This window comes from Psychrobacter piscatorii (assembly GCF_904846415.1).
In the GTDB taxonomy this organism is placed as follows: Bacteria; Pseudomonadota; Gammaproteobacteria; order Pseudomonadales; family Moraxellaceae; genus Psychrobacter; species Psychrobacter piscatorii.
In genome coordinates this window covers 1-53,507 of sequence record NZ_CAJHAR010000025.1, presented here as the reverse complement: position 1 = coordinate 53,507, position 53,507 = coordinate 1, and the positions used below count along the sequence as shown (strand labels likewise).

The window sequence follows — 53,507 nt, the reverse complement described above, 5'->3', positions numbered from 1 at the left end:
CATTCATAGTACGATTAGTTATGTGTCGCCTTTTGAGTTTGAGAGACGATACTATGATAGTCTTTGTGAGTCAGACAAAGCTGCCTGACTCAAGCAATCCACTCTCCGATATAGTCGGGGCGGTTCATTGATACAATTGACTTTGATACCATCATTTATCCACTCTTCAGCCAATGCTTGTGTAAAGTTTACAATAGCGGCGTTCGTAGAAGAGTATAGCGCATAGAATGCACGTCCTCTAGTATAAGAACTGGAGGTAAAGTTCAATAGCATACCGCGACTCTTTTTTAGATAAACCTTACTTGCAATGGCTATATTGACGGCGCCTACATAGTTGATATTAATTAAAGAAGATATTTCTTCTAACTCGAGTAGGTCGATAGGTTTCTTTATGAGCAGGCCAGCAGTATTGACGATATAATCGATTTTTCCATACTCTTCGCTAACGGATTCTAAGAAGCCTTTCACACCTTCTAAATCAGTAATATCTATTCCGTTATGACTACGACTAGCAACTTTTACTTTCGCACCATTCAAAAGAGCTAAGTTATTAATCTCTAGTCCAATACCAGAAGTCCCGCCAAATATCACTACCACTTTATCACGTAAGAAATCTAAGCTATCGTTAGCAATAAATGCATTTTCATTGCCTGCTTGTAGAAACTTCTCAGCAATAAATAAATCCATAGGATAGGTAACTTTAATATTCCTGTCGTCACCTGCAACAGTTGCTACTCTGACATGGGGCAACATAGCTCGAATAACACCACAATCACAAGTAAACTGTTTTCTACCTTTATCTATGGCCTGTTTATAAGCCTCTTGAATGCTACCTAATTTGAACCCTTGAGGAGTCTGTCCACGGCGCATCATCGAACGATTGGGTATGTTGGATATACAACCATCGTCATACACTTCTACTAACGTATCTGCTGATGGTATTACGACATCGATGGCATCAAAATTGTCTAGAGTTTCAATGCAATCTTTTATAATTTGCTGTGTTACTAACGGTCTTACTGCATCATGAAACAATACTTTACACGTATCATCATTGTTTTTAAGAGCAGTCAATGCTGAATATGTCGAATCAAAGCGCTCTTCACCGCCACTAATAACTCTCGATACTTTTCTCCACTTATTATTTTTTATGAGATCTAACGTTCTCTCTATATGCGCCGCCTGCGCTACTATCAAAATCTCATCGATAAATTCGCTTTGTTCGAAAACGTCAATGGTATATTCAATAACCGCTTTTCCAGCAAGCTTAGTGAACTGTTTGGGTAAAGCGCCACCAAAACGAGATCCAGAACCTCCTGATAAAATTACTGCTATATTCTTGTTCATACTTCCCTCATATTTTTTAATTTGCACTTAGTTTTTGCAAATTTTTTGTAAGCTCACTATTTTCTATATATGAGTTACCTATCCAGTACTCTGAAAAATCTTTTTGCCTACGGTATAAATTTTCATATTCACTGAAAATACATTGCAAGTCTTTTTCTGTTGAGAATTTTGAAATACCGTCAAATGATATATATTTATTTTCAAACATGGCTTCCAGATTTATACTGTCAGGTGTATACATACATATTAATGCATTTTCCGCTAAAAACTCTTGTTTGTAGTTGTTAATGTCACAAATAAGATAGTCAACATCTAACAAAAGATCTCTATTAAAGTTATCATAGATATAACAATTTATTTTATTTATCAACACAAACTCATCTAGTTGAGCCTTTAAATTTTTGAATAATATATTTTTATTATCTAGAGATTGTTCTAATACAACCTTTATATTATAACCTCTAGGAAAATTACCGACTAACTGAGTCAAAATATTACTATTCGAATATACATTTTTTTGGCTCGATATTAATAGTAATGCAGTTTTTTGATTTTTTTTATCGATTGAATCTTGTACTCTCCTAAATTGTGGCTTACCAATTTTTCTAATAATTAAGCTTTCAACATTTATTTTCGATTTTAGTTTATCAATGGAAGACTGAGAAGAAAGCCAAAGCTCGTCATAAGCTCTTAAAACTTTAGTCACTTGTGCATCTCTATCCGAATTTTCGCTACCTAAAAAAATGTGCTTATACTTATTAAATCTTAGTACGTGAATATTATTTGCAGGATTTGACATAAAAAATATAGCTTTTAGATCTGTAAGCTTAGTTAATGTAGCTTCTATATCTAGTGCTGATTTTGCAAAAAGTATATTTACCAAACGATACTCTCGTTGTACAAGTCTTAATAGCTCTGTATTCCTAACTAATATACTAAATTTAACTTGAGCCTTTATGAATTCTGGCACCCAGTACCTCAGATGATTTAGGCCATTCTTTCCATCACCAGTCAACAAAATAAATTCTGAGTTATTAATTTTTTCAGAGTAACTATCGTTATGCATTATTAACACCTAATTCCTGTAGTTTTTTAACGAAGCTATTATTCATTGTTTCTTCGACGCTTATTATATACTCAGCTGCAATTCTTCTTTTATTGAACAAGAAATCATTGCCATCCAATATTACAGTAACAATCAGCTCCAAAAGCTGTGGTAACGACGAAAAAACATAGCAATATTCAGAATAAGGCATGTTACTCTTAGACAGATTAAAGTCTTTATCTTTAGGAATATAGAGGAATATTGGTGCATTAGCTGCTAAGCATTCAGATACTACAGCAGATATATCACAGATGAATATATTTGAGCTTTGGATATGATGTAAAAGACTATCTGATTTGCTTATTACGGTAATAGAATCCGTTGCTCCTAATTCCCCTTCATGTCTTAGATCTAAAATATCTTTCTCTAAGTTATTGAATTGCAAAGCTCTTCTACCAGTGAAAGGGTGCAGTTTAACTGACGTACTAATATTAGTTATATTAGAAATCTCTGCTATAACATTGGTTACTATGGATAGAGACGAGTAGTCTTGCTCTTTATAAGCACCTTCCCATGTTGGAAGATATAGCAATTTATAACATCCGTTAAAACGATCTTTCCAGTACACTTCAGAGGACTTAATAGTATTAATAAGTGTAGGACGGCCCACTTTGACTTGTTTCAGTCCATTTAATTCAAATCCTGCATTTTTGAATCTATCTATATGAGCTTGACCTGCCGTCCAGTTTTCATCGTAAACTCTAAAATACTTATGAGCACTTGCACTCTTATCACTATCACCATGACCAATAAATATGTGTTTAGAATCTACGTGGTACAATAAATGTGAGTTGTTACCCGTATTAGACATATAAAAACATGCCTCTATAGAAGCAACACTTCTAAATAAAATATCGATATCTTCTTTGTTCTTTGCTAAAACAATTGTTGCTTCAGGATATTCGCTAAGAATGTCATCATATGCTTCACCATAACGAGTGACTATAATAAAGCTAAAGCCTGATTGACAAAAATACTCATACCACATTTTTATATGAGATAATGAAAACTGCTTCTCACCAGTGTGTAATATAAAATATTTTGAAAATAAATTTATTTCTGTATTGATTAGTAAACTTGGCTTAACACTTGGCTTAACACTTGGCTTAACACTTGGCTCATTTTTTGTAATAGAAACATTTAATATTTCTTGAGATTTATTTATCAGCTGTTGCTTACGCTTTTTTATCGAATCTGAGAAAAAAAGAGTGGGATTTTTAACTAATTTAGTTAGCTTACTCATAAACTTAATCCATAGTTATAAAATTTTACTTTTTAAAAATATTGTCTTTTTCAATTAATTCCATATGATAAAAATCTGGAATTAATTATTAATAGCCATTTAATTCCATCAGCAAAACTCAATAAACTAATATTTTTTTCAAAAGTTACAATATAATTAGAAATTTATTCTAATATATCTCCAAAAGTCTCTTTATAAACTTTAGATTTCTTACCTGAAAACATTGCTTCAAAGGCATTCCTACTTTCATCTGAGAGAAGATCGCTTTTGAATTTTCTACTTAAGTAGTTCATAAACCAAGGCTTATCCTTATTACAATCAGGCACGCTATATAGGTATCTCTCAGTATTAGCCGTAAGTACAACTGCAGGTTCCAAGATTCTCATTATATCATCGATAATATAAGGTTTTCTAAGATATATAACCTCATTAAACAAACCACTATAAACTCTTAAACTGAATTCAAAAAAACTGTCGCCAAATAGCACTAATCTACGTTTATAGAGCGCTTTAGGGTTCACTAATATTTTTATATCTCCAGTATTGCCTTTCAAAGCAGCACCAAACGTAAATTCTCTAGGTTCAAATAACATATCAGTAAATCCACTTACAACTTTAATATTTTCAAAATCATCTTTTCCTAACATTATTGTTAAATCTCCAAGCTTCTTGTCATCTGTAAAAATAAGATTTGGTAAAGCTGGATACCCAAGGTTTTCTAAAACCTTTGAAATAACTTTGAAACTACCCGCATCATTTATTTGAGTATCTTGTAAATGATAGTCTTCAATACTCAAATTAGGATAAATTACGTCCGGATGATGAAAACTTTGACTAAATATAGAGTTTAGATTAATCCCTATACTCTTAAAGTGTTCTTTATAAATGATAGGTTTAGCAGGAAAAACAATATGTTTATAGTCAAAATTATCACGCTTCGCTATGGCTAGGTTATGAGCCATATTATTTTGAAAGTTAACATTGTTTTTAGAGTCTATAATAACCTCACCCATTAATGTCTGAAATTGACGTTGAGCAAGGTTTTCTTGATGTAAAAAAAGTACATTATCAAAAATTACAACATTATTATTAAATTTTAGTTTTTTTTACTACTCTTAATCCTGTTGTTTTAACTTCATTTAATTTAAATATTATTTCTTTGTTAGGTTCGTAATAGCCTAACAAAAACAAACCCTCTGGTTTTTCTTTAGTTAAGAAATATCGACTTGTAAGCTTCTTGTTCATACTCAAAAACACTAACTCATTATTTCTTATCTCCCAAAAACTTTCATTAGAATGGTCTTTGCCATTTATTGTTTGAATCAGCCCCGACTCACTTAGCAAAATTTGGCGAGAATAAGTACCATCATATCTTGAAAATGAGAATACTTTATTTTTAAATAAATCGCTTTTTCTAGAACTTGTGTTTGAATCTATTACCAGGCTTCTTGATGGCTCTTTAGTTATATCTTTATTATTAGCAAAAATAACTTCCAAATTATTCAAAATATCTAATGAATTATCACTTTGAATTTTAGAAAGTTGCTTTTTAGAGCTAAATATCTTCATCCACTGCTGAAAATAATCACCAATATGAGAATTATTAGAATTAAGATAATCTAAAATATTAATATCAAGATTTATATTATACTCTTGCTTAACAAACTCAACCCATGTGTTATTAGGACCAATATAGTAGCAATTTGCAGAATATCGATGTGGTAAAAAATTGCATGTGACATCGACAAATACGTAATCCAACTCCTTCGCTTGATTAACTATACTTTGTGTAGCATTGAAATAGTTACGTGCACGTAGCAACGTTATAATTTTAGCATTTTTCTTAGCAAAGAGCCCAAGATGAGAAACTGTACCAATTGTACTTACAATCTGATCAGCTCCTGAAATAATTGAAATTTGTTCTTTGATATTTAACTGCTCGGGGTATATTATTTCAAACCCCTGTTGTCTATAGAAGCTTTCAAAATATTCTTCGTTAATACAGTCTTTCTTTATAAACTTCGTACGAGACAAATAAACCTTTCTATGTTCTGCTGGATTTATATTATCCATAATAGCTTGATATGGGTATGTATACTCTTGGTGATAGTGACTAAAATAGCATAGAGACTGATCTGGTATTTTAATTTTTTTAAACTGAGTTGGTACATCTAAAAAAATTATATTTCTTTTTTCTATACCTACTAGTTCAATTAATTCTTAGATTAACACATGAAGTGCAATACCAAATGCAAGGTGAAAAAAAGACCTAGATGCGCTAGCATCAAAGTTTTTATCCACCGACCAAAGTGAGATTGCAACCATGAGCTATACACATCTAAGCCTAGGTGAACGATACCAGATTTATGCCCTTAAAGGGGCAAAACATAGTATTAATTTCATAGCGAGGGTGTTAAACAGAAGTCCCAGTACCATATCAAGAGAGCTTAGGCGTAATAAAAGCCTACGAGGTTACCGAGCAAAGCATGCTAATAACAAGGCTTGTGACAGACGGGCTAACAACGCCACAACTATTGTGACTGACCTCTGGGCATGGGTGACAGACAAGCTTAAAGAGAACTGGAGTCCTGAGCAAATATCTGGCGTTCATGCTGGTATCAGTCATATGAGCATTTATCGCTATATTTGGCGTGATAAGAGGCAGGGCGGTACATTGTGGCAGTGTCTCAGACGTAAAGCCAAACCATACCGTAAACGCCTAACCGCTGAGACCCGTGGTCGTATCAATGACAGAGTCTCGATTCATGAGCGCCCTTGTATTGTTGAAGAACGCTCACGTATTGGAGATTGGGAAGCGGATACCGTTATCGGTCAGCATCACAAGCAAGCGATTGTCACGCTCGTTGAACGTAAAACGGGGCTATTGAAGATGAAGCGTGTGGGTCATAAAACAGCACAGCAAGTATCAGAGGCAATGATAGAACTCTTAGCGCCAGTGAGGTTGCAGGTTAAGACCATTACCTCTGACAATGGTAAAGAGTTTGCTCAGCATAAGAAGGTGAAACAAAAGCTCTTTAGCCCTTTCTTCTTTGCCGATGCTTATGCGTCATGGCAGCGAGGAACCAACGAGAATACCAATGGCCTTATCAGAGAGTACTTGCCTAAGGGTTGTGACTTTAGACAAGTCTCTGATGATGAGATGCAGGACATTGAGAACAAACTAAATAACAGACCAAGAAAACGCTTAGGGTTTAAGACGCCTATGCAGGCGTTCTATAATATTAATTAGCGTTGCACTTGGTGTGTTAATCTAAGATTCTATAAAACTTGAATCAAAATGTTTATTTTTCAGAAAAACAATTTTTTTATTTTTTATATTATTCTTTACAACCCACCATAGACGATTCATTGTTTCTACAAGAAAATGACCAAAATGGCTATAAGCAATACCAGCGAATACAACCTCTTCATCGACCAAATCTATTTCTTTTTTATCAATAGTATAAGAACGAATACACTCGAAATTATGAGGTTTTTCGCTATTTACTCTTTTATGACCAGCAATAAATTTTAAATTTTCATCACAGACACCACCTTCATAGATGGCATCCGTAGATGGGATTTCTGTTTTACGCAAAGGTAAAATAATACCGTTTTCAATCGTATTACATTCTAGTTTTTCTAAGTTAACATAGTTTTTTGCTATCTGCTTTTCAAACTTAGGTAAGTTTATTGCATATAGTCTTTTTTTAAACTTAGTATTTTTAGAATAGTTATTGACGATAGTATTATTCATGTTTGCTTCAGTCATATCTGCTTCTTCTAAAAAGGTTGGAGTTGAAAATAATTTGTTTAATATTATTTATAAAATAAAATTTCAAAAAATATCGTTATTTTTTATAGCTTCTTCTAGACTCATACCTTCATGATCTTTATTAGTAAGTTTGAATTCTTCATCATTGAGTTGCCAGTCAACACTTAATGTCTTATCATTATATACGATGCTTCGCTCACTATCTTTATGGTAAAAATTAGTAGTCTTATATAAGAAATGCGTATCATCCTCTAAAGCGACAAAGCCATGTGCGAAACCTGCTGGTATCCAAAATTGACGATGGTGTTTAGTATCTAACTCAACACCTACCCATTGACCAAAAGTTGGAGAGCCTTTACGTATATCTACTGCTACATCCCATGCACGACCCTGCACTACACGTACTAATTTACCTTGCGCATAAGGTCCAAGTTGATAATGCAAACCACGTAATACGCCTTTCTCCGAGCAAGAATGGTTGTCCTGTACAAATTCTGGAATATCTAAATCACGTTTTTCTAGTTCTTCATGGAATATTTTTTGATTGAAACTTTCCATAAACCAGCCACGCTCATCTGAAAAAATACGCGGCTCAAAGATAAGTAAGTCAGATATTTTAGTTTCTATAACATTCATCGATTGACTCTCTTCAAATTATTGCAATTGATTACATTTGGTACTCGACTATTTCTTATTCTTTTCTTCACAGAGACCTAATAAGTATTGGCCGTAACCTGTTTTCTTAAAGAAATTAGCACGCTCTAGTAACTGTTCATCGTCAATCCAGCCCTTATTGTACGCAATCTCTTCTAGACAAGCCACTTTCAGCCCCTGACGATGCTCGATAGTTTGTACGAATTGCCCTGCCTCTACCAAGGAGTCATGCGTACCTGTATCTAGCCAGGCGAAGCCGCGTCCAAGTAGCTCAACATTTAGTTGTTGTTGACTAAGATAAACATTATTGACATCTGTGATCTCTAATTCACCTCGATGAGAAGGTTTGATATTTTTTGCAATTTCAACTACTTGATTATCATAAAAATATAAACCTGTTACTGCATAATTAGATTTAGGTTGAGAAGGTTTTTCTTCAATACTCAGAGCCTTACCAGCTTTATCAAAATCTACGACACCAAAACGTTCTGGATCAGTAACATAGTAACCAAAAACCGTTGCTCCATTATCTTGGCTGCTAGCCCGCAATAGCTGTTCAGTAAAATGATGACCATAAAAAATGTTATCACCCAAAATTAAACAAACATTATCGTTTCCAATAAACTCTTCACCTAATACGAAAGCCTGCGCGAGTCCATCAGGAGAAGGCTGTACTTTATAAGATAGTTTTAGACCTATCTCTGCACCTGTACCGAGCAATTTTTCAAAATTTGGTAAATCTTCTGGCGTAGAAATAATTAAAATCTCACGTATCCCTGCAAGCATTAGTACTGATAAAGGATAATAAATCATTGGCTTGTCATATATAGGTAAGAGCTGCTTGGATGTTCCCATTGTGATAGGGTACAGACGCGTTCCCGAACCACCTGCTAAAATAATACCTTTACGATTTGTACTTTCCAATTTTTGAGTACTATTTTCCATGAATCAATTCCTTTAAAACGTGAATAACCCCTTGCTGCCAGTTTGGCAAATACAAGTCAAATTGGGTTTGAAGTTTTTGTGTATTTAATCGAGAATTATGTGGGCGTTTAGCAGGAGTCGGATATTGCTCGGTAGTAATAGCACTCACTTCTTCTACAGCTAAGACTTTCCCTAGTTCCTTAGCATTATCGAAAATGAAGTTGGCATATTCGAACCAAGAACAGAATCCTGTTGGTGCAAGATGGTAATGTCCATGTAATTCTTGACATCGAATACTATTCTGCAAGTTGTAGTAACGAATTACTTGAGCAGTAACATCCGCGATTAGACTCGCTCCTGTAGGTGATCCAACTTGATCAGAAATAATAGATAGCTGCGTTTTATCTGTAGCTAGATTTAGCATAGTTTTGATAAAGTTACTACCATATGTGCTATATACCCAACTAGTTCGAAAGTTAATGAACTTTACACCACTTTCTTCTAATGCTAACTCACCTGCTCTTTTACTTTTCCCATAATAATTTATTGGACAGCTAACATCTTTTTCTGACCAAGGGATATCACCACTACCATCAAAAACATAGTCTGTAGAATAATGAACTAATAGAGCCTGATGACTTTTACATAGTTTTGCTAGGTTGTCTACTGCCAAATGATTGACAATATCTGCTTCGGCCTGTTCACTCTCTGCCTTATCGACAGCAGTATAAGCAGCGGCATTAACAACTATATCGGGGCTTATTTTTGTAAAAAGAGAAAACATCGTATCGTAATTTGATAAATCTCCACATAAACCATTCGCATTAGAATGACGACTTAATGCAAACACTTTACCAAGAGGTTGCAAGGCACGCTGGAGCTCCCAACCTACCTGTCCATCTTTTCCTAACAGAATAATATTCATTTATAAACCAGTAACCATAATAAAAAAGTTATAATTGTTTGAAGTATTTAGTGCTAAATACTTGAGGTATCAGTTATTTTGATACTGTTTTTGTATCCAATTTTTATATTCACCAGTTTCCACATTTTCGACCCAATCTTGATTATCTAAGTACCACTGTACCGTTTTTCTTAGTCCTGTTTCAAATATTTCATTTGGCGTCCAACCAAGCTCTTTCTGAATCTTGCTAGCATCGATAGCATAACGTAAGTCATGACCTGGACGATCTTTGACATAAGTGATTAAGTCAACATAGTTGCCTATACCATTTGGTTTATTAGGAACAAGCTCTTCAAGTAAATTACAAATTCCTTTGACTACATCAATATTCTTTAGTTCGTTATGCCCACCTATGTTATAAGTTTCACCAATCTCTGCTTCGGTCGCTACTAAAAACAGTGCACGTGCATGATCTTCGACATATAACCAATCTCGAACCTGCAATCCATTGCCATATATTGGTAAAGGTTTTCCTTTTAATGCATTCAGAATAGTAAGAGGAATTAATTTTTCTGGAAAATGGTAAGGTCCATAATTGTTAGAACAGTTGGTGATAACAATAGGTAAACCGTACGTTCGGTACCACGCTCGTACTAGATGATCAGAGCTTGCTTTACTGGCAGAATAAGGTGAACTTGGAGCATAAGCAGTACTCTCAACAAATAGATTGTCGCTACCTTCTTCTAAGTCACCATAAACTTCATCAGTGGAAATATGATGAAAGCGAAATATAGCCTTCTTAATATCACTCAAGTTTGTATAATACTGACGAGCAACTTCAAGTAAAGTATAAGTACCAATAATATTAGTTTCGATAAAATCAGCTGAGCCTGTAATAGATCGATCAACATGTGACTCTGCAGCCAAATGCATTACAATATCAGGTTCAAAATCGTGAAAAACTTTCTCCATAGCAGATTTATTGCAAATATTATTAAGAGAGAAATGATAGCGAGAACTATCTGAAATATCGACAAGAGACTCTAGGTTCCCTGCGTAAGTAAGTTTGTCTATATTTAGTACATTGTGAGAAGTATTCGCAATAATATGGCGAATAACTGCTGAACCAATGAACCCTGCTCCACCAGTAATAAGTATGTTCATCATTTTTCTTCCGAGATATTATTTATTTTAACTACAATAAGTGATACGTTGCTATTTGTAATATAAATTTACTTCTGAATAATAACCTTTGATAGTTTATAGATATTTTTGAAATACTTACTTTAGAGTTAATCTTTTTCATACTTTTATTGAAATATATATTCAAAGAAAAGTGAAGATCTCAAAAATTATTTTCAAAAAAAACACCCCATTGTAGGGGTGTCTTTATCATATTTCAATGTAGATTTAGTAGTTTAACTGTAGACTAATGCCTATCTTACCAACCGGTAACTTCTTTTAGCTTCTCACCGAGTTTAGATGGGTCACGCGTATACGCGATACCAGCATCTTCAAACGCTTTGAATTTCTCTTCAGCAGTACCTTGACCACCAGAGATGATAGCGCCAGCATGACCCATACGCTTACCTTCTGGAGCGGTAACACCAGCGATATAACCAACCACTGGCTTAGTGACATGGTCTTTAATGTAAGCAGCAGCTTCTTCTTCAGCAGTACCACCGATCTCACCGATTAGGATGATCGCTTCAGTTTGTGGATCAGCTTCGAACAATTTCAATGCATCAATCTGGTTCATACCAGGGATAGGATCACCACCGATACCGATACACGTTGACTGACCAAAACCAAGCTTAGTCGTTTGAGCGACGGCTTCGTAAGTCAACGTACCAGAGCGTGAGATGATACCCACTTTACCTGGCTGATGGATGTGGCCTGGCATGATACCGATTTTGCATTCGCCTGGCGTGATAACACCTGGGCAGTTAGGACCAACCAAACGCACGTCACCCGCTTCTTCAAGATAGCGTTTTGCTTTTAGCATATCGATCGTCGGTACGCCTTCAGTGATCACAACGATCAACTTAACGCCAGCATCGATGGCTTCAACGATAGAGTCTAGTACAAATGGTGCTGGTACGTAGATAACAGAAGCGTCAGCTTGAGTCGCTTCCATGGCTTCCGCCATTGTGTTAAATACTGGTAGGCCTAGGTGCGTTTGACCGCCTTTACCTGGCGTTACGCCACCAACGACTTTGGTGCCGTATTCGATGGCTTGTTCTGAATGGAACGTACCGTTTTTACCAGTGAAACCTTGTACCAATACTTTGGTATCTTTATCGATTAATACACTCATTATATTTTCCTTGTATTCGGTTGTCTTGCAATGATGGCAGCAGGTATCGGCTGTCATTAGCCTTTCAATATGTCACTGCCGTCATTACGCTTTGGCTATTACGCTTTAACAGCGTCGACAATTTTTTGCGCGGCGTCAGAAAGACCTTGAGCTGAGATCAGTTTTAGACCAGACTCTTCTAGGATTTGCGCGCCTTTCTCAGCGTTGTTACCTTCTAAACGCACGACCACAGGAACTTGCACATCAACTTCTTTTACTGCTGCGATAATCGCTTCTGCGATCATGTCACAGCGTACGATGCCGCCGAAGATGTTGATTAATACGCCTTCAACACTGCTGTCTTCAAGGATAATTTTGAACGCTTCAACAACGCGATCTTTGGTTGCGCCGCCGCCAACGTCCAAGAAGTTAGCAGGCTTGCCGCCATACAGTTTGATGATGTCCATAGTCGCCATGGCAAGACCAGCACCGTTAACCATACAACCGATGTTACCTTCTAGGGCAACATAATTTAGGTCAAACTCAGCCGCTTTAAGCTCACGCTCGTTTTCTTGAGTTTTATCTTGTAGCGCTGCGATTTTTGGCAGACGGTATAGGGCGTTTGAGTCGATGCCGATTTTACCATCAACACAAACGATTTCGCCATTTTCACGAACCGCTAATGGGTTGATTTCCATCAATGCAAAGTCATTTTCAACAAATGCTTTATAAGCACCAGTCATCAATTTAACGAACTGGTTGATTTGCTTGCCCTCTAAACCAAGTTTGAACGCAACGTCGCGCGCTTGAAAAGGCATTAAACCAACTAAAGGATCAACGTGTACTTTGAAGATTTTTTCTGGTGTGTTATGTGCTACTTCTTCGATATCTACGCCGCCTTCGGTAGATGCCATAAAGGTTACACGACGAGTTGCACGGTCAACAACAGCGCCAAGATATAGCTCAGTTTGTACTGGATACATATCTTCTGCAACCAATACAAAGTTGACTGGCTGACCATCAGCATCAGTCTGGAACGTTACTAGGTTAGTACCGATCAGCTCTTCAGCAACTTGCTTAGCTTCTTCACGAGTCTTAACCAGCTTCACACCACCCGCTTTACCGCGACCACCAGCATGTACTTGCGCTTTGATTACCGCAATATCAGTTGGGGTTTTGTCAAAAGCAGCTGCAGCTTCGTCGCCGTTATGAGCGATGATGCCTTCTTGAATTGGCAAACCGTAGCTTTTTAATAGCTCTTTTGCTTGATACTCATGTAAATTCATTGATTGTATCCTTTATTTTTTACAATTAATAAAAAGTGAAATCAAGTGCGTGCATATACATATGAATCATATATCTGACGCACTCATGATCGTAGTATCTCCAAAATAGCGATACCACGATCAGGTTGTAAATCGATAATAACTAAACGAACAACTACTTATTTCTTACGCTTTTTGCGCTGGATAGCGTGGATAGCACGGCCATCTGCAGATAACGCAGCTTCGTGCACTGCTTCTGAAATCGTTGGATGAGCAAACGTCATCAACTGCAAGTCTTCAATACTAGAGACAAATTCCATCGCGATCATACCTTGATGGACGATATCACCAGCACCAGCAGAGATCGCATGCATACCTAATAGACGATCTGTTTTGGCATCAGCAACGACTTTGATAGAGCCTTGTGCTTCACTTTGCGCTAATGCACGACCGTTAGCAGCTAAGTTGAAAGAGCCGGTTTTAACTTCATAGCCAGCTTCCTCAGCTTCTTGCTCAGTCAAACCTACCCATGCGATTTCTGGGTGAGTATAAATGACATTGATGATAGTGTCATAGTTTACTTGAGGTTTTTCGCCATGAATACGCTCAACAGCCATCATGCCCTCTTCCATTGCTTTATGCGCAAGCATAGGACCGCGTACTAGATCACCGATAGCATAAACACCATCAAGATTGGTTTTGCACTGATCGTTAACGTCAATAAGACCACGTTCAGTCAAGGTGATACCACTGTCATCACCAAGCAATTTCTCAGAATATGCACGGCGGCCAACACAAACGATTAGCTTATCAAAGCTTTCCTCGCTCGATTCGCCCTTGCTTTCGCTAGTAACGACGACTTGATCGCCTTGTACTTCAGCATTGGTTACTTTGGTATCAACGCGGATATCAAGACCTTGCTTTTTGAGCATTTTGCCGGCTTCTTTTGAGATGTCTTTGTCAGCAGCAGCTAGGAAACTAGGAAGCGCTTCATATACCACTACTTCTGCACCTAGACGGCGCCATACTGAACCAAGCTCAAGACCGATAACACCAGCACCAATAACGCCTAAACGCTTAGGAACTGAGGTGAAATCAAGTGCACCAGTTGAATCAACAATACGGTCACCGTCAGTTTTGGCAACAGGGATTTCGATAGGCACAGAACCTGCCGCAAGAATAACATTCTTAGCAGTGATAGTGGTTTCGCTTTCGTCTTCTAGCGCAGTAAATTTGACTTTTTTGTCAGCGCCCGTGCCGTCAACTAATGTACCCCAGCCTTGTAGCCAGTCAACACCATTGCCTTTTAGCAGTGCGGCAACACCGCCAGTCAATTGCTTAACAATACCTTCTTTACGAGCAATCATTTGCTCAATATCGATAGCAACATCACCAGTACTGATACCGTGCTCACCAAGGTCATGCTTAGTAGCTTCATAACGATGTGAGCTGTCAAGTAGGGCCTTTGATGGAATACAACCAACGTTTAAGCAAGTACCGCCAAGTGCTGGCTCACCTTTATAAACGCGCTTTTCGATACAAGCAACACTCATACCGAGCTGGCCTGCACGAATCGCTGCTTCGTAACCACCAGGACCGCCGCCGATGACGACTAAATCATAATTGTCTTTCATAGTACGTTCCTATTTTTAATTGTATGTGTCATTTAAAATGGTTTTTATTTCGCTGGTAGATCAACGTTATTTACACTGAATAGTTAATACACCATATCAGTGAGAAAGACTCACTCATCGATAATCGATAGTCAGTCACCATTATTAAATTCTTTTTTAATATAATTAGCAGCAAATCAATTGCTGCTAATCAGGTAGAGCTATTGTCTGTACCAAAGCTAAAAAGCTTGTATTAGCGGTTGCCAATACAAGCTTAGAAGCTTACAAGTCTAGTAGCAACATAGCTGGGTCTTCGACCAACTCTTTGATAGTTACTAGGAACTGTACCGCTTCTTTACCATCGATCATGCGATGGTCATAAGATAGCGCTAGGTACATCATTGGCAAGATTTCAACTTTACCATCAACTGCCATTGGACGATCATTGATCGCATGCATACCTAGGATAGCAGTTTGTGGTGGGTTCAAGATAGGTGTCGACATCAACGAACCAAATACACCACCGTTAGAGATAGTGAAAGTACCGCCAGTCATGTCTTCTAGACCAAGCTTACCTTGCTGTGCTTTACCGCCAAACTCACGGATAGTGCTTTCAACATCAGCCATGCTCATGCGATCAGTATCACGTAGTACTGGAACAACCAAGCCACGATCTGAAGATACTGCTACACCGATATCATAAAAACCATGATAAACAATATCATCGCCATCTAGTGATGCATTGACTGCAGGGAAGCGTTTTAGTGCTTCTGTCGCTGCTTTTACGAACAATGACATAAAGCCTAAACGTACGCCATGACGCTTTTCGAATTTTTCTTTGTACTTAGCGCGCATGTCCATCAATGGCTTCATGTTCACTTCGTTAAACGTCGTCAACATCGCTGTATCTTGTGATGCTGATAATAGACGCTCAGCAACACGCTTACGAAGACGAGTCATTGGTACACGTTTTTCAGTACGCTCACCCATCGATTCAGCAACTGGACGACCGTTGTCAGACTTGATGCTGCTGTCTGATTTCAGTGTTGGATTAGCCATATCAGTTTTGGTGACACGACCACCGCGGCCACTACCTTCAACTTCTTTAGGATCAACGCCAGACTCTTTTGCTGCTTTACGGACTGCAGGGCTTTGATCTTTGTGCTCTGCTTCATCTTTTTTGTCAGTGACTTGTACTGGCTCGCCACCATCAGCCGCTTGCTCTTCTTGTGCTGGAGCAGCTGACTGCTCTGCAGCTGGTGCTGCATCGCCTGCACTTGCACCGGCTTCGAACTGTGCGATCAACTCGTCAGACAATACAGTATCGTCAACTTGCTTAACGATTTTAGTCAATACACCGTCATCAGGTGCGACAACTTCTAGTACCACTTTATCAGTTTCGATTTCAGCTAATAGGTCGTCACGGCTAACTTGTTGACCTTCAGTGACATGCCATTCAACGATTGTGCCATCGGCAACCGATTCTGGAAAAACGGGGGCTTTGATGTCAGCCATCGATATACTCCTTAGATTTGGATATTCATACTTATTATTAAGTCGTGATAGGCAGTCAGTAGCATTCTAGTGATGCTACTTAGATTGTACTAAAAGATACTGACTGTCATCGCCTGATTCATTTATCTTCTATAGTCTTTCGATTAGATAATCTGTTACTGAGATAACTCATCAACACTGATACCAAGACCACCAGCAATTAATGCTTGTTGTTGCTGTGCATGCAGTTTTGGTGATCCTGTTGCAGGTGCTGCACTAGCAGAACGTGCCACGGGCTCCATAACTTTTGCTTTGGTTGGATGTGGTACAACGATACGGAACATATGCGGTGCTAAGTAATACCAAGCGCCTTGATTCAATGGCTCTTCTTGCGTCCATACAATCTCAGCTAGGTTGCTGTATTTTTCGATCTCAGCGACCAAACGTTGCTCTGGTAGCGGATATAGCTGCTCGATACGAACGATAGCAACATGATCGAGACCTAATGCACGACGTTGTTCTAATAGATCGTAATAAACCTTACCACCACATAGCACCATACGAGTCACTTTATCTGCGTTGTGATCGTCCATCTCTGGCAATACCGTTTCAAACTTACCGTTAGCAAGCTCTTCTAAATGAGAAGTTGCTAGCTTGTGACGCAATAAACTCTTCGGTGACATAACAATCAACGGCTTACGGATTGGACGTACCGCTTGACGACGCAAGGCATGATAGATCTGTGCAGGAGTCGTTGGCGTGATGACTTGCATATTGTCTTCAGCACATAACTGTAAGAAGCGCTCAAGGCGAGCAGATGAATGCTCAGGGCCTTGACCTTCAAAACCATGCGGTAACAACATCGTCAAACCACAAACACGCTGCCACTTGGTCTCACCACTTGAGATGAACTGATCAATGACGACCTGCGCGCCGTTCACGAAGTCACCAAACTGAGCTTCCCAAACGATCAAGGCGTTCGGTACTGTCGTCGCATAGCCATATTCAAAGGCTAATACCGCTTCTTCTGACAACAACGAGTTGTAAGTAGCAAAACGTGCTTGTTTCTCGCTCAAATGAGCAAGTGGCACATACATGCTGCCATCATTAACGTTGTAGATTTCAGTATGACGATGTGAGAATGTACCACGGCCGACATCTTCGCCAGTGATACGTACTAAGACATCATCGTTATCAACTAATGACGCATAGGCTAATGTCTCAGCGGCACCCCAGTTAAGAGGTTCTTCACCTGTTTGCATGGCTAGACGCTGCTCAACAACCTTCTGAACCTGACGCTGTAGCTTATAGCCTTCTGGCATCTCAGCCATACGGCGTCCATAACCTTTGAGCTTTTCGATATCAACACTGGTATCCCAATCGTCAACCAAGTCGTGACCTAGATAAGGTTTCCAATCTACAAATAACTGCTCGTTAGGTTCTTGAACCAGTGAGCTAACAACGTAATCACCACGATCTAAAGATTCACGATAATTATCTTCATACTGCTTTTCTTCTTCAGCATTTAAGATACCTTCTGCAATGAGCTTTTGTGCATAAAGGGTACGTGTCGTTGGCAGTTTCTTGATAACCGCATACATCAATGGCTGAGTGGCTGAAGGCTCATCTGCCTCGTTGTGACCGTTGCGACGGTAGCAGAACAAGTCAATAATAATGTCTTTATCAAACTGATGACGATAGTCTAAGGCTAATTGAGCCGCGAAAACGACTGACTCAGGATCATCACCATTCACGTGTAGGATTGGTGCATGTACCATTTTTGCCACATCAGTACAGTATTCGGTTGAACGAACATCTTCTTGACGGCTAGTGGTAAAGCCAACTTGGTTGTTGATAACGATATGCACAGTACCACCAGTGGTATAAGCACGGGTCTGTGACATTTGGAAGGTTTCTTGAACCACACCCTGACCAGCAAAAGCCGCATCGCCATGAATAACGATCGGTAATACTGAATTGCCACCAGTGTTGTCCAATGACGGCTGATCATTACGGCGCACTTGGCGTGCACGTACTGAGCCTTGTAATACTGGTGCAACGATTTCAAGATGCGATGGGTTAAAGGCTAAAGCCAAATGCGCTTCACCACCTGGTGTCATCACGTTAGATGAAAAACCATTGTGATACTTAACGTCGCCTGAGCCTTTTTCTGGCTGCACTTTACCATCAAACTCATCAAATAAGTCTGCAGGGTTTTTACCCAAAATATTGACCAACAAGTTTAGACGTCCACGGTGGGCCATACCAATGACCATCTCTTTTGTACCATAGCCACCAGCACGTTGGATGATTTCATTGACTGCAGGTATGAAACTCTCACCACCTTCTAAACCAAAACGCTTAACGCCTGTATATTTACGCGCCAAATATTTTTCTAGACCTTCGGCAGCTGTTAGACGCTCAAGAATAGACAAACGCTTTTCTTTGTCAAACTTGATATAGCCTAGATTGCTTTCTACATACTCTTCCATCCAGCGTTTTTCAGTGCTGGTGGTCACATGCATATACTCAATACCAATATGGCGGCAGTAAACACGCTCCATGATCTCGATAATTTCACGCAATGGCGCTTCATCTTTACCGATCACTAAATCATTGGTGGGGAATACAGTATCAAGGTCGGCTTCTGATAGGTTATGATAAGCTAGGGTTAGATCTTCCACTTCTGCACGTGGATGTAAATCTAATGGATCTAACTTGGCGCGGCGGTGACCACGGCGACGGTATGCTGAAATGAGTTGCTGTACACCCATTTGCTTTGGATCAGTACAGTTGTCTGAATTGCTACTACTTGTACCGGTACTTTCGTTACTAGATTTGTTCGCTGTTTGATTGCGAGCAAGTAACAAAAATTGGTCTTTAATAGCATTATGCTGAGCATCATTTGACGATTTGTACTGTTCAAAGTACGCTTGCCAATCTGTGTCAACACTATCAGGGTCCGTTAGGTATTGCTCATAAAGAGCTTCTATATAGCTGGCATTATCGGCGGCCAGTTCAGTATGTCCTTGGTCCGCTTTTTCTTTGGTTATACTATTCATAATAATCGTCTATTTGATAGATAAATGAATGGAATCGTGCTTATTATGGTGTCAGTCGTTGTATGCTAGGCGTTCAGACAATTCGTCATACCCCATTGAATACAGTTCGATAAAACACTTTTATCCCTAAGTATTGCCGTCACTATAGAATATTGCTGTCATTGTCTAAAAGAGCAAGTAATGCTAGATAGTGATAACAAGTCTTATTGCAACACCTATGTTAAAAATAAATTTATTTGTGAATACTCAGTTTTCTGATCTGGCTCGTTTCACAACATTAATTTATATATACTTCTTTTAGCCATAACCAATTCATCAATGATAAATTATTAATAAATGGTCAATCTTTCAGCTAGCCTATAAACTGGCTATTATCGCTGAAATATCCGCTATTTGCTAACAAATCTTATCGTTTCAGATAAACATACATTGCTGTATAGAATATCATGAGCGTTTTTTGCGATATAGTTTGTTTGTTCAATACTAAGTATTTACGTAATGAATATCTATTATCAATTATAGAAGCATCGTTATTGTATACATAACGTTTTATTGTATTAATGCAATAGCCCGTATAGATGCTACTTCTAATGTATTCGAAACAAACTTCGCAATGTTTGATCAAGTTCAAGATGCAATTATACCAAACTTTACGTGTATCCGATTATATAGATTGACTGTTTATATAATATGTCTTCTTACATATGACCAACGTATTGCCCATACAGATTTACGGATAGACTAACGTCCTGTTGCTTACCAATGTACCAGACTTTTTGTTCTACCTGTCCGGCAGGATTGTTCATCGCTACCAACAGAAGCACACTTTAAACAATAGTGAGCAGAAAATTAACACTATTATAATCAGTGATTTTGACTAACAAAAACACCACCTAACGAATAGGTGGTGTTTTTTTGTGCCGTCAATAATCAAAACTATTACAAACCATTAACCAGCTTGATCAATCAACATATTACGTAAATGACCGATTGCTTTGGTTGGGTTTAAGCCTTTTGGACAAACTGACACACAGTTCATGATACCGCGGCAACGGAATAGACTAAACGGATCGTCTAAACGCGCCAAACGTGCTTGCGTGTCACCATCACGGCTATCAGCAACAAAGCGATATGCATGCAGTAATGCTGATGGACCTAAGAACTTATCAGGGTTCCACCAAAAAGATGGGCAGCTCGTTGAGCAGCATGCACACAGAATACACTCATATAGACCGTTTAACTTTTCACGCTCAGCAGGAGACTGTAATCGCTCAGTTGGCGGTGCTGGCTGATCATTGATTAAGTACGGATGTACTTTTTCGTATTGCTCGTAGAATTGGTTCATATCAACAACCAAGTCACGAACCACTGGCAAACCAGGTAACGGACGAACCGTTACTTTTTCTGGTAGGGTATTCATGTTGATTAGACATGCTAGACCATTTTTTCCATTGATGTTCATGCCATCAGAACCACAAATACCTTCACGGCAAGAGCGGCGGAAAGTGATTGTTTCATCTTCTTTCTTTAGGCGTAATAGCACGTCAAGCAACATACGATCTGAATCAAGTAATTCAATCGTATAAGTTTGCATGCGCGGCGCTGCGTCCACATCAGGATCGTAGCGATAGATTTCGATGGTGCGAGTACCTCGGCTCATAATGCTAAACTCCACACGTAGGTGATGGCGGGCATACAAAGATTGCAACATTTGAGTGCTGGCTATTAATCACTACTGATAATCAAATATCGAATATCAATTAATAGCCTAGTAGCACTCCTATGAGCATGTAGCTGGCGGTCACCTTTTTAATAAATTAATAAGGGATAAAACGTTTAAGCTTTCTGTTTATATCGAGCACATAGTCTAAAATTAATAGACGCGAACTTTTGGTTCGATATAGTCAACAGTCAGTGGCACTTTGCGAACTGGTTTGTAAATAATACGGTTGCCTTCAGAATACCATAAAGTATGCTTCATCCAGTCATGGTCATTACGGCCGTTTGGTGCATAGTCATCATCTTCTGGACGATCATAATCAGAGACACTATGCGCGCCGCGACTTTCGTGGCGACTAGCGGCTGATACCATCGTCGCTTTTGCTACTTCGTATAGGTTTGCCACTTCAAACGCTTCGATACGAGCAGTGTTGAAGACTTGTGATTTATCACCCAAATGGATTTGTTCGACTTTCTCACCCAGCGCTAAGATTTTCTCAACGCCTTCATCCATCATGGCCTGCGTACGGAATACACTGGCATGTGTTTGCATGGTGGCACGAATCTCATCAGCCACGTCTTGCGCATTGTAGCCTGACGTTGATTGCTGTAATTTGTCTAAACGACCAACCGTGATATCAAGTACATGCGGATCAAGTGGTTTGTAGTTATGGTCATTTTGATGGAACTCATCAACGATGTGCTTACCAGCAGCACGACCAAACACGACCAAGTCAAGTAGTGAGTTAGTACCTAAACGGTTAGCACCGTGTACACTCACACAAGCGCACTCACCAATAGCGTATAGGCCTTTAACGACGTTACCATTAGCATATAAACCGTCTTCATCAGTCCCCGCTTCTAGATCCGGCACGATTACCTGACCATGGATAGTGGTTGGAATACCACCCATCATATAGTGAATGGTTGGGATAACTGGAATAGGTTCTTTAGTAATGTCAACGTTGGCGAAGTTTTTACCGATCTCAAATACTGATGGTAGACGCTTCATGATAGTGTCGACACCCAAATGGGTCATGTCCATAACGATATGGTCGGCATTAGGGCCACAACCACGACCCTCTTTGATTTCTTGGTCCATAGAACGCGATACTAGATCACGTGGTGCCAAATCCTTAACGGTTGGCGCATAACGCTCCATGAAAGCTTCGCCATCTTTGTTACGCAAGATAGCACCTTCACCGCGGCAACCTTCAGTCAATAGTACACCTGCACCATGAACGCCCGTTGGATGGAATTGCCAGAACTCCATATCTTGTAGTGGGATGCCTGCACGAACGGCCATACCAATACCGTCGCCTGTGTTGATATAAGCGTTGGTAGAGGCGGCAAAGATACGACCTGCACCGCCTGTCGCTAGGACAGTAACTGGCGCTTGGAATACCGCAACCGTACCTGTCTCTTGCTCAAGGGCGATAACGCCGTTGATGTTACCTGCTTCGTCTTTGATCAAATCAAGTGCGATCCACTCAATAAAGAACTCAGTACCTTGCTGTAAGTTTTTCTGGTATAGCGTGTGCAATAGTGCGTGACCAGTACGGTCAGCAGCAGCGCACGCACGTTGTACCGCTTTTTCGCCATAGTTCGACGTATGACCGCCGAATGGACGCTGATAAATCGTACCATCTTCGTTACGGTCAAACGGCATGCCCATGTGCTCAAGCTCATAGACTACCTTTGGCGCTTCACGGCACATATACTCGATAGCGTCTTGGTCACCTAACCAATCTGACCCTTTTACGGTGTCATAAAAGTGGAAGTGCCAGTTGTCATTGCTCATGTTGCCCAAACTTGCACCGATACCACCCTGAGCGGCAACCGTGTGCGAACGTGTTGGGAATACTTTGGTCAGGACTGCAACCTTCATACCCGCTTCCGCTAAATGCAATGAAGCACGCATACCTGAACCACCGCCACCAACGATAACTGCATCGTAGTTTAGGGTCTTAATATTACTAATGGTATTGTCTTGTCTAGTTGCCATTACGGTTTTCCTAATGCCTGTTAATGCGTATAAGTAAATGAAAAGCGTGTTTTAAAATCTTCTTACTGCAGGTTTAAAGGCTTTTATCTGGCCATTACATGCACTTATTAAAGAAGAGGATATAACAGTTTTTGACCACTTAATTTGCATATCTATCGTTATACTGAACCAAATCCGCTCAACCTTGTTGCTCATTCAGCGACAATCTAAATAGTGGCGCTGTTGGTCCAATGCTATGACTATTTTTGGCTATCAACGGATACTTTTAAACTACTCTATCAGCTGATATACCAGCTGCGCGCATCCGTTTTATATATAGATACTTATATCAATATTAAAGCTGGTCACTCAATGATTAAACAGCAACAACACTAAAGCCGTTGCCCCAAAAAATCATGATGCCCCAAAATAGAAATACTAAAATAGCGATAATCATCAATGACTGTAGCACTAAACGTAAACCTGCTGCGCTTGAGCCCAGCTTGCCTGTCGTAATATAGTCAGTAAATACTGTCCACATTCCCACCCAAGCATGGCCAGCTAGTGCAAGTACAGCAACTAAGCTGAATAAACGCATTGGCAGGCTAGTCATGAATGATGACCACTCAAGGTACGTGACATCGCCGTGGGTCAAAAAGAAGCCCAGCAACACCACACTATAAACGGCTAAAACAACAGCACTAATACGCTGAATAATCCAATCGCGTGAGCCTGAACCTGTCAGACCAGTAGCACTTTTGATTCCTGAATCATTTTTAATCATTAGAACATCACCCATATAAATGACGCGACAACTAAAATCGCTGCAATGACAAAACTGACCATAGAGGCGGTGCGGCCAGATTTTAGCTCTTCGTTCATGCCCATATCAGCAAATAGATGTTTGATACCCATCACGAAGTGATATGCGATGGCGGCAACAAATATCCATGCTAAAAAGCGCACAAGCACGTTGTCAAATACGGTCTCAAAACTCTCAGGCGATGCCAATGAGTTCTGTAATAGCCACAGCATTACAGGAATTAATAAGAATAAAATAATGCCAGAGATACGATGCAAAATAGAGGCGATTGCGATCGGTGAGCGATTAACGCTAATCACTTGGCTTAGAGGCAGATCAATAGGTCGGTTGCTTTTCACAGCGGGCATCCTTTTTGCGGTTATACTCCTGTATCTGCTATCAACGCTTGACAAAAATGGTGTCAGTTGAGCATCGAGCAACACACGAGACGAATAAAGTAAGGAAGAGCTAGCTGACTTCTTTTAGTTTGTGCTAAATATGAAGAAAGAATCATGTATATAAGGTATTGATAAGCTGTTTAGTGTCGCTTGTCGAGCTGACAGGCCTACAAAACAACCTATCTATTATACAACAAAGAAAATAAACATGAGTAAGATCGACTAACCAGTCTATTTTTATTGGTCGTATGAATAGCCAGACAACGTTAATATGTCTTCTCTATCAAAATAAACCTTGTACTGAGCACTAAATACTGGTGCTGAGCATCTAAAAATAGAGCAGTTAACAAGAACATTTAAACCACAGAATTCGGTTTGGTTTATCAAAACACCAGACAATTGTAAATAAGCATGTATAAAGTAAGCTCTAGGCGACACTATATCATGACCACTTATCAATTCGCACAAAGCTAGTGCCAGTCAATTCCTGCAATTATAAAATGACTGGGCGATAATTACAAATTTATCCCTAAAGTAATAAAGGCACACACTTAATTAACAAACGAATAGATATATGCAATACTGAATGTGGAAAACGCTTACCTCTGACAATTATGATCGACACTCAACCTGTCTGCTACTCATGCCCTGTCTGTTTTTAGCCTCGTTTTTTACGAAAATTCTGCTGCGTTTTTGCGACAAACCCAAAAATATAACGTCAATATTGACGTTGTAAATATTTTTGATAAACAGAAAGTTTGGCGCAAAATAACCAATCAGACATATTTTGATACAAAAATTACAGCGAACAACCACCGCTAGGCCGTGCCAATTGGACCCATGGTCAATAAAAGTTTTTTCAAATCACAAGTAATTGCTGCTAATATACCTTGCGTATTAAACGAGTTAAACACATTCTACCGTTTGACCAATGATGACGTGAGGTGTACGTCTGCAGTAATTTTATTCTAACAAATCAAAAACAATGGAGAGCAATTTATGGCTGACACTAATGCCAAACTAACCGTGAATGGTGAAGAATACGAACTTCCTATTATTGAAGGTACTTTAGGGCGCCCAGTTATCGATGTTGCTGCTTTGCAAGAATCAGGATTTTGGTCTTATGACCCTGGTTTCAAAGTAACTGCTCCTGTTGAATCAAAAATTACTTATATCGATGGTGGCAAAGGCGAATTATTACACCGCGGCTACCCTATCGACGAGTTAGCAAACCATGCTGAATACCTAGAAGTGGCGTATGCGTTGCTAAATGGCGACCTCCCTAACGCTGAGCAAAAAGCAGATTTCTTTGAAAAAATCCGCGAACATACGGCTGTTCATGATCAATTGCGTAAATTCTTTGAAGGTTTCCGCCGTGACGCGCATCCAATGGCTATTATGGTTGGTGTCGTTGGTGCGCTATCAGCGTTCTATCATGACAACCTAGATGTCAGTAACGAAGAGCATCGTGAAATCACAGCGATTCGTCTAATCGCTAAAATGCCAACACTTGCGGCAATGAGTTATAAATACTCGCAAGGCGAACCGTTCATGTATCCGCGTAATGACTTTAACTACGCTGAAAACTTCTTGTACATGATGTTTGCAACCCCTGCTGATGTAGACTATAAGACTAATGATGTCATCACTCGTGCAATGGACAAAATCTTTACTTTGCATGCTGATCATGAGCAAAACGCCTCTACATCAACAGTACGTTTAGCAGGTTCTACTGGTGCAAACCCTTATGCCTGTATCGCTGCTGGTATCGCAGCCCTTTGGGGTCCATCACATGGCGGTGCAAACGAAGCTGTACTAGAGATGCTTGATGAAATCGGCACGGTTGAAAATGTACCTGAATTCATGGAAAAAGTGAAAAGCCGTGAAGTGAAGTTAATGGGCTTTGGTCACCGTGTCTACAAAAACTTCGATCCACGTGCGAAAGTCATGAAAGAGACTTGTGATGAGGTATTAGAAGCACTTGGTGTCAACGATCCTAAGCTTGAATTGGCAATGGCACTCGAAAAAATTGCACTAGAAGACCCGTTCTTCATCGAGCGTAACCTATATCCAAACGTTGATTTTTACTCTGGTATTATCTTAAAAGCCATCGGTATCCCAACATCAATGTTTACGGTAATCTTTGCATTGGCTCGTACTTCAGGTTGGATCAGCCATTTGTTAGAGATGCACAGCGCCCCATACAAGATCGGTCGTCCACGTCAGTTATATACTGGTGAAACGCGCCGTGACTTTGTGAAAGTTGAAGATCGTAAGTAAGCAAAAATAGTATCTTTGTAATAAAAAATCCCGCCATCGTGCGGGATTTTTTATTGCTATGGGATAGATGCTATTGGATACATTTCATCCAATTATTGGCAAACTCGTTACTATGAGTATCATTCAAACCATTATTGAAACTCTTTCAAAGTCTGCTCATATTTAGCAATCTGCTCGTCATACCCTTTAATAGTATCGTTGAATTTGGTCATGAGCGTTTCAAATTCTTGCTGCTGTTGTTGCTTCATTTGCTGCATATCAACCACTTGCTGCGCTTCTATTTGCTCCCATACTTGATGCTGAATAATCAACCGAGCCAGCGCGGGGCTTTTTGCACTGACCCTTCCAGCAATCTCTGCATGTTCAAACAGCTGAGGTACTAAGGTCGCTATATTGATCAGCGTATCAGAATCCTCTGCACTGAGTGGCGTAGTCACAGGCTGATATAACGCTGCCATCGTTTGCTGATATCGCTCGATGATCTGCTCTTCCGTCAATATAATCGGTTTGCGCGGCTCAAGACTGATACGCTTTAGCACAGTCAAATCACGCTCACCAACTTCGGTACTTGTATTTATCTCTACATCCGAACCTTCCTCACTGGTAGCGTTAGCTTCTACTGGACTATCAGCTGGTAATGGTTCAGGGTTGGCGCCATTCGCATTTTCTGTAAGAGTGGCAGAATCGTTAGTCGCCTCACTCAGTAATAGTGACTCTTCACTATCTGAAGCATCTGCCGCTTGCAGTGACTCGTACTCTGCTTGTAGTCGACGCTGTAGCCCTTGCGCTTGCGCAACGTATATAGGCTGAAACTGCTCTATACGTGCCGCAGCAGAATCACTTTGCTGCATAGGTTGACTGTCCTCTGCGCTTGTTTTTTCAGTTGTCTGAGTCTCATCTGGTACAGGCGGTGCGTCAGCTTGCTGCTGACAGCCGGTCAGAAATAGTACGCCCGTTAGCGCTACTGCAGCCAGAGCTGAGCTAGCAGAAGTATCAATATGAGGCTTTACTGGCAAAAGTCGAAGCATGAGAGTACGTATCCTTTAATAAAGCAAAAATGTAAAAAGCTAAAATGGTGTCGGGCCGGCGCTATTTGATAACTGTTAGAGACCTTACTGACCTATCAGTCATAATAGAAGCATAATATCGATTGGTAGCTCATCTCATATCAGACAAAAACTAAGCGCTAGAAGCGTGATTAGCACTTTTTATGTCAGTGAGAGGATTTACAGTCAAAAATGGTATACAGGCCTCTAAATCTTGGCAGTCCTGTCCGCGCTGACGACGAACAAAATAATCTTGAACCATGCGCGCCTGCTGCTCGATCCCATATTTAAAAAACGACTTGCCTGTCTCTAGTACATAGTCATATCGCCGATCGATAAGGGCACCGCGTACGACTTTCAATCCTTGCTGTAGCTGCCACACGTGAGTGAGCTCGTGGATGAGCCAGCTCTGCTTGCCCAGCGAGGCCGCACTGAAATCATCGATCCAATCGGCTGGATTAAAGTAAATATTACCATTCGGACTTACCGCATAGTTTTTGAGAACCCACCAAGTGGTTTTTAGTCGTACTTCATCTAATCTGATACTGTCACCGAATACCGAGCGCGCCAACGCGATCTCACCAACTGTCAGACAACGCGACTGCTGCTTTTTTACGCTGCTACGTGAATATCGATTAAGCAAGCGCTTGAGAGGTTGTCCAGACATCATCAGTGTAATACCTTATATTTGCTAGGCTGGTGATAATAAATGATATTTGATCAACCATTCTGATCGTTACCATTGAACCGTTAATATGGATGAATCATTAAAACTAAAGTGCTGGGGACATAAGCTATACGCTTCGTTAGCTTTCATTAACATATTTTTGCGTTAGCCTAGCGTGTATTGTTTATAGCAAGTACCTTATTTATAAATTAGCCTACTTTGACTGCTGATGTCTAATACTCATTGTCATGGCGAAATTATCATGGCGAAGTTGCTGCGAGAATCATCCCAAAGGAACAAACGCATGTAATTTCAATAAAAGTGATAACTATAGACTAGTATGTCGTTATTTAGATTTGACTATAAAATCTCTCAATGGCCGCCACTGTAGCCAATGGACCGTTTTTTAATTTTTCAATAGAGAAACTTATGCCGCCTAACTTTCATGCCGACACCCCTCTTGCTCAGCGTATGCGCCCTGCTTCTCTCGCTGCTATTATCGGTCAAGAGCATCTTTTGGCCACTGGCGCACCTTTACGGCGTTTGGTCGAACAAGGGCATCTGCCCTCTATTATTTTGCACGGCGAAGCAGGTATCGGTAAGACGACCATCGCAATGTTATTGGCGGATGCAGTTAATAGACCTTTTCATGCGCTTTCTGCATTGAATACTGGGGTCAAGCAGTTGCGCGAAGTATTGGATAGTAAAGACTCACTGGCATTTGAGTCACCTGTGGTGTTTATCGATGAGATTCATCGTTTTAATAAAGCGCAGCAGGATGCATTATTGGGCGCGGTAGAGTCTGGTGATATCACGCTGATTGGCGCCACCACAGAAAATCCCTCATTCAGTGTTAATAACGCGCTCTTGTCACGTTGCCAAGTATATCGTCTAGAGCCATTAACGCCTGAGCAAATCAGCGCGGTACTACGGCGGGCACTCTCGGAAGACAATGTACTCAAAAGACTCACCATCGACTTGCAAGCACAAGACACCATCAGTCAACTGGCCCACGGCGATGCAAGAAAAGCGCTAAATTTATTAGAGCTGGCGATTCAAACAGCGGATGCCAAGCAATCGCCGATTATCATCGATGACGAACTGGTCAGCCGAGTGGCGCAGACCGCGTTGGTACGTTATGACAAAGATGGCGAGCAGCATTACGATATTATCTCAGCCATAATCAAATCAGTACGTGGCTCAGATCCTGACGCGGCACTTTATTGGATGGCGCGGATGCTCGTTGGCGGCGAGCCTGCCGATTTTATCGCGCGCAGATTGGTAATCTTAGCCAGTGAAGATATCGGCAATGCCAATCCAAACGCTCTACTCCTCGCTGATGCAGCCCTGCGCAGTGTGCAATCCATCGGTATGCCAGAAGCGCGTATTATCCTAGGGCAAGTGGTGGTCTATTTAGCCACCAGTGCAAAGAGTAACAGCACGTATAAAGCAATCAATGCAGCGATGGCGTTGGCAGAAAAAGACGCCTCCCCTGTGCCACTACATCTGCGTAATGGCGTGACCAAACTGATGCGCAATCAAGGCTACGGTCAAGGGTATGCTTATCCGCACGATTATCCTAACCATTACTACCCTCAGAGCTACTTACCAGATAATTTAGCAGGTACGAGTTTTTACGAGTTTGCAGATAATCAACGCGAGCAGCACAGCAAACAGTTTATGGAGTGGTTAAAGAACCAAGCCGCCAGTAATGACTAAAACCAGTAATGCCTAAAAATAACGCCCAACTTTGCAAAAAAGATTTAGAAATGACACGTATGAGCCATTAATAATATTTAACCCTATTTTTAAAAGACTAAGCGTGATAGTTCAGCTTTGTGTCAGCACGCTGGGGTAAAAACCGTTAAAATGTATTAAGAATGATATATAAAAGTCATGAACTACTTCTATATTTGATTACTGTGATGGTCATGTGATTTGCTCAACAGCAACAGCGCGTGATACCAACTACTGCTACAATAGGCAGACAACACTTTATATTCCAAATCACACATATTTATTAATAATAAAATATTGAGACTTACTATGAGTTTAAATACGATTCCTGAGATTATCGAAGACATTCGTGCCGGAAAAATGGTCATCTTGATGGATGATGAAGACCGCGAAAACGAAGGCGATATCATCATGGCAGCGACGCATGTTCGTCCTGAAGACATTAACTTTATGATCACCCACGCGCGCGGTTTGGTATGCTTAACGCTCTCACAAGCGCGTTGCCAGCAATTGGCACTACCGCTGATGTCGGATCGCAATGAAGCAAAGTTTAGCACCAACTTTACGGTATCGATTGAGGCCGCTGAAGGCGTCACCACTGGTATCTCTGCTGCCGATCGCGCTCGTACCATTCAAGCAGCCGTTTCATCGGCAGCGAAGCCAGAAGACATCGTGCAGCCTGGTCATATTTTCCCAATCATGGCACAAAACGGCGGTGTTCTTCACCGTGCAGGCCACACAGAAGCAGGTTGCGATTTATCTAGACTAGCGGGTTTAGAGCCTGCAGCAGTGATCGTAGAGATTATCAACGCTGATGGCACCATGGCACGCCGCGATGACCTTGAGATATTTGCCAAAGAACATAATATCAAAATGGGTACGATTGCTGACCTCATCAACTACCGTATTGCCAATGAGCAAACCGTAGAAGAAGTTGAAACCCGTCCTTTTGAGACTGAGCATGGTACGTTTACGTTGCATCGCTTCCGCGAGTTTGGTGCTGAAGAAACTCATTTAGCCTTGGTCAAAGGTGATGTGAGCGAAGGCGTCAGTACTGTACGTGTGCATGGTTTCCACCCACTGCGTGATCTATTTGCCGCCAAAAATGATATGACAGGTCGTAGCGGCTGGAGCGTGCAGTCAGCATTAGAAGAGATCAGCGCCTCAGAGCGCGGTGTCTTGGTCTGGGTTGGTAATCATCAACCGGTCGATCTTGGGGATGCATTAGAGCAAGCCGCGAATAATGAATCGCAATCGACCATCACCCAGCAGCCTTATCGCAGTATCGGTGTCGGCGCACAGATATTACGTCATTTAGGCGTTCGTGATATGCGTCTATTGTCATCACCCATGAAGTTTTATGCGTTATCAGGTTTCGATCTAAATGTCGTAGATTTTGTGCACGCCCCGCAAGACAACTAAAACCTGTTTGAAAAATTGACTAATAAACAGTCATAAAAAAAGGCATGCTAATATTATATTAGCGTGCCTTTTTTGCTTTTAACTATTGATTAGGTAAAGCTTTATCTAAAATTCAGGGGTATGACCAAATTTTGCCTCTAATGCTAGTAAGCGCGCGCGTTCTTCTGTCGTCCACGGTAACTTACCTTTCCCATCACTATCGAGACGTACTACGACGGCATCAGCGGTCGCAACGATTTTGTTTTGTGCTGTACTATAGTAGCTATATTCCATTGCGATACTGGTATTACCTAGACGCTGACAGCGAACGCCCAATAACAAAGTATCAGGATAGGTCACTGGGTGTAAGTACTGGCAGCTCGACTGTGCCAAGACGGTGACCATACTGCCATCGAACATATCTAACGCGTGCAAATAACCAATGCGCGCTGACTCAGAATAACGATAATACACCACGTTATTTAAATGATTAAAGGCATCCATCTCACCCCAATGAATCGGCTGATAATGAATCACTGGATAATGCGCCAGTACTTCAGGTCGATCAATTGCTACCTCAGACATAAAATCTGGCTTTTCACTCGTATTGGTCATAACTTACCTTGTGTCTCATGTTGTCTATATATAGCTGTTTCGAACCGTATCGATTAAGGTTGTGGTTTATCCAAAATCTGTGTGGTTAATAACGGTGTTGGCTTAGGAGCATTGGCAATCAGTTGGTCAAGCCAAGCAATGACTTCTGGTATGTCACTAGGCGAGTTCATGGTTTCTAAGTTATTTTCTGCGCCAATTAATTTTTTGTCTACTGGTACTATTCCAATGGCGCCAACTTGCGCGGAGTTTTTGCCATTGCTAACCGATGATTTAGGTAGTAAAGTTTTTAGCTGTTTGCGCGCTTGGGTTAAATAATTGATGAGTTGATCCTGCTCGCGCATATTGCTCGCTTGACTTGCCAGATTCAATGTCATGATGACTTCATGAATCGTCAGTTGTCTACGCGTTAATGTCGTGTCGTTACGCGCTGACGTTTGAGTAGGCGGGTTCGCGACTGCACGCTTTTGGTCACCCTCAGTTGCTGCATCCACTAGCTCTCGGCGCTGAATATCAGCACCCTCGTAGCTGCCGAGGCGCTCATGACTATGCAAAAACTCTTGAATGTTTTGAATCGCAAGATTTTGTATTTGCCATGGGCTAGGTTGTGAGCTTTGCGCTTGTAGTCGCTCGATGTCTTTGAGCAAACTTTGCTTGATTACGACGGTCAATGCAGGTGCAATCTCGTTGCTGCTTTGCGCCAATTGCCAATGCAAACCTCGCAACAACTCGATCGCGGCACTATCATTGTTGTCTGCTAGTAATCTGTCAGCGGCTTTTATTTGAATGCGTAGTAAATCCAGCTGGTTTTGCGCTTGGCTACTGGCTTTGACTCTGGGCTCTGGTAGCGTCTGCTGGCTCATGGCAAATAAACGATCGTCCATCTCGTTTAAACGACTGACAACCTGCTCATTGCTCTGCAAGCGCTCATTGACACTGTGCTGAAAACGCTGCTGACTAATATAGAGCCAGAGTAATGCCGCGATAAGCAGCAAAATGACCAACCACTGCATCCGCAGCAGCAAGATATTTGCTTGCCGGCGCTGCTGTATAGCAGAAGGATCCTTAGATAAAGACTCAGAATTCATTGGCATAAGACAGTACCGTGATGGGTAGGTATAAACATATTTAAGTCAAATAGAAATTATAAAACTAGGGCGTGTCCCCAATTCAAACGTTTGTCACTAAATGGGCTAAAAATAGCTAAATCTTTGACAAACAGCGTCAAATAGCTGGTCAATATCTTGATATTGTCTTCACTACTTTCATTGTTTGCCTGTGATTTATCTCATTTTTATCACCATTTTTAAAATAGGGACATGCTCTAAGTATTGGTGGCGATGGCTGATAGAATGGTGTCTGGCGCCAAATCCTCTACACGCCAATAGCTCAGGCGCTGTGCTGCAACCATATCTGCTAAGCGCTCACCCAATACGACATAAGAAAAGTCAGCTAGCTTGAGTGGTAAACTATCTCTCGCATCACTCATTATGTCATTACTACGTTTTGGTTCTGACATTTTTTCTCTTGCACCCTTGACGATGCTCGCCCAATGCTCAAAAGCAGCGCCACTACTCACGACGACGATAGGTTTTGCTTGCTTTGATGTTGTATTTGTCGTTTGATTACATGCAAAAAAATCTTGTTGCCACTGCTGATACTGAGTCATTGCCTCGGTAGGCATTGTACGCTCGTACCACGCAATACTATCGATATGTACACCGCGTGCTTGTAAGGTATCGACCAATAATCGTCGTCCACCCAGTCCGCGCCATATCAGCAGCTTATCGCCCGCCTGCAAACTGTCTATTTCAGGCATTGCTAGCATACCTTCATTATTGGCAACTTCAGGCTGTCGCACTTGATAGTTGGTCGCGTCTATATTGGCTTGAGTCAATGCTGCAGCGGTTGCTTGACCGACTGCAATGATTTGACTTGGGGCTACCAAAACTTCAGAAGCTATATTGGCTGCTTTATTTTCCGTTTTCGCATGACTATTATCGTCATGCTCACTTTGCACAAGTGACTGCCAAACATTCAATCCCGAAGTGGCCGCCGTTGGGCTTATGATAACCAGAGCCTTATATTCACCTGCTAGCCACGCACGCATCAGTGCTAGGTCATCGTCAGTCGTTGGACGCGGTTGCAACGTCAACATCGGTATCTCAACCACCATGAACCCTGCTGCTTGCAAATGACTCGTCAATGGCGCAGCGCGTGCTATCGGTCGTGTATTGATGACAATTTTTGGCACTGACCCATCATTGGATTGATTTTTATGAGTAGACCTAGCTTTAGTTGACGTTGATGACATAGATGTACCATGACAAAAGGCTTGTAGAATTGACTGAATCATCGACCAAACATTGGATATGTCAATCAATGACTCAGTATGACAAAGCGAATACGTTACTCAGCGTGATAAATCGCTGACAAGATAGCCCCTGCACCATCAGCAAGTAGTATATTGGCAACATCAATACCGAGTTGATTTGCCTGCGCCTCTTGCTCGTCTTGTGTGCCAACCAATGTCACTCGCTTTTCTGCTTTTAACAGCTTACTACCATCCGCTTGACCCACTCGGCCACGTAACCACAATACATTACCGTTATCGTTATTGCCGTTTTCACCATTGTCATCATTATTAGCACTGGTTTCATCAGCCATTTGCAACACTGCGTAGGCTGCAATCGGTACTTGGCAGCCGCCCTCTAAGTGACGGTTAAGCGCACGCTCAGCGATAAGGCGAATACGCGCTTTATCATCGTTAAGTGGCGCTAGTAATTTCAACACCTCGTCATCACCTTCACGGCATTCAATGGCTAACGCACCTTGACCAACTGCAGGCAAGCAGGCATCAATATCTAGCTGCCCACGTATCCGCTCATCTAATTCAATACGCTGCAAGCCACTGGTCGCCAAGATAATGGCATCATACTCACCAGCATCTAATTTGCCCAAACGCGTACCAACATTGCCGCGCAAGGTTTTGATCTGTAGATCTGGGCGGTAGGCTTTGATCTGACATTGACGACGCAAACTTGAGGTCCCAACAACTGCACCTTGCGGCAATTCATCAATACTATTATAAGTATTTGAGACAAAAGCATCAGTTGGTGAAGCACGCTTACAGTAGACACCTAGCGTCAAGCCTTCAGGCAGCTGCATTGGTACGTCTTTTAGCGAATGTACCGCAATATCTGCTTGCTTGTTATACAATGCTTGCTCAAGCTCTTTGACAAATAAACCCTTACCGCCAATTTTGGCCAAAGGTGTGTCCAAAATCTTGTCACCCTTAGTGACAATTTTTAGTAACTCAATTGTCAACTCAGGATAGAGCGCCAATAAGCGATCACGAATATGCTCGGCTTGCCATAGAGCCAAAGGACTCTGACGCGTGGCGATGGTTAAGGTAGTCAAAGCAGGTTGCTGCGGATTGCTCATAAAGGGCCTCAATAAATTCGATACTATAATCTCGATGCTACAATGTCAGTGCTAAGTTGGTGCTAAGCGATTGGGAAAACTTGCCACAAAAAATGGTCGACTCACATCAGAGATAGTAAATGCTGGCGCAAAAAAACACCCCTATTTAAGCATAAATAAGGGTTTGATGATATGGGATGATTATGTCGCTCCGAAAACATCCTATTACATGCTTTGAATTTTGTCACGTAAGGCTGGCAGGTGACGACGACTCACGGCTAACGTCTCATCGATTCCTTTAAAACGTATCTGATATTGTCCAGCGTCTAGGGTTTCTAAAAAGTCTAAAAAATTCAGATTGATAATGGCGTTGCGATGCACACGGAACAAACGATCGTCAAACTCTCGCTCTAGCTCTTTTAGGGTCTCATCAATCAATACAATGCCATCTTTGTGACGTACCTTGACATATTTTTGATCTGCTGCAAAATAGTAAATATCTTTAAGTTTAATCAGCTCTACACCGCGGTGAGTACGAGCAGCAATATGCTCGCGTATTGGACGCACCGTTGGATTTGCAAGCTTGCGAATTTCATTCAATTGCGCCGCGTTTAGGTTTTTTGCTTTGTTCAGTGCTTCTAATAGCTCGTCTTTGTTTGCCGGTTTCAATAAATAACCGATTGCATTGGCTTTTAGTGCCGCTATCGCATAATGATCGTAAGCGGTGACAAATATAATGGCTGGTGGATGCTCAAGTTTGTCCAGCTCTTGGGCACAGCGCACTCCGTCCATCTCAGGCATACGAATGTCTAATAATATAATATCAGGCTGCTGAGTTTTCACGGCGACAATAGCTTCTGCCCCTGTGGTAGCTTGAGCAACCACCTCATGACCTGATTCCTGTACGATTCTGACCAAACGCTCACGCGCTAAAGGCTCATCATCACAAACTACGATACGCATGTAAACTCCCACCTCAAATTCTACTGAATATGTTTCGATGGTATGACGAATGTACTGGCCAGTTCAATATGGTGAAATTTTCTGCATCATATTTTTTATATTAACCACTCATTGTCAATAATTGCCAGATAAAAATCGCAATAACCATATAGATATAAAAGACGATGCAATAAGTATGCCACAATATCTTATAGTGAGAATATAGTGTCTGAGAACCTAATGAAAAACGGTAAAAGAGGAAGGATTATAAACTGACATCTTGTAAGGGATAGTCAATAATGGTAGTGATGTGGTTACTAGTAACCGTGCTTTGAATATCAGCACTTTGACCAAAGTAAGCGCGTAAGCGATCCGCTTGAATATAAAAATTCATATGCTGACGCAAATCATGGTTAATGATTAAGGTTCTTTTGGGAAGTTCTACGTCGATCTGAATAGTTACTCTGTGCTGCTGCCAAGTGACTTTAATATTAAAATGAATGGTTTCTGTGGTTATCTCAACCACATTGAGTAGCATTTTCTCCAGTACGCTTTGTAAGGTTAGTGCCGTGATCACCATGTCATACATGAGATCTTCATCAGGCAAATCCCAGTTGACCTCGAGCTTGTCTGCCAAACGGCTAGACTCAATCGCTAGATAATGCTCACAAAGCGCAACTTCTTCTTCAAAGCTAATCTCACGTTCGCCGCTAAAACTGGCACGATATAAGACAGAAACGTGTTGTAATAAAGCAGAGGCTTTTGGTGGATCAGACTCAATTAGTGATACCAGTGTATTAATAGTATTAAAGAAAAAGTGCGGGGCGGTACGAGCTTTGATTAAGTCATTTTGTGCAGTTAACTTGTATTCAAACGACAGCTTGAGCGCATTAAGCTCACGGTGGTTACGCAAAAAGTACAACAAAAACACAATGGTAAAACCGCCAGTCAGTACGGTGTTGAAAAACAGATTGGTCATAAAAGCTTGACGATCATATTCCATCAAACCCATATTAATCAAAATCAAAACGACTAAAGCCATAGAAATCGTCGCGGCAAACATCATCAGCATGACGATACGCACACTCACACTCGGAATACTGGCATTTTTGAAGACAGGGCGCAGATAATCTACCAAGTATAATGCAGGTATGACGGTCAAGCCATTTTGTATGGTTCGCGCAACAAGCTTGATGATAAAGTCCGACCAACTGGACAGACCATGACGCTCAATCACCGTGAGAAACAGTGACCAAAAAGCAATATATGTCAGCCACTGCCAAGGCCTCATGATCTCCATGAGTTTTGGAATAAAAAACTCTAAGCGCGTAGCTAGTAAGGCAACCTCATCATTTGCTATACTCGAGTTCTTATTCTCTTGACTTGTCTTGTACCGATATGAACGCCAATTCTTCAAACCTTAGTAATCCCGAATCAAGTAAAAGTTCATCTGTTGCTGATTCTAGCACGAATGTCTCAGTAACAAACAAAGATGCACAAAACAGCCCTACCAGCACTCAGGGCCAGCAGATGTGGGGCGGACGCTTCAGTGAAGCGACGGACAGCTTCGTGGCTGCCTTTACCGCCTCTGTCGGCTTCGACCAACGCTTTGCTCGTCACGATATTCAAGGATCGATTGCCCATGCAACGATGCTCAAAGAATGCGATATCTTGACTGCTGATGAAGTGACCACCATTATCGACGGTCTTCATCAAGTATTGCGCGAGATCGAGGCAGGTGAGTTTAACTGGTCAATCGCCCTCGAAGACGTACACATGAATGTCGAATCACGCCTCACTGATATTATAGGCGCTGTTGGCAAAAAACTACACACGGGTCGTAGCCGTAACGATCAGGTTGCGACCGACATTCGTTTGTGGTTGCGTGAAGAAACCGATAATATTATCGAACTGCTCATACGCTTACAAAGCGGCTTGCTTGATCTGGCTGATCAACATACTGATACTATTATGCCTGGTTTTACGCATTTACAAACCGCCCAGCCTGTCAGCTTTGGGCATCATGTAATGGCATGGTTTGAGATGTTGTATCGCGATACCGAGCGCTTGGTTGACGCCCGTCGCCGTATCAACCAGATGCCCCTTGGTAGCGCCGCACTCGCTGGCACGACGTTCCCGATTGATCGTACCATCACCGCTGAGCTATTGGGTTTTGAAGGTATCTGTCAAAACTCTCTAGATGCGGTCTCAGATCGTGACTTTGCGATTGAGTTCACCTCAGCCGCTTCTATCCTGATGATGCACATGTCACGTATGAGCGAAGAGATTATTCTGTGGATGTCAGCGCAGTTCAACTTTGTGCAGATACCAGATCGCTTCTGTACTGGCTCATCGATCATGCCACAAAAGAAAAACCCTGACGTGCCTGAGCTGGTACGTGGTAAAGCGGCACGTGTCTTTGGTCAGCTGATGACATTACTCAGCCTGATGAAAAGCCAGCCACTCGCCTACAACAAAGACAACCAAGAAGATAAAGAGCCTTTGTTTGACTGTGTCGATACACTGACAGGCTCACTACTTGCCTTTGCTGATATGCTGCCCAACATTGTCCCAAATAAAGAAAGTATGCGTGCTGCGACAATGAAAGGCTATGCTACTGCTACCGACTTAGCAGATTATCTAGTGCGTCAAGGCGTTGCGTTCCGTGATGCGCATGAAGTCGTGGGTAATGCGGTTGCACTAGGCATTAAAGAAGGCGTCGATCTCAGTGACTTGTCATTGGCACAATTGCAGCAATTCAGTGATGCCATTGGTGAGGATGTCTTTGACTATCTCACGCTAGAAGGCTCACTAGCAGCCCGTGACCACTTGGGCGGTACTGCACCAAACCAAGTTAAGCAAGCAGTGGTCAATGGCCGTGCTCGCTTAAAAGCCTTTGCCTAATTAGACCGTTTTGAGCCAAAGCTCACTTATCGCTATATATCTGACACCCGCTATTGATGCGGGTGTTTTTTATTTATAGTCAATTCTCTATAAAAGAGCTACAGCGTTAACCTCACTTGAAGTATCACAGTTACATCTGTGCTCGGTTGCCTTGTATCTCTTTTAAACTGAATTAACTATAACTTACTATCAGCTACCCGACCTTTTTCGCGCTTGCTCTGTCTGCATGATATGAAATGATAAATCAGAATAAAGATAAGACCTACTGATAACACCCTGCAGATTTGTGTCTGTTTAATAAGAGACACGAGATACCCTTTGCTAAATTGACCAAGACCGTTATCATAGGCTTATATGATTATTTAACTTGCCCGCTAATATAATAAATAAGGAACACCTGATGACTGAGACTTTTAATCCCCAAGCCAATACCGTATTTTGCCGCAAATATAAGCAAGAACTGCCAAAAATGCCGCATCCGCCCTTCCCTAACAAAAAAGGCCAGGAGCTACAAGAAACAGTCTCTGACAAGGCATGGAAAGAGTGGCTAGAACATCAAACCATGCTTATCAATGAGAACCATTTGAGCATGATGGATCCTGAAGCCAAAAAATTCTTGACCGAGCAGCGTGATAAGTTTTTGGACAATGAAGACTATGAACGCGCCCAAGGCTGGACACCAGAAAGCTAGTCTTAGCCCACGCCTTAATCATCAAAAAACGCGCTATAGTAAGCGCGTTTTTTGATGATTAAGGCGGTAGCATTTGGGCGCTATCAGTCGTCATTACTCTCTAAGGATTCAAAGTCAGCGACTGACATTGTGCTCACTTGGCGAGCAGCCAAACGATCATTGGCTTCTTGCACTGCTTTTTCGACCATGGCGTAGTCTGAATGGCGTACATCTTGACCACTGATATAATTGATGACTAGCTCGGCCACGTTTTGTGCATGATCACCGATACGTTCAAGCGAGCGCAAAATCCACATGATATTGATGACCTTTGAGACTTGTCTTGAGTCTTCCATGATATAAGTCATCAGCGCGCGAATAGCGGACTGATATTCGTTATTGACCACACTGTCATTGCGCATGACTTCAAACGCTTGCTCAGCATTCGATTGACTAAAGGCTTCTAGTGCGTTGTTAAGCATCAGTCTTACCTGATTACTCAAGTGCTGTACCTCAGCATAGCCGTAAGACGATTTGCCTTGTGCCGCGATTCTGTTTGCCATTTTCGCGATTTTTACGGCTTCATCACCAATACGCTCCAAATCTACCACGCCTTTACTGATCGACATGACTAAACGCAAATCTCCTGCAGCAGGTTGACGCTTAGCAACCAACAATAAGATATGTTCATCGAGTTCAACCTCCATTCGGTTGATATCAAAGTCCATCTCGATGACCTCTTGCGCCAGTGTCTCGTCTCTATCAATAAGTGCATGGATCGCTTTGGCCACTTGGTTGGCAGCACTATCACCCATGTATAAGAACAAACGGATGGCTTCATCAAGATCTTGGTCAAAACTTTTGGAGATATGCTTATCACTTTGCATAAGAGGGATTCCCTGAAATCTATATTTTGGTAGCGCGATATGCTGGTTGGGTGAAACGACCCAACTTCAGTATTAGCTCTTTAGTACTAATTAATCAGTCTTAACCATAGCGACCAGTAATATAATCTTCTGTCGCGGTTTGGGTAGGTTTGGTGAATATCTGATCGGTCTCGCCCATCTCGATCATATCGCCCAGATACATATAGACGGTATAGTCTGATACCCGCGCCGCTTGCTGCATGTTGTGGGTAACGATGGCAATGGTATAGTCGTTTTTCAGATCTTCTATCAGATCTTCGATAGCGCCTGTCGAGATAGGATCAAGCGCAGACGTTGGCTCATCGAGCAGCAATACTTCAGGTTTGGTCGCGACACTACGGGCGATACACAGACGCTGCTGCTGACCACCTGATAATGACAGACCTGATGCTTTTAGTTTGTCTTTCACTTCTGGCCACAATGCTGATTTTTTTAGTGCCCACTCCACGCGCTCATCCACTTCGCTTTTGCTGAGCTTCTCATAGAGTTTGACACCAAAGGCGACATTGTCATAGATAGACATCGGGAACGGCGTTGGCTTTTGAAACACCATACCGACTTGCGCGCGTAGCAAGTTAACATCGACGTCTTTACCCAAGATGTTTTTGCCATCAAGATTGATAGCACCCTCTGCACGCATCCCTGGATAGAGATCATACATACGGTTAAAGGTACGTAGCAGCGTCGATTTACCACAACCTGACGGACCGATAAAGGCGGTCACTTTCTTTTCTGCTATATCAATATTGATGTTTTTTAACGCCTGGAAATCATCATAATAAAAATTGAGATCGCGAACTTCCATTTTTGCTTTAGGCATATTTTTGGGAATATCATGAATACTTTGCTTATTGAACTCAGCAGTATTTGGTTGCTGTGATTGCGAGCTTTTAGACATGGTTCTGTTTAACAGGCTGTCTGTTGCATTGTTAAAGCGATCAGCAGTCGTTTCTGTGCGGACCTTGCTTGCGACATCATTCATAATATTATCCAACCTAGCTTAGTGTATTTCATATAAGTATAAGTAAACGCTTGGTATCTGTGCAGCGATATCGGTCTTTATTTGACCTGACCTCGATTTCCAATAAATCTTGCCAGAATATTCAACACCAAGACAGATGCTGTAATCAGCAGCGCCGCTGCCCATGCCAACGTATGCCAGTTATCATAAGGACTCATCGCAAACTGATAAATGGTATTGGGTAAGTTAGCAATCGGCTGACCCATGTCGGTACTGAAGTACTGGTTGTTGAGCGCCGTAAATAGCAACGGTGCTGTCTCACCAGTGATTCGAGCAAATGCCAGTAACACCCCTGTCGTCAGTCCCGCTTTGGCAGCTTTAACCGTCACTTGCGTGACCATTTTCCACTTGGGTGTACCAAGTGCATAAGCCGCTTCACGCAAGCTATTAGGTACCAGGTTCAGCATGTTTTCAGTGGTACGTACGACGACTGGGATAACAATCAATGCCAATGCCAATGCGCCTGCCCAACCAGAGAAACTTTCGCCTTTTACCATTAAAGCATATATAAACAGACCAATGACAATAGATGGTGCCGATAATAAGATATCGTTCAAAAAACGGGTCACTTTGCCAAGCATGCTGCCTTTAGAAAACTCAGATAAATAAATACCAGTCATCAGGCCGATAGGCGCACCAATAAACAATCCTGAAAACGCTAGCATCACCGAACCGACGATCGCATTGCGTAAACCACCTGGGCTCATAGGCGGCGGTGTATCAGCGGTAAAGATTGGCAACTCCACCATGCCTTGAAAGCCTTCAACAAACAGTGTCACCAAAATCCATGACAACCAGAATAGACCAAACACCATCGCTGACATAGCAAAGCCCAAACCCAGCTTGTTGGTCCAGCGGCGCTTGTTGTACAAGCTTTTGTTATAACGCCCAGCACTGCTTGGCTTCGTAGACATTGGCGCATTCATCACATTGTTTGCAGGCATACTATTTATTTCCCATATCTTTTATCAATATCTATCAAGGTCTCATAAGTCCTTCTCAGACTTATCGATTACCTGCTTTGTGATCCATGCGCATGAGCATTAATTTGGCCAAAGACAGCACAATGAAGGTGATAACAAACAAGATTAAGCCTAGATGTAGTAAAGATGCCAAATGCAGCTCGCTCGACGCTTCGGCAAACTCGTTGGCCAATGCCGAGGTGATGGTCACACCAGAGGTAAATAGGCTTGGGCTGATATTGAACGCATTACCGATTAAGAAGGTCACTGCCATCGTCTCACCCAATGCACGACCAAGTCCCAAGATTACGCCGCCAACGACACCAGCTTTGGTATAAGGCAGGATAATCTTGAACATGACTTCCCATGTCGTCGCACCCATACCGTAGGCGGATTCTTTGAGTAGATCTGGCACGACAGAGAAGACATCACGCATGGTGGCGGCGATAAAAGGAATAATCATGATGGCAAGTACCAAAGACGCGGTAAACATCCCTAGTCCCATGGGCGCGCCTGTAAACAGCTTACCGATGATCGGTAGCGGGCCAACATGCTCAATAAACCATGGCTGAATGTGCTCACCAAAGAAAGGCGCAAATACGAACAAGCCCCACATGCCATAAATGATAGAAGGAATACCTGCCAATAGCTCAATGGCAATACCAAGTGGTTTTTTCAGGAACTTTGGGCACATTTCGGTCAAAAATATCGCGATACCAAAACTGACTGGCACAGCGATAGCGATGGCGATAAATGACGTCACTAAGGTGCCGTAAATAGGCGCGAGTGCACCATACTCATTGGCGACCGTATCCCAATTGTTACTGGTATAAAATCCCAGACCAAACTCTTGAATGCTCGGCCATGCCCCAACAATAAGAGACACCAAAATGCCCCCTAAAGATAGGAGGACGAGTATGGCAAACGCTTTAGTAGAGTTGACAAATAAAGCGTCGTAACGTTTTTGTTTAGCCAGTTGGGACCTTAAGTCTGTCATAAGTGTCTCAGCATTGAATGGGTGAATTCAAAAAACCAGAATGTTTATTTCGTTTTATGACAGCAAACCCAACTTGTATCATTACTAATGGTTATCGTGAAATATCGCGATTAGTCTTTTGGTCAAATTTGCTGTGATAAAACCTCTCAAACCACTACCGGAGAATAGTGGCTTAAGAGGGAATTAAAGAGATTAATAAACAATGGCTAGCATTGGGAGATTACTGAGCAGCCTTATAAACTGGCTGACCATCACTACCTTTTACTTCGTTCCATTTCTCTTTGAATAAGGCCACTGCTGTATCAGAGAATGGGACATAATCTAATGCCATGGCATCATCATCACCTTGGGTATAAGCCCAATCAAAGAAGTTCAACACGCCAGCAACTTGCTGAGGATTCTCTGGTTGCTTATGGACTAAGATGAAAGTAGCAGCAGCGATCGGCCATGCTTGATCCGTCTCAGAGTTGGTGATGACTTTATAAAAGCCTTCTTGTTGTGACCAGTCGATATCACCAGCGGCTGCAAAGGTTTCAGCAGATGGCTGAACAACGTTACCCGCTGCGTTTTTCAATGCCGTATGTGACATATTGTTTTGTTTGGCGTACGCATACTCAACATAGCCGATAGAGTTTTTCATACGGTTGACGTAGCTTGAAACGCCTTCGTTACCCTTACCACCTGCACCAGTCGCAGACGTTGGCCACTTAACCGTTTTATCAACACCAACGGTATCTTTCCAATCTGGTGACACTTTGGCTAGATAATCTGTGAAGTTAAACGTCGTACCTGAACCATCTGAGCGGAATACCGTGGTGATGGCCGCATCTGGCAAAGTCAAATCTGGGTTCATGGCTTTGATCGCAGGATCATTCCAGTTATTGATTTTACCCAAATAGATATTTGCTAAGGTTTCGCCATCTAATTTCAACTGACCTGGCTCAACACCATCGATGTTAACGATTGGCACAACGCCGCCGATAACGGTTGGGAACTGAATAAGACCAGACTCTTCAAGCTCTTCTGGCGTCAATGGCGCATCAGAAGCACCAAAATCGACGGTTTTTGATTGGATTTGCTTGATACCGCCAGATGAGCCAATCGACTGATAGTTGACTTGGCCGCCAGTAGCAGCGTTATAGTCATAAGACCATTTGGCATAGATAGGCTGCGGGAATGACGCACCTGCACCCGTGATATTCATTGCGATATTTTCAGCAGATTTAAAACCGGTGTCAGCAGAAGGCGTTGCCTGAGTCTGAGTGGTTGTTTCAGCCGTGGTAGCGGCACTACTGCTAGTATCAGCAGCTGGTTCTGTCGTCTCTGTTGACTTGTTGCACGCCGTAAGCATTAATGTACAACTGACGGCCACTGCTAATAACGAATAACGCATGTAGGACTCCTGAAGTTTAACAACGATATAAAAAAGCATTGTTTGTGATATGCGTGCTATCTTGCCAAATCTTTATGACAGTTTAATGACAACCTCTACAATCTTTCATCCGCTTTACATAATATTCAGATAAGCACTCTAAGTCTCAGTAATATCAGGTAATTTTGATAACCATTACTAAGAGTCTGTACTCATCACCAGACCGGACAGCAAACTCAAAGTCTGATGTTTTCATTTAAATATCATTAGCCGTTAACACAGAATTTTGCTAGTATGAAGGGGATTTACAACACTGACAGACTCGGGGTGCGGTGTAGCATTGGCCTACTTTATTAAACGTTTATAGTTAAACATTGATAAAAGTAGCCGCCTATCTACATTCGCTGAGAGATCACCCGCCGAACCTGATGCGGTTAGTACCGACGCAGGGAAGTCTTAAGCACTTTGTTATTGATGACAAAGGACGCGTAGAAATACCTTTTTATCATCGCTATTGTCTGAGTATGCGTGTCGCATAAGTAGATAACGGGAAAAGATAGAAAGCTGCGTCCACTATTTGATGACCATTAGCCGCGACGATATTTTTTGATCGCCGTTAGGTGTCGATAATATAAATTTGTCTGAATGACGACTGCTTGTCCCCGCAGCTACTGGCGGTGTTGCTTTTATTCAAAAACCAACACGCTAGGACAGCATATGACTATTTTAGACAGCAGCTCTTTCGACAGTGCCTCAGCGGCATCACAAGCCCAAACGCATAACCCAGCCGATAATACACCCCTCGTAACAGACACCAAAGCAGATAAAAAAGCAGACGCATTAAAAACGCCTGCCCACCGGGCCGCAAGCGATGCGCGCTTCGAAGAAGATGCACGCGACTTACACCGTATCCTACCCGCCTCGCGCAAAGTCTATATTGAAGGTTCAAGACCTGATATCCAAGTGCCGATGCGTGAAATCAGCTTGGCGGATACGCCAGTTGGCGGTACGGGTGATAAAGATGGCGAGCACAATCCGCCTTTTTATGTCTATGATACCTCAGGCGTCTATACCGACCCCAACATCGAGATTGATCTGACCCGCGGTCTACCAAAACTGCGTGAAAACTGGATCGCTGAGCGCGATGATACCGAGCAACTAAGCGGTCTATCTAGCTCATACGGGCAAGCGCGTGCTCGTGATATCAGCACTGCTAACCTCAGGTTTGCTCATATTGACAAACCGCGCCGTGCCAAAGCAGGACAGAACGTCACGCAGATGCATTATGCGCGCCGCGGCATCATCACGCCTGAGATGGAATATATCGCCATTCGTGAGACGCAAAAACAGCACGAGCTAACCGACATGCGTCAACACGATGGCGAGAGCTTCGGTGCCAATACGCCACAAATTATCACCCCTGAGTTTGTCCGTGATGAAGTGGCAGCTGGACGCGCAATCATCCCCAACAACATCAACCACCCCGAATCTGAGCCAATGATTATCGGGCGCAACTTTTTGGTCAAGATCAATGCCAATATCGGTAACTCAGCGCTAGGCTCATCTATTGATGAAGAAGTCTCTAAAATGACGTGGGCAACACGTTGGGGCGCGGATACTATTATGGATTTATCGACGGGTAATCATATTCATGAAACTCGTGAATGGTTGATCCGTAACTCGCCTGTGCCAATTGGTACGGTACCCATTTATCAAGCATTAGAAAAAGTCGATGGCGTCGCAGAAGACCTTACGTGGGAGATATTCCGTGATACATTGATTGAGCAAGCCGAGCAAGGTGTGGATTACTTTACCATTCACGCAGGCGTCCTGCTCCGCTATGTACCGCTCACCGCAAAGCGCTTGACGGGTATCGTCTCACGCGGTGGCTCTATCATGGCGCAATGGTGTCTCGCCCATCATAAAGAGAGCTTTTTATATACGCATTTCGAAGATATCTGCGAGATTATGAAGCAATACGATGTGGCATTTAGTCTAGGTGATGGCCTACGTCCTGGTTGCTTGCAAGATGCCAATGATGAAGCGCAGTTCGGTGAACTACGCACGCTTGGTGAATTGACTAAAGTGGCATGGGAGCATGACGTACAGGTGATGATTGAAGGCCCTGGACACGTGGCGATGAACCGTATCAAAGAAAATATGGACTTGCAGCTTGAGCTGTGTGCTGACGCGCCGTTTTATACTTTAGGGCCATTAACGACTGACATTGCTCCCGGTTATGATCACATCACTAGCGCCATCGGAGCTGCAATGATTGGTTGGTTTGGTACCGCGATGCTGTGCTATGTGACGCCAAAAGAGCACTTAGGCCTACCGAACAAAAAAGATGTCAAAGACGGCATCATCACTTATAAAATCGCGGCACACGCTGCTGACCTTGCCAAAGGTCACCCCGGTGCGCAAGCACGTGATAATGCACTATCCAAAGCGCGCTTTGAATTCCGCTGGGACGATCAGTTCAATCTGGCGCTCGACCCTGATACCGCACGCGAATATCACGATGAAACCTTGCCAAAAGACGCACACAAGTCGGCGCATTTCTGCTCCATGTGTGGTCCGAAATTTTGTTCAATGAAAATCACTCAAAACGTGCGTGAATATGCAGCAGGACTGGATAAAGATGCCGCTAATAAAAAAGTGACGCCGCAATCAGGCGACTTAAGCGATGCGGATCATTTGATCAAGAAAGTCGATACAGAACTGGTGGGACAAGTTGGGGAAGCCAGTGCTGAGGAAGTCCGTCAAGGGATGGCTGAGATGATGGAAAAATATAATAAGGAAGGACGTCAGTTGTATAAGGAGGTGTAAATAACCAGCACCTTTCAGATAGTCTAAAAAAAGCCCGAACCTCATAGTCAGGTTTGGGCTTTTTTGATGGTAATAAAATTATCACCTTATATACGCAATCAATTATATAAACATTTGTGTAAAAATAGATAGACAAATCCATTGCTTAGAGTAAGATACGGGTAACTTTACAAGCAATTGTTATGTTCTCTCTTTCTACTATCAAGGTATATATATGAACCATGTCTATCGCGTCGTTTTTAACCATTCTCTAGGTGTTTATCAATGCGTGTCTGAGCTTGCCAAATCTCGTGGTAAGTCATCTGGTAAATCTCAAGTCGCTACCAAGCTTCTACTTACGCCATTAGCTGTGGCTTTGCTTTGTGCTTCTGGTTCGGCACTGGCAGTTACTTATGACAACGGTCAGACGACGACTATAAATGATGATGTGTATTTTGTTGAAAATGATACGGTTAGCAATCAAGGAACTGAACTAGTAGTCAACAAATTAATTTTAGAAAAAACAGAGGCAGGACAGCCCTCAGAGCTATTTATTAACAATAAAGGCACTGTTATTGTCAATGACATTACTGGCGTGGTAGGCAATGCCACCATTAAAGTATCTGGCCAAGGTAGTTCTTTCAATGCTCAAGGCATACTCATTGGACAAAACGACGGGAGTGGTAATTTATCGGTAAAGAGCAATAGTTCAGTTACGGCAGATAATCTTTGGATTGGCAATCAAGAGCTCAATGCCCAAGGTGGCAATACAGGCAATGTAGATATTGACAACGCTATCGTTAATATTACAAATGAAGTTCTGGTAGGGGCAGAAACGCAAGGAAACTTGAAACTAACCGAACAGTCTCGCTTAACCGCAAACCAGATGCGTATAGGCTATAACGAAGGCTCTGTAGGTGAAGTTGTTCTCGATAAATCAACTATCAGCATTGGTAATAATGGTCTAGCTGTTGGTTTACTTGGAACAGGTACACTTGACGTTAAAAATGAGGGTAGTGTATCCGTAAATGGCCTTATGACAGTGGGAGACGCTACAACAGGAGTTGGTACTGTTAATTTAGATGGTGGTTCAAACTTTTTTACGAGTAGCATTGATAGTGAGCGTCTCGTAATAGGCGGAGAAGGCAAAGGGGTCGTAAACATTAACAACACTTATGACACTGATGACGATGCTTGGTCTATTGGAATGGAGGTCTCAGAAGATATCATTATTGGTAATACCACAACGGGTATCGGTGAGCTCAATATTGATAGCGCTCTTGTCGATGCTGGCAACCTTATAGTTGGTAATGAAGGGTCAGGAAGTTTAAGAGTCGTTAATAACGGATTTTTAGCAGTCGATAATATTTCACGTGGTATTAACTCAACACTATCTGATGTTTATTTCGATCATGCTGATTTGACTGTTGAAGGTAATCAATCCAATCTTTTTGCTAATTTTACTGATAAACAGCCTATTAAAATTGGTTCAAATGGTCTGATACTTGATGTTCTTGAAAACGATATCGCTATCGATCCGAATGCAGTATTAACGGGTAATGTAGGTTATGTAGATTGGAATAATGTAAAAGGAGGATTTGCTAAAGTTGGTACTGGTACATTAACCATGTCTTCTAATAGCAAGCAATGGACAGGTGAGACACTAATTACAGAAGGTGTTCTTGAGTTAAACGGCAACTATACTATGGCGGCAAATGAAACGCTAGGTATTGCCCTTGATATCGAAGAGGAAGGTAACCTAGAGAGTTATGGCCAATTAGTTGTCAATGGTGATGCTGATATCAGCAAAGGTACTTTAAAAGTATATGCTTCTGAAGCTATAAAAAATATGACTGGCAGTAATGAATGGAAAGATATCGTCAAAGCCACTACGCGCCAGGGCGAGTTCACTGCCGTTAATGATAATAGCCCGTTGGTTAGCTTTTATGCCGACTATAGTGATGCTAATGCCGTTCATTTAAAAATGGGCACACCACCAGTAGTTACGCCCGAACCGCCAGTGGTCACACCTGAACCACCAGTAGTTACGCCTGAGCCGCCAGTAGTCACACCTGAGCCACCAGTGGTCACGCCTGAGCCGCCAGTAGTTACGCCTGAGCCGCCAGTAGTTACGCCTGAGCCGCCAGTGGTCACACCTGAACCACCAGTAGTTACGCCTGAGCCACCAGTGGTCACGCCTGAGCCGCCAGTAGTTACACCTGAACCGCCAGTAGTTACACCTGAACCGCCAGTGGTCACGCCTGAGCCGCCAGTTGGTGATACTACATTTGTAGAGTCAGTAAACACTCAGTCTCAACGTAATGACGCAGGCATCGCCTATGTGTTAGATAAAGCCATCCAAGACCGTGTGACGGACGGCGATAATGTATTGGCTGATAGCTTGATTAGCTCTACCGTCAATTTCAATCAGGCACAGCTTGCGACTGCTGCCAATCAGCTACAGCCATTATTTATGGGCGCGACCAATCGCATCATCACTGATGCTAACTATGCAGCGACTGATGCTATTAACGACCATAGCCAGACCACTCCTCAGCATAACCTTTGGGCTCAGCTGCTTAGTGACGACAGTAGCCATGATGCCGAAAACGGTATTACCGGTTATGACTCTGAAGGATATGGTGCCATTGTAGGCTTAGATACTCCTATCAATAGCGATCTCAATTTAGGTGTTGCCTTCTCGTATATCAAAAGTGATGCTGATACTGATGGCACCAATCTTGATCAAGAGTTGACCAGTAAAAACTGGCAAGTACTGGGCTACGGTAATTATGCGGTCAGTGATGCAACTGCTTTAAATTTCCATGCAGGTGCTGGTCGCAGTGATGTCGAAGGTGAACGCCATATCACCCTACTAACGGATGCTATTGCACAATCTGATTACTCTGTTGATACCTTACAAGCAGGACTAGGTGTTGATCATCGTATTGGCACTCAGCAGCGTAATGTGACTCCATTCGCGCAAGTCAACTATGCGCGTGCTGAGAGCGACAACTATCGTGAAACAGGTGCTGGCGTTTATAACTTGAATGTCGATGACAACACCTACGAGTCAATGCGCTGGACTGCAGGATTACGTTTATCACAAGCATTGACACCAACGCTTGCGCTCACAGGACAGCTGGCAGCGGCTATCGAAAATGGCGATCGTCGCTCTGATATTACGGCAAGTTTCATCAACATGCCTAACGATGAATTCACCACTATTGGGCAAGAAATTGGAAGCGAGATTGGTATTGCAGGCATTGGCTTGAGCTATACACCAACCATCAATACTAAGCTATCTGTAGGTTATCGTGGCGAGTGGCGTGATAATTACGACAGTCAAGGTGCTAATGTCTCCTTACAAACAACCTTCTAAAGCTTAATTTATCTATAAAAAGCAAAAAGCTTGAATCTAATCATATTAGGTTCAAGCTTTTTTATATGTCTCATTTATTGTGAATCTCGTTATTGTAAACTTAAACCTTCGATGCCTGATAAATCTCTTCAATTGAAGCATTAATTGTCTCAGCAAACTCTTCATCGCTTTGCTGCTTACTCAGCCCTTCGGTAAAGGCGCGCGAGAAGCTGGCAATCATACCCGGGTTTTTTTTGAGCTTCGCGCACGCATCGGTACGGCTATAACCGCCTGATAGCGCCACTACTTTGAGCACTTTTGGATGGTCTACCAGTTCCTGATAAAACCCAGCCTCTTCAGGTAAAGTCAGCTTGAGCATCACTTGCTGACCGTCATTTAAGCGTTCCAGATTACGTAGGATATCGGCTTTTAGCAGTACTTCGCAATCATGCTTTTGGGCACTGTCGATGTTGACTTCTGGCTCAACGATTGGCATCAAGCCCTTTGAGATGATTTGTTTTGCCACATCAAACTGCTGCTGTACAACGAGCTCGATACCATCGACGTTTGGCTCATAAATGACTGAGCGCATCTTGGTACCAAATACCGGATAGTTTTTTGCTTTATCTAGCAACAGGTCTAAATTAGGCATCGGCTTCATGACCTGTACGCCGCTCATCTGCTCCGCCAAACCTTTATCTACTTTCAAAAATGGGACGATTTGCTTGTCTTCCCACAAATAGTTGGCGGTCGACTTACCATTGACGTCGCGCTCCATCGTGTCTTCAAATAAGATCGCACCCAGTACGCGCTCATTGTCAAAACAGTCACACGTCATGATACGGGCACGCATCTCATGCACCAAATCAAACATAGCCTCATCATTCTCATACTCATCGCCGCTGACACCATAGTTTTCTAGCGCTTTTGGCGTGCTGCCGCCACTTTGATCAAGCGCGGCAATAAATCCTGAACCGTCTTTTATGCGTTTTAACTGATTGTCGTATTCCATTAAAAGTACATCCTATTTTTATTGAGTGAAGTTGGACATTATAAACCAAGCTTTTTATGACCTATACCCCACTCTCAACTTGAAATAAGCAAATCAAACTGAAGAGGCGGGTTACCAAGTTTTTTATTGAGTACAAAGCACAGATTATGCGACAGAATCTTACGAATCAATCGATGAGACAAATGCCATAAATCTCTTGCTCGCACTCTTTGTATATTAAATCGTTCTGATAGCTGACCAATGACTGTTTCAACGATACGGCGAGCTTTCATTAGCCGCCTTACCACAGGTTTGGGTCTATCCTCTTTCATGTTGGCTCTGAGTGGCGTTTGTAAATCCACTCCTTGAGCGTCGTAGTACGATGTCAGACTCGGGCTGATATACCCTTTATCAGCGCCAAGTAGCCCATGAATATGAGTGGTGATTTCTGGGGCAACCGCTCTTTCATCAACATTGGCAGGGGCAACGGTAAAGCCTTTAATCATGCCAGATAAATTAACAAGCAAATGTCCTTCAAAGCCATAGTACCTCTCTTGCTTAGCCGCACAGTAGCTAAAAGCCGCTAAGTCTTGATAGTTTTTATGCCGATAAGCGCGTCCATAATGACAGACGGGTATCGGAAAACCATCCATAAAATGGATGTTGTCACGGCCCTCAATTTGACTGACTTTATCTTGTATCTGCTGTTTGACTTGCCACAGATTGGCGCAGTGCTTTGCGAAGTTAGGGTATGAGCCGATGGCTGGAAACCAGTCTTGCCAATGCTGGGTAAAGTATTGCC

Annotated in this window: 42 protein-coding genes and 1 riboswitch; of the genes, 8 read left to right on the top strand and 34 right to left on the bottom strand. The window is 42.0% G+C overall.

Features of this window, described 5'->3' with window-relative positions; all coding sequences use genetic code 11:
• Positions 1–51: 51 nt before the first annotated feature.
• The 5 genes from JMX83_RS11235 to JMX83_RS11215 all read right to left on the bottom strand — a co-directional run bounded on the left by JMX83_RS11235 (position 52) and on the right by JMX83_RS11215 (position 5,843).
• Complete coding sequence (locus tag JMX83_RS11235; RefSeq protein WP_201601767.1) at positions 52–1,347, bottom strand: bifunctional cytidylyltransferase/SDR family oxidoreductase; 1,296 nt, start codon at positions 1,345–1,347, stop codon at positions 52–54.
• Positions 1,348–1,363: 16 nt separating this feature from the next.
• Positions 1,364–2,413: a hypothetical protein gene (locus JMX83_RS11230; RefSeq protein WP_201601764.1), complete on the bottom strand. Its 1,050-nt coding sequence runs from the start codon at positions 2,411–2,413 to the stop codon at positions 1,364–1,366.
• Positions 2,406–3,695 carry a hypothetical protein gene (locus JMX83_RS11225; RefSeq protein ID WP_201601761.1) on the bottom strand — a complete coding sequence of 430 codons (1,290 nt, stop codon included), beginning with the start codon at positions 3,693–3,695 and terminating at the stop codon, positions 2,406–2,408. The genes JMX83_RS11230 and JMX83_RS11225 overlap by 8 nt, the downstream gene beginning before the upstream one ends.
• Before the next feature lie 164 nt (positions 3,696–3,859).
• Entirely contained in the window at positions 3,860–4,708 is an 849-nt protein-coding gene (locus JMX83_RS11220; protein ID WP_201601758.1) for a hypothetical protein, read from the bottom strand.
• A gap of 76 nt (positions 4,709–4,784) precedes the next feature.
• A complete protein-coding gene (locus tag JMX83_RS11215; protein ID WP_406947634.1) occupies positions 4,785–5,843 on the bottom strand; it encodes a glycosyltransferase 61 family protein in 1,059 nt (352 codons plus the stop codon).
• Positions 5,844–6,018: 175 nt separating this feature from the next.
• Here JMX83_RS11215 and JMX83_RS11210 point away from each other — a divergent pair, with 175 nt between their 5' ends.
• A complete protein-coding gene (locus JMX83_RS11210; RefSeq protein ID WP_201601755.1) occupies positions 6,019–6,945 on the top strand; it encodes an IS30 family transposase in 927 nt (308 codons plus the stop codon).
• Positions 6,946–6,966: 21 nt separating this feature from the next.
• Here the strand turns inward: JMX83_RS11210 and JMX83_RS11205 are convergent, their stop codons facing one another.
• The 14 genes from JMX83_RS11205 to sdhC form a co-directional block, all read right to left on the bottom strand.
• The gene (locus JMX83_RS11205; RefSeq protein WP_201601752.1) at positions 6,967–7,467 is read right to left on the bottom strand and encodes a hypothetical protein; all 501 of its coding nucleotides are present in this window, start codon (positions 7,465–7,467) and stop codon (positions 6,967–6,969) included.
• Positions 7,468–7,533: 66 nt separating this feature from the next.
• Positions 7,534–8,106, bottom strand: a complete 573-nt coding sequence (rfbC, locus tag JMX83_RS11200) for a dTDP-4-dehydrorhamnose 3,5-epimerase (protein ID WP_201601749.1) — start codon at positions 8,104–8,106, stop codon at positions 7,534–7,536.
• Between the two features lie 48 nt (positions 8,107–8,154).
• The gene (gene rfbA / locus JMX83_RS11195; protein WP_201601746.1) at positions 8,155–9,069 is read right to left on the bottom strand and encodes a glucose-1-phosphate thymidylyltransferase RfbA; all 915 of its coding nucleotides are present in this window, start codon (positions 9,067–9,069) and stop codon (positions 8,155–8,157) included.
• Positions 9,059–9,973, bottom strand: coding sequence for a dTDP-4-dehydrorhamnose reductase (gene rfbD, locus JMX83_RS11190; protein ID WP_201601743.1), 915 nt, complete (start codon positions 9,971–9,973; stop codon positions 9,059–9,061). Before rfbD ends, rfbA begins: the two co-directional genes overlap by 11 nt.
• Positions 9,974–10,042: 69 nt before the next feature.
• On the bottom strand, positions 10,043–11,116 hold the full coding sequence (rfbB, locus tag JMX83_RS11185; protein WP_201601772.1) for a dTDP-glucose 4,6-dehydratase: 1,074 nt from the start codon (positions 11,114–11,116) through the stop codon (positions 10,043–10,045).
• A 277-nt stretch (positions 11,117–11,393) separates the two neighbouring features.
• Positions 11,394–12,269 carry a succinate--CoA ligase subunit alpha gene (gene sucD, locus JMX83_RS11180; protein WP_201601740.1) on the bottom strand — a complete coding sequence of 292 codons (876 nt, stop codon included), beginning with the start codon at positions 12,267–12,269 and terminating at the stop codon, positions 11,394–11,396.
• Positions 12,270–12,367: 98 nt separating this feature from the next.
• Entirely contained in the window at positions 12,368–13,534 is a 1,167-nt protein-coding gene (gene sucC / locus JMX83_RS11175; RefSeq protein WP_058023973.1) for an ADP-forming succinate--CoA ligase subunit beta, read from the bottom strand.
• A gap of 158 nt (positions 13,535–13,692) precedes the next feature.
• Entirely contained in the window at positions 13,693–15,147 is a 1,455-nt protein-coding gene (lpdA, locus tag JMX83_RS11170; RefSeq protein ID WP_201601737.1) for a dihydrolipoyl dehydrogenase, read from the bottom strand.
• A gap of 261 nt (positions 15,148–15,408) precedes the next feature.
• Positions 15,409–16,641: a 2-oxoglutarate dehydrogenase complex dihydrolipoyllysine-residue succinyltransferase gene (odhB, locus tag JMX83_RS11165; protein ID WP_201601734.1), complete on the bottom strand. Its 1,233-nt coding sequence runs from the start codon at positions 16,639–16,641 to the stop codon at positions 15,409–15,411.
• Between the two features lie 155 nt (positions 16,642–16,796).
• Positions 16,797–19,682: a 2-oxoglutarate dehydrogenase E1 component gene (locus JMX83_RS11160; RefSeq protein ID WP_201601731.1), complete on the bottom strand. Its 2,886-nt coding sequence runs from the start codon at positions 19,680–19,682 to the stop codon at positions 16,797–16,799.
• 949 nt (positions 19,683–20,631) lie between these two features.
• Entirely contained in the window at positions 20,632–21,342 is a 711-nt protein-coding gene (locus JMX83_RS11155; protein WP_058023969.1) for a succinate dehydrogenase iron-sulfur subunit, read from the bottom strand.
• Between the two features lie 213 nt (positions 21,343–21,555).
• Positions 21,556–23,406: a succinate dehydrogenase flavoprotein subunit gene (sdhA, locus tag JMX83_RS11150; RefSeq protein ID WP_201601729.1), complete on the bottom strand. Its 1,851-nt coding sequence runs from the start codon at positions 23,404–23,406 to the stop codon at positions 21,556–21,558.
• Positions 23,407–23,761: 355 nt separating this feature from the next.
• Positions 23,762–24,148, bottom strand: a complete 387-nt coding sequence (sdhD, locus tag JMX83_RS11145) for a succinate dehydrogenase, hydrophobic membrane anchor protein (RefSeq protein WP_227511562.1) — start codon at positions 24,146–24,148, stop codon at positions 23,762–23,764.
• 20 nt (positions 24,149–24,168) lie between these two features.
• A complete protein-coding gene (sdhC, locus tag JMX83_RS11140) occupies positions 24,169–24,555 on the bottom strand; it encodes a succinate dehydrogenase, cytochrome b556 subunit (protein ID WP_075105828.1) in 387 nt (128 codons plus the stop codon).
• 1,029 nt (positions 24,556–25,584) lie between these two features.
• On the opposite strand from sdhC, the gene gltA reads away from it, so the two are divergent.
• A complete protein-coding gene (gene gltA / locus JMX83_RS11135) occupies positions 25,585–26,865 on the top strand; it encodes a citrate synthase (protein WP_201601727.1) in 1,281 nt (426 codons plus the stop codon).
• Between the two features lie 131 nt (positions 26,866–26,996).
• Here gltA and JMX83_RS11130 read toward each other — a convergent pair whose 3' ends face one another.
• Both JMX83_RS11130 and JMX83_RS11125 read right to left on the bottom strand, forming a co-directional pair.
• Positions 26,997–27,893 carry a hypothetical protein gene (locus JMX83_RS11130; RefSeq protein ID WP_201601725.1) on the bottom strand — a complete coding sequence of 299 codons (897 nt, stop codon included), beginning with the start codon at positions 27,891–27,893 and terminating at the stop codon, positions 26,997–26,999.
• Positions 27,894–28,044: 151 nt separating this feature from the next.
• A complete protein-coding gene (locus JMX83_RS11125; RefSeq protein ID WP_201601771.1) occupies positions 28,045–28,578 on the bottom strand; it encodes a type IV secretion protein Rhs in 534 nt (177 codons plus the stop codon).
• 429 nt (positions 28,579–29,007) lie between these two features.
• Between JMX83_RS11125 and JMX83_RS11120 the strand changes: the two genes are divergently transcribed.
• Together JMX83_RS11120 and ribBA are read left to right on the top strand one after the other, a co-directional pair.
• On the top strand, positions 29,008–30,297 hold the full coding sequence (locus JMX83_RS11120; RefSeq protein WP_201601723.1) for a replication-associated recombination protein A: 1,290 nt from the start codon (positions 29,008–29,010) through the stop codon (positions 30,295–30,297).
• Positions 30,298–30,624: 327 nt separating this feature from the next.
• Positions 30,625–31,737 carry a bifunctional 3,4-dihydroxy-2-butanone-4-phosphate synthase/GTP cyclohydrolase II gene (gene ribBA, locus JMX83_RS11115; protein WP_201601721.1) on the top strand — a complete coding sequence of 371 codons (1,113 nt, stop codon included), beginning with the start codon at positions 30,625–30,627 and terminating at the stop codon, positions 31,735–31,737.
• A gap of 105 nt (positions 31,738–31,842) precedes the next feature.
• Here ribBA and JMX83_RS11110 read toward each other — a convergent pair whose 3' ends face one another.
• The 6 genes from JMX83_RS11110 to JMX83_RS11085 all read right to left on the bottom strand — a co-directional run bounded on the left by JMX83_RS11110 (position 31,843) and on the right by JMX83_RS11085 (position 37,984).
• Complete coding sequence (locus JMX83_RS11110; protein WP_201601719.1) at positions 31,843–32,331, bottom strand: acyl-CoA thioesterase; 489 nt, start codon at positions 32,329–32,331, stop codon at positions 31,843–31,845.
• Positions 32,332–32,384: 53 nt separating this feature from the next.
• Positions 32,385–33,422 (bottom strand): hypothetical protein, encoded by a 1,038-nt coding sequence (locus JMX83_RS11105; protein WP_201601715.1) that lies wholly within the window; start codon positions 33,420–33,422, stop codon positions 32,385–32,387.
• Between the two features lie 230 nt (positions 33,423–33,652).
• Positions 33,653–34,642 carry a uroporphyrinogen-III synthase gene (locus tag JMX83_RS11100; protein ID WP_201601713.1) on the bottom strand — a complete coding sequence of 330 codons (990 nt, stop codon included), beginning with the start codon at positions 34,640–34,642 and terminating at the stop codon, positions 33,653–33,655.
• A gap of 95 nt (positions 34,643–34,737) precedes the next feature.
• Positions 34,738–35,772, bottom strand: a complete 1,035-nt coding sequence (hemC, locus tag JMX83_RS11095; protein WP_201601710.1) for a hydroxymethylbilane synthase — start codon at positions 35,770–35,772, stop codon at positions 34,738–34,740.
• A 204-nt stretch (positions 35,773–35,976) separates the two neighbouring features.
• Positions 35,977–36,714: a LytR/AlgR family response regulator transcription factor gene (locus JMX83_RS11090; RefSeq protein ID WP_201601707.1), complete on the bottom strand. Its 738-nt coding sequence runs from the start codon at positions 36,712–36,714 to the stop codon at positions 35,977–35,979.
• A 244-nt stretch (positions 36,715–36,958) separates the two neighbouring features.
• The gene (locus JMX83_RS11085; RefSeq protein ID WP_227675828.1) at positions 36,959–37,984 is read right to left on the bottom strand and encodes a histidine kinase; all 1,026 of its coding nucleotides are present in this window, start codon (positions 37,982–37,984) and stop codon (positions 36,959–36,961) included.
• Positions 37,985–38,223: 239 nt separating this feature from the next.
• Here JMX83_RS11085 and argH point away from each other — a divergent pair, with 239 nt between their 5' ends.
• Positions 38,224–39,597 carry an argininosuccinate lyase gene (gene argH / locus JMX83_RS11080; RefSeq protein WP_201601770.1) on the top strand — a complete coding sequence of 458 codons (1,374 nt, stop codon included), beginning with the start codon at positions 38,224–38,226 and terminating at the stop codon, positions 39,595–39,597.
• A gap of 400 nt (positions 39,598–39,997) precedes the next feature.
• Positions 39,998–40,288: an oxidative damage protection protein gene (locus tag JMX83_RS11075; protein WP_062843543.1), complete on the top strand. Its 291-nt coding sequence runs from the start codon at positions 39,998–40,000 to the stop codon at positions 40,286–40,288.
• An 83-nt stretch (positions 40,289–40,371) separates the two neighbouring features.
• Here the strand turns inward: JMX83_RS11075 and phoU are convergent, their stop codons facing one another.
• From phoU to pstS, 5 genes are all read right to left on the bottom strand, one after another.
• Entirely contained in the window at positions 40,372–41,154 is a 783-nt protein-coding gene (phoU, locus tag JMX83_RS11070; protein ID WP_201601702.1) for a phosphate signaling complex protein PhoU, read from the bottom strand.
• A gap of 100 nt (positions 41,155–41,254) precedes the next feature.
• Positions 41,255–42,091 carry a phosphate ABC transporter ATP-binding protein PstB gene (gene pstB, locus JMX83_RS11065; RefSeq protein ID WP_265089540.1) on the bottom strand — a complete coding sequence of 279 codons (837 nt, stop codon included), beginning with the start codon at positions 42,089–42,091 and terminating at the stop codon, positions 41,255–41,257.
• Positions 42,092–42,252: 161 nt separating this feature from the next.
• Positions 42,253–43,158 carry a phosphate ABC transporter permease PstA gene (gene pstA / locus JMX83_RS11060; protein WP_371531704.1) on the bottom strand — a complete coding sequence of 302 codons (906 nt, stop codon included), beginning with the start codon at positions 43,156–43,158 and terminating at the stop codon, positions 42,253–42,255.
• Positions 43,159–43,219: 61 nt separating this feature from the next.
• Positions 43,220–44,173: a phosphate ABC transporter permease subunit PstC gene (gene pstC / locus JMX83_RS11055; RefSeq protein ID WP_201601698.1), complete on the bottom strand. Its 954-nt coding sequence runs from the start codon at positions 44,171–44,173 to the stop codon at positions 43,220–43,222.
• 220 nt (positions 44,174–44,393) lie between these two features.
• Positions 44,394–45,566: a phosphate ABC transporter substrate-binding protein PstS gene (gene pstS, locus JMX83_RS11050; RefSeq protein ID WP_201601696.1), complete on the bottom strand. Its 1,173-nt coding sequence runs from the start codon at positions 45,564–45,566 to the stop codon at positions 44,394–44,396.
• A 292-nt stretch (positions 45,567–45,858) separates the two neighbouring features.
• A riboswitch (TPP riboswitch) is annotated at positions 45,859–46,014 on the top strand.
• A 248-nt stretch (positions 46,015–46,262) separates the two neighbouring features.
• On the opposite strand from pstS, the gene thiC reads away from it, so the two are divergent.
• Both thiC and JMX83_RS11040 read left to right on the top strand, forming a co-directional pair.
• Positions 46,263–48,374 carry a phosphomethylpyrimidine synthase ThiC gene (gene thiC / locus JMX83_RS11045; RefSeq protein ID WP_227675827.1) on the top strand — a complete coding sequence of 704 codons (2,112 nt, stop codon included), beginning with the start codon at positions 46,263–46,265 and terminating at the stop codon, positions 48,372–48,374.
• A 214-nt stretch (positions 48,375–48,588) separates the two neighbouring features.
• A complete protein-coding gene (locus tag JMX83_RS11040; RefSeq protein WP_201601694.1) occupies positions 48,589–51,735 on the top strand; it encodes an autotransporter outer membrane beta-barrel domain-containing protein in 3,147 nt (1,048 codons plus the stop codon).
• Between the two features lie 100 nt (positions 51,736–51,835).
• On the opposite strand, the gene JMX83_RS11035 is transcribed toward JMX83_RS11040, so the two are convergent.
• Positions 51,836–52,726, bottom strand: a complete 891-nt coding sequence (locus JMX83_RS11035) for a fructose bisphosphate aldolase (protein ID WP_201601692.1) — start codon at positions 52,724–52,726, stop codon at positions 51,836–51,838.
• Between the two features lie 74 nt (positions 52,727–52,800).
• The coding region (locus JMX83_RS11030) for an IS982 family transposase (protein ID WP_201601690.1) at positions 52,801–53,507 on the bottom strand (707 nt) is incomplete at its 5' end.

Bases quoted from the DNA above. Each gene is read 5' to 3' on its own strand.
- JMX83_RS11105 (WP_201601715.1), bottom strand. From the start codon at position 33,422: ATGCCAATGAATTCTGAGTCTTTATCTAAGGATCCTTCTGCTATACAG.
- sucC (WP_058023973.1), bottom strand. From the start codon at position 13,534: ATGAATTTACATGAGTATCAAGCAAAAGAGCTATTAAAAAGCTACGGT.
- JMX83_RS11220 (WP_201601758.1), bottom strand. From the start codon at position 4,708: ATGGGTGAGGTTATTATAGACTCTAAAAACAATGTTAACTTTCAAAAT.
- hemC (WP_201601710.1), bottom strand. From the start codon at position 35,772: ATGAGCAATCCGCAGCAACCTGCTTTGACTACCTTAACCATCGCCACG.
- sdhC (WP_075105828.1), bottom strand. From the start codon at position 24,555: ATGCCCGCTGTGAAAAGCAACCGACCTATTGATCTGCCTCTAAGCCAA.
- gltA (WP_201601727.1), top strand. From the start codon at position 25,585: ATGGCTGACACTAATGCCAAACTAACCGTGAATGGTGAAGAATACGAA.
- JMX83_RS11225 (WP_201601761.1), bottom strand. From the start codon at position 3,695: ATGAGTAAGCTAACTAAATTAGTTAAAAATCCCACTCTTTTTTTCTCA.
- odhB (WP_201601734.1), bottom strand. From the start codon at position 16,641: ATGGCTGACATCAAAGCCCCCGTTTTTCCAGAATCGGTTGCCGATGGC.
- argH (WP_201601770.1), top strand. From the start codon at position 38,224: ATGTGGGGCGGACGCTTCAGTGAAGCGACGGACAGCTTCGTGGCTGCC.
- pstC (WP_201601698.1), bottom strand. From the start codon at position 44,173: ATGACAGACTTAAGGTCCCAACTGGCTAAACAAAAACGTTACGACGCT.
- pstS (WP_201601696.1), bottom strand. From the start codon at position 45,566: ATGCGTTATTCGTTATTAGCAGTGGCCGTCAGTTGTACATTAATGCTT.
- rfbD (WP_201601743.1), bottom strand. From the start codon at position 9,973: ATGAATATTATTCTGTTAGGAAAAGATGGACAGGTAGGTTGGGAGCTC.
- JMX83_RS11035 (WP_201601692.1), bottom strand. From the start codon at position 52,726: ATGGAATACGACAATCAGTTAAAACGCATAAAAGACGGTTCAGGATTT.
- lpdA (WP_201601737.1), bottom strand. From the start codon at position 15,147: ATGAAAGACAATTATGATTTAGTCGTCATCGGCGGCGGTCCTGGTGGT.
- rfbA (WP_201601746.1), bottom strand. From the start codon at position 9,069: ATGGAAAATAGTACTCAAAAATTGGAAAGTACAAATCGTAAAGGTATT.
- thiC (WP_227675827.1), top strand. From the start codon at position 46,263: ATGACTATTTTAGACAGCAGCTCTTTCGACAGTGCCTCAGCGGCATCA.
- JMX83_RS11230 (WP_201601764.1), bottom strand. From the start codon at position 2,413: ATGCATAACGATAGTTACTCTGAAAAAATTAATAACTCAGAATTTATT.
- sdhA (WP_201601729.1), bottom strand. From the start codon at position 23,406: ATGGCAACTAGACAAGACAATACCATTAGTAATATTAAGACCCTAAAC.
- JMX83_RS11085 (WP_227675828.1), bottom strand. From the start codon at position 37,984: ATGAGGCCTTGGCAGTGGCTGACATATATTGCTTTTTGGTCACTGTTT.
- sucD (WP_201601740.1), bottom strand. From the start codon at position 12,269: ATGAGTGTATTAATCGATAAAGATACCAAAGTATTGGTACAAGGTTTC.
- JMX83_RS11205 (WP_201601752.1), bottom strand. From the start codon at position 7,467: ATGACTGAAGCAAACATGAATAATACTATCGTCAATAACTATTCTAAA.
- JMX83_RS11130 (WP_201601725.1), bottom strand. From the start codon at position 27,893: ATGCTTCGACTTTTGCCAGTAAAGCCTCATATTGATACTTCTGCTAGC.
- rfbC (WP_201601749.1), bottom strand. From the start codon at position 8,106: ATGAATGTTATAGAAACTAAAATATCTGACTTACTTATCTTTGAGCCG.
- JMX83_RS11120 (WP_201601723.1), top strand. From the start codon at position 29,008: ATGCCGCCTAACTTTCATGCCGACACCCCTCTTGCTCAGCGTATGCGC.
- pstB (WP_265089540.1), bottom strand. From the start codon at position 42,091: ATGTCTAAAAGCTCGCAATCACAGCAACCAAATACTGCTGAGTTCAAT.
- JMX83_RS11100 (WP_201601713.1), bottom strand. From the start codon at position 34,642: ATGTCATCAACGTCAACTAAAGCTAGGTCTACTCATAAAAATCAATCC.
- JMX83_RS11110 (WP_201601719.1), bottom strand. From the start codon at position 32,331: ATGACCAATACGAGTGAAAAGCCAGATTTTATGTCTGAGGTAGCAATT.
- JMX83_RS11125 (WP_201601771.1), bottom strand. From the start codon at position 28,578: ATGTCTGGACAACCTCTCAAGCGCTTGCTTAATCGATATTCACGTAGC.
- JMX83_RS11160 (WP_201601731.1), bottom strand. From the start codon at position 19,682: ATGAATAGTATAACCAAAGAAAAAGCGGACCAAGGACATACTGAACTG.
- ribBA (WP_201601721.1), top strand. From the start codon at position 30,625: ATGAGTTTAAATACGATTCCTGAGATTATCGAAGACATTCGTGCCGGA.
- rfbB (WP_201601772.1), bottom strand. From the start codon at position 11,116: ATGAACATACTTATTACTGGTGGAGCAGGGTTCATTGGTTCAGCAGTT.
- JMX83_RS11090 (WP_201601707.1), bottom strand. From the start codon at position 36,714: ATGCGTATCGTAGTTTGTGATGATGAGCCTTTAGCGCGTGAGCGTTTG.
- JMX83_RS11235 (WP_201601767.1), bottom strand. From the start codon at position 1,347: ATGAACAAGAATATAGCAGTAATTTTATCAGGAGGTTCTGGATCTCGT.
- JMX83_RS11210 (WP_201601755.1), top strand. From the start codon at position 6,019: ATGAGCTATACACATCTAAGCCTAGGTGAACGATACCAGATTTATGCC.
- pstA (WP_371531704.1), bottom strand. From the start codon at position 43,158: ATGCCTGCAAACAATGTGATGAATGCGCCAATGTCTACGAAGCCAAGC.
- JMX83_RS11040 (WP_201601694.1), top strand. From the start codon at position 48,589: ATGAACCATGTCTATCGCGTCGTTTTTAACCATTCTCTAGGTGTTTAT.
- JMX83_RS11155 (WP_058023969.1), bottom strand. From the start codon at position 21,342: ATGAGCCGAGGTACTCGCACCATCGAAATCTATCGCTACGATCCTGAT.
- JMX83_RS11075 (WP_062843543.1), top strand. From the start codon at position 39,998: ATGACTGAGACTTTTAATCCCCAAGCCAATACCGTATTTTGCCGCAAA.
- phoU (WP_201601702.1), bottom strand. From the start codon at position 41,154: ATGCAAAGTGATAAGCATATCTCCAAAAGTTTTGACCAAGATCTTGAT.